Annotated in this window: 49 protein-coding genes (2 of these 49 running past the window's edge); 28 read left to right on the forward strand and 21 right to left on the reverse strand. The window is 69.2% G+C overall.

Annotated elements, in window-relative coordinates; all coding sequences use genetic code 11:
* On the forward strand, positions 1–1051 hold the 3' portion of the coding sequence (locus EJJ38_RS17305; protein ID WP_245454304.1) for a translocation/assembly module TamB domain-containing protein. 3227 nt of this gene lie to the left of the window's left edge; 1051 of the gene's 4278 nt are visible here — the last part of the coding sequence; the start codon falls outside the window, past its left edge; the stop codon is at positions 1049–1051.
* A 33-nt stretch (positions 1052–1084) separates the two neighbouring features.
* A complete protein-coding gene (locus EJJ38_RS17310) occupies positions 1085–2263 on the forward strand; it encodes an NAD(P)/FAD-dependent oxidoreductase (RefSeq protein WP_127091503.1) in 1179 nt (392 codons plus the stop codon).
* Positions 2264–2361: 98 nt separating this feature from the next.
* On the opposite strand, the gene EJJ38_RS17315 is transcribed toward EJJ38_RS17310, so the two are convergent.
* The 3 genes from EJJ38_RS17315 to EJJ38_RS17325 all read right to left on the reverse strand — a co-directional run bounded on the left by EJJ38_RS17315 (position 2362) and on the right by EJJ38_RS17325 (position 5053).
* Complete coding sequence (locus EJJ38_RS17315; protein WP_127091505.1) at positions 2362–3447, reverse strand: Ldh family oxidoreductase; 1086 nt, start codon at positions 3445–3447, stop codon at positions 2362–2364.
* A 25-nt stretch (positions 3448–3472) separates the two neighbouring features.
* Positions 3473–4600, reverse strand: a complete 1128-nt coding sequence (locus EJJ38_RS17320) for a zinc-dependent alcohol dehydrogenase family protein (RefSeq protein WP_127091507.1) — start codon at positions 4598–4600, stop codon at positions 3473–3475.
* A 177-nt stretch (positions 4601–4777) separates the two neighbouring features.
* Entirely contained in the window at positions 4778–5053 is a 276-nt protein-coding gene (locus EJJ38_RS17325) for a metal-sensitive transcriptional regulator (RefSeq protein WP_127091509.1), read from the reverse strand.
* A 302-nt stretch (positions 5054–5355) separates the two neighbouring features.
* Between EJJ38_RS17325 and EJJ38_RS17330 the strand changes: the two genes are divergently transcribed.
* The 8 genes from EJJ38_RS17330 to EJJ38_RS17365 all read left to right on the forward strand — a co-directional run bounded on the left by EJJ38_RS17330 (position 5356) and on the right by EJJ38_RS17365 (position 12214).
* Positions 5356–7827 (forward strand): heavy metal translocating P-type ATPase, encoded by a 2472-nt coding sequence (locus EJJ38_RS17330; protein WP_245454315.1) that lies wholly within the window; start codon positions 5356–5358, stop codon positions 7825–7827.
* Positions 7828–7945: 118 nt separating this feature from the next.
* Positions 7946–8698: a ComF family protein gene (locus EJJ38_RS17335; protein ID WP_127091823.1), complete on the forward strand. Its 753-nt coding sequence runs from the start codon at positions 7946–7948 to the stop codon at positions 8696–8698.
* Between the two features lie 59 nt (positions 8699–8757).
* Complete coding sequence (grxC, locus tag EJJ38_RS17340) at positions 8758–9015, forward strand: glutaredoxin 3 (RefSeq protein WP_127091513.1); 258 nt, start codon at positions 8758–8760, stop codon at positions 9013–9015.
* A 91-nt stretch (positions 9016–9106) separates the two neighbouring features.
* Complete coding sequence (locus EJJ38_RS17345) at positions 9107–9985, forward strand: carbon-nitrogen hydrolase family protein (RefSeq protein WP_127091515.1); 879 nt, start codon at positions 9107–9109, stop codon at positions 9983–9985.
* A complete protein-coding gene (locus EJJ38_RS17350; RefSeq protein ID WP_127091517.1) occupies positions 9982–10464 on the forward strand; it encodes a DUF1178 family protein in 483 nt (160 codons plus the stop codon). The genes EJJ38_RS17345 and EJJ38_RS17350 overlap by 4 nt, the downstream gene beginning before the upstream one ends.
* Before the next feature lie 146 nt (positions 10465–10610).
* On the forward strand, positions 10611–10880 hold the full coding sequence (locus EJJ38_RS20505; protein ID WP_205666204.1) for a hypothetical protein: 270 nt from the start codon (positions 10611–10613) through the stop codon (positions 10878–10880).
* Positions 10873–11718: a hypothetical protein gene (locus EJJ38_RS17360; RefSeq protein ID WP_127091519.1), complete on the forward strand. Its 846-nt coding sequence runs from the start codon at positions 10873–10875 to the stop codon at positions 11716–11718. The genes EJJ38_RS20505 and EJJ38_RS17360 overlap by 8 nt, the downstream gene beginning before the upstream one ends.
* Positions 11696–12214: a hypothetical protein gene (locus tag EJJ38_RS17365; RefSeq protein ID WP_127091521.1), complete on the forward strand. Its 519-nt coding sequence runs from the start codon at positions 11696–11698 to the stop codon at positions 12212–12214. Before EJJ38_RS17360 ends, EJJ38_RS17365 begins: the two co-directional genes overlap by 23 nt.
* Here the strand turns inward: EJJ38_RS17365 and ubiG are convergent.
* On the reverse strand, positions 12187–12927 hold the full coding sequence (ubiG, locus tag EJJ38_RS17370) for a bifunctional 2-polyprenyl-6-hydroxyphenol methylase/3-demethylubiquinol 3-O-methyltransferase UbiG (protein ID WP_127091523.1): 741 nt from the start codon (positions 12925–12927) through the stop codon (positions 12187–12189). The two genes, EJJ38_RS17365 and ubiG, sit on opposite strands and share 28 nt — an antisense overlap.
* Before the next feature lie 204 nt (positions 12928–13131).
* Here ubiG and EJJ38_RS17375 point away from each other — a divergent pair, with 204 nt between their 5' ends.
* From EJJ38_RS17375 to EJJ38_RS17425, 11 genes are all read left to right on the forward strand, one after another.
* Positions 13132–14058 carry an NAD(P)H-dependent flavin oxidoreductase gene (locus EJJ38_RS17375; RefSeq protein WP_127091525.1) on the forward strand — a complete coding sequence of 309 codons (927 nt, stop codon included), beginning with the start codon at positions 13132–13134 and terminating at the stop codon, positions 14056–14058.
* Positions 14059–14159: 101 nt separating this feature from the next.
* A complete protein-coding gene (locus tag EJJ38_RS17380; protein ID WP_127091527.1) occupies positions 14160–14942 on the forward strand; it encodes a FadR/GntR family transcriptional regulator in 783 nt (260 codons plus the stop codon).
* A gap of 437 nt (positions 14943–15379) precedes the next feature.
* Positions 15380–16201, forward strand: a complete 822-nt coding sequence (locus tag EJJ38_RS17385) for an ABC transporter ATP-binding protein (RefSeq protein WP_127091529.1) — start codon at positions 15380–15382, stop codon at positions 16199–16201.
* Complete coding sequence (locus tag EJJ38_RS17390; RefSeq protein ID WP_127091531.1) at positions 16201–17085, forward strand: branched-chain amino acid ABC transporter permease; 885 nt, start codon at positions 16201–16203, stop codon at positions 17083–17085. The genes EJJ38_RS17385 and EJJ38_RS17390 overlap by 1 nt, the downstream gene beginning before the upstream one ends.
* A gap of 1 nt (position 17086) precedes the next feature.
* The gene (locus EJJ38_RS17395) at positions 17087–18130 is read left to right on the forward strand and encodes a branched-chain amino acid ABC transporter permease (RefSeq protein ID WP_127091533.1); all 1044 of its coding nucleotides are present in this window, start codon (positions 17087–17089) and stop codon (positions 18128–18130) included.
* 46 nt (positions 18131–18176) lie between these two features.
* On the forward strand, positions 18177–19352 hold the full coding sequence (locus EJJ38_RS17400; protein WP_127091535.1) for an ABC transporter substrate-binding protein: 1176 nt from the start codon (positions 18177–18179) through the stop codon (positions 19350–19352).
* Between the two features lie 192 nt (positions 19353–19544).
* Positions 19545–20351 (forward strand): ABC transporter ATP-binding protein, encoded by an 807-nt coding sequence (locus EJJ38_RS17405; protein WP_127091537.1) that lies wholly within the window; start codon positions 19545–19547, stop codon positions 20349–20351.
* Between the two features lie 10 nt (positions 20352–20361).
* Positions 20362–22164 carry an AMP-dependent synthetase/ligase gene (locus tag EJJ38_RS17410; protein ID WP_127091539.1) on the forward strand — a complete coding sequence of 601 codons (1803 nt, stop codon included), beginning with the start codon at positions 20362–20364 and terminating at the stop codon, positions 22162–22164.
* 258 nt (positions 22165–22422) lie between these two features.
* Positions 22423–23184, forward strand: a complete 762-nt coding sequence (locus tag EJJ38_RS17415; RefSeq protein WP_127091541.1) for an SDR family NAD(P)-dependent oxidoreductase — start codon at positions 22423–22425, stop codon at positions 23182–23184.
* A 60-nt stretch (positions 23185–23244) separates the two neighbouring features.
* Positions 23245–24453 (forward strand): acetyl-CoA C-acetyltransferase, encoded by a 1209-nt coding sequence (locus tag EJJ38_RS17420; RefSeq protein ID WP_127091543.1) that lies wholly within the window; start codon positions 23245–23247, stop codon positions 24451–24453.
* A 1-nt stretch (position 24454) separates the two neighbouring features.
* Entirely contained in the window at positions 24455–26593 is a 2139-nt protein-coding gene (locus EJJ38_RS17425) for a 3-hydroxyacyl-CoA dehydrogenase NAD-binding domain-containing protein (protein WP_127091545.1), read from the forward strand.
* A gap of 15 nt (positions 26594–26608) precedes the next feature.
* Here the strand turns inward: EJJ38_RS17425 and EJJ38_RS17430 are convergent, their stop codons facing one another.
* A complete protein-coding gene (locus EJJ38_RS17430; protein WP_245454305.1) occupies positions 26609–27151 on the reverse strand; it encodes a flavin reductase family protein in 543 nt (180 codons plus the stop codon).
* Positions 27152–27339: 188 nt separating this feature from the next.
* On the opposite strand from EJJ38_RS17430, the gene EJJ38_RS17435 reads away from it, so the two are divergent.
* The 5 genes from EJJ38_RS17435 (at position 27340) to EJJ38_RS17455 (ending at position 34989) form a co-directional block, all read left to right on the forward strand.
* Positions 27340–27687, forward strand: a complete 348-nt coding sequence (locus EJJ38_RS17435) for a c-type cytochrome (RefSeq protein ID WP_127091547.1) — start codon at positions 27340–27342, stop codon at positions 27685–27687.
* Between the two features lie 30 nt (positions 27688–27717).
* Positions 27718–29256, forward strand: coding sequence for a bifunctional aminoglycoside phosphotransferase/ATP-binding protein (locus EJJ38_RS17440; protein WP_127091549.1), 1539 nt, complete (start codon positions 27718–27720; stop codon positions 29254–29256).
* Positions 29257–29400: 144 nt separating this feature from the next.
* Positions 29401–30735, forward strand: a complete 1335-nt coding sequence (locus EJJ38_RS17445; protein ID WP_245454306.1) for a porin — start codon at positions 29401–29403, stop codon at positions 30733–30735.
* A gap of 142 nt (positions 30736–30877) precedes the next feature.
* Positions 30878–33844, forward strand: coding sequence for a cation-translocating P-type ATPase (locus EJJ38_RS17450; RefSeq protein ID WP_127091551.1), 2967 nt, complete (start codon positions 30878–30880; stop codon positions 33842–33844).
* Positions 33838–34989: a methionine adenosyltransferase domain-containing protein gene (locus EJJ38_RS17455; protein WP_245454307.1), complete on the forward strand. Its 1152-nt coding sequence runs from the start codon at positions 33838–33840 to the stop codon at positions 34987–34989. The genes EJJ38_RS17450 and EJJ38_RS17455 overlap by 7 nt, the downstream gene beginning before the upstream one ends.
* A 14-nt stretch (positions 34990–35003) precedes the next feature.
* On the opposite strand, the gene EJJ38_RS17460 is transcribed toward EJJ38_RS17455, so the two are convergent.
* The 7 genes from EJJ38_RS17460 to EJJ38_RS17490 form a co-directional block, all read right to left on the reverse strand.
* Positions 35004–35423 carry a hypothetical protein gene (locus tag EJJ38_RS17460; protein ID WP_127091552.1) on the reverse strand — a complete coding sequence of 140 codons (420 nt, stop codon included), beginning with the start codon at positions 35421–35423 and terminating at the stop codon, positions 35004–35006.
* An 8-nt stretch (positions 35424–35431) separates the two neighbouring features.
* A complete protein-coding gene (locus EJJ38_RS17465; protein WP_164738554.1) occupies positions 35432–35716 on the reverse strand; it encodes a DUF5132 domain-containing protein in 285 nt (94 codons plus the stop codon).
* 94 nt (positions 35717–35810) lie between these two features.
* Positions 35811–37595, reverse strand: coding sequence for a PHA/PHB synthase family protein (locus EJJ38_RS17470; RefSeq protein WP_127091556.1), 1785 nt, complete (start codon positions 37593–37595; stop codon positions 35811–35813).
* Positions 37596–37608: 13 nt separating this feature from the next.
* Positions 37609–40242, reverse strand: a complete 2634-nt coding sequence (locus EJJ38_RS17475) for a cation-translocating P-type ATPase (RefSeq protein ID WP_127091831.1) — start codon at positions 40240–40242, stop codon at positions 37609–37611.
* 50 nt (positions 40243–40292) lie between these two features.
* Positions 40293–41156, reverse strand: a complete 864-nt coding sequence (locus EJJ38_RS17480) for a universal stress protein (protein WP_127091558.1) — start codon at positions 41154–41156, stop codon at positions 40293–40295.
* Entirely contained in the window at positions 41150–42214 is a 1065-nt protein-coding gene (locus tag EJJ38_RS17485; protein ID WP_245454317.1) for an NAD(P)-dependent alcohol dehydrogenase, read from the reverse strand. Before EJJ38_RS17485 ends, EJJ38_RS17480 begins: the two co-directional genes overlap by 7 nt.
* Before the next feature lie 236 nt (positions 42215–42450).
* Positions 42451–43677: an alpha/beta hydrolase family protein gene (locus EJJ38_RS17490; RefSeq protein WP_164738555.1), complete on the reverse strand. Its 1227-nt coding sequence runs from the start codon at positions 43675–43677 to the stop codon at positions 42451–42453.
* 200 nt (positions 43678–43877) lie between these two features.
* On the opposite strand from EJJ38_RS17490, the gene EJJ38_RS17495 reads away from it, so the two are divergent.
* Positions 43878–44777, forward strand: coding sequence for a LysR family transcriptional regulator (locus EJJ38_RS17495; protein ID WP_127091562.1), 900 nt, complete (start codon positions 43878–43880; stop codon positions 44775–44777).
* Between the two features lie 204 nt (positions 44778–44981).
* Entirely contained in the window at positions 44982–46187 is a 1206-nt protein-coding gene (locus EJJ38_RS17500) for an NAD-dependent formate dehydrogenase (RefSeq protein WP_127091564.1), read from the forward strand.
* Between the two features lie 64 nt (positions 46188–46251).
* Here the strand turns inward: EJJ38_RS17500 and EJJ38_RS17505 are convergent, their stop codons facing one another.
* The 9 genes from EJJ38_RS17505 to EJJ38_RS17545 form a co-directional block, all read right to left on the reverse strand.
* Positions 46252–46851, reverse strand: coding sequence for a cupin domain-containing protein (locus EJJ38_RS17505; protein WP_127091566.1), 600 nt, complete (start codon positions 46849–46851; stop codon positions 46252–46254).
* Positions 46852–47046: 195 nt separating this feature from the next.
* Positions 47047–49116 (reverse strand): methyl-accepting chemotaxis protein, encoded by a 2070-nt coding sequence (locus EJJ38_RS17510; RefSeq protein WP_164738556.1) that lies wholly within the window; start codon positions 49114–49116, stop codon positions 47047–47049.
* Between the two features lie 315 nt (positions 49117–49431).
* A complete protein-coding gene (cydX, locus tag EJJ38_RS17515; RefSeq protein ID WP_127091570.1) occupies positions 49432–49545 on the reverse strand; it encodes a cytochrome bd-I oxidase subunit CydX in 114 nt (37 codons plus the stop codon).
* A gap of 77 nt (positions 49546–49622) precedes the next feature.
* Entirely contained in the window at positions 49623–50777 is a 1155-nt protein-coding gene (gene cydB / locus EJJ38_RS17520; RefSeq protein ID WP_127091572.1) for a cytochrome d ubiquinol oxidase subunit II, read from the reverse strand.
* A gap of 4 nt (positions 50778–50781) precedes the next feature.
* The gene (locus EJJ38_RS17525; protein WP_127091574.1) at positions 50782–52356 is read right to left on the reverse strand and encodes a cytochrome ubiquinol oxidase subunit I; all 1575 of its coding nucleotides are present in this window, start codon (positions 52354–52356) and stop codon (positions 50782–50784) included.
* A gap of 108 nt (positions 52357–52464) precedes the next feature.
* Positions 52465–54153, reverse strand: coding sequence for a thiol reductant ABC exporter subunit CydC (gene cydC / locus EJJ38_RS17530; RefSeq protein ID WP_127091576.1), 1689 nt, complete (start codon positions 54151–54153; stop codon positions 52465–52467).
* Complete coding sequence (gene cydD, locus EJJ38_RS17535; RefSeq protein WP_127091578.1) at positions 54150–55775, reverse strand: thiol reductant ABC exporter subunit CydD; 1626 nt, start codon at positions 55773–55775, stop codon at positions 54150–54152. The genes cydC and cydD overlap by 4 nt, the downstream gene beginning before the upstream one ends.
* Positions 55776–55919: 144 nt before the next feature.
* Positions 55920–56492, reverse strand: a complete 573-nt coding sequence (locus EJJ38_RS17540) for a GbsR/MarR family transcriptional regulator (RefSeq protein WP_127091580.1) — start codon at positions 56490–56492, stop codon at positions 55920–55922.
* Between the two features lie 294 nt (positions 56493–56786).
* Positions 56787–57092, reverse strand: the 3' portion of a protein-coding gene (locus EJJ38_RS17545; RefSeq protein WP_127091582.1) for a YqaA family protein. Its footprint extends 132 nt past the window's final position; 306 of the gene's 438 nt are visible here — the last part of the coding sequence; its start codon lies off the right edge, out of view — the gene reads right to left on this strand; the stop codon is at positions 56787–56789.

The following is a 57092-nucleotide window of genomic DNA, read 5'->3' on the forward strand; positions in this document are numbered from 1 at the left end:
CGCGGGCACGCCCAATGGCGGCACCATCCAGGCCCAGGGCAATGTGGCGCTGGACCCCGGCGCGGGCTTCCCCGGCCGCGTGGACGTGACGCTCAACAATGCGGGCCTCGTGAACAGCGAGATGATCCGCTTCGTGACCGACGGGCGCGTGGCGCTCGGCGGCGCCTTCGCGAGCCGCCCCACCGTGGGCGGGCGCATCGACGTGCGGGCGCTGGACGTGAACCTGCCGGACCGGATCCCCGGCGGCAGCGCGGCCAATGTGAAGGTGCGCCACGTCAACCTGCCCAAGGGCCTCACCCCGGCGAGCCCCCGGCCCCGCGCCGGGCGGGGCGCGCAATCGTCCGGCGCCTTCGTGACCACGCTCGACCTCACGGTGTCGGCGCCGAACCGGGTGTTCGTGCGCGGCATGGGCATGGAGGCGGAGATGGGCGGCACGCTGCAATTGCGCGGCACCAGCGCGGAGCCCGTCACGGTGGGCTCCTTCGAGATGTATCGCGGCCGCCTGGACATTCTCGGGCGCCGCCTCGACTTCACCCGTGGGCGCCTCACGTTCAACGGCTCCACCGACCCGGACCTGGACTTCATCGCGGAAAGCACCGCGGGCGATGTGACCGCCCGCATCATCATCGCCGGGCGCGCCTCGGAGCCGGAAGTGAGCTTCTCCTCCACCCCCGCTTTGCCGCAGGACGAAGTGGTGGCGCGCCTGCTGTTCGGGCGGCCCACCGGGCAATTGTCCGCCGGGCAGGCGCTTCAGGTGGCGCAGGCGGTGGCCACCCTTTCCGGCGCGGGCCAGGGCAGCCTCGGCGCGCTGCGCCGCTCGCTGGGGCTCGATTCCCTGGATGTGGGGATGAATGCGGCGGGCACGGGCGGCCAGATCGGCCTCGGCCGCCGCCTCAACGACAATATCTCCCTGGGCGTGCGCCAGGGCACCAATTCCAATTCCACCCAGGCCACCATCGATATCGATCTCGGCCGCAACATCCGCCTCCAGGGCGCCACCGGCGCGGACGGCGGTACATCGGTGGGCATCGGCGCGCAGTGGGATTACTGAGCCGCCGGACGGGCGGTGACGGGGAGTTCCGGCGTGGCGCAGGCATATGACGTGGTGGTGGTGGGCGGCGCCGTCATGGGCTCGTCCATTGCCTGCCATCTGGCGGCGGACCCCGCCTTTTCCGGCCGGATACTGGTGCTGGAGCAGGACCCGTCCTACCAGGGCTGCGCCTCCGCCCTGTCCGCCGCGTCCATCCGCCAGCAATATTCAAGCCCGGTGAACGTGGCCATCTCGCTCTATGGCATCGCCTTCCTGCGGGAGATCGGCGACCGGCTGATGGTGGACGGGGAGCGGCCGGACATCGGGCTCACCGAGGGCGGCTATCTGTTCCTCGCCGGGGCGGCGGGCGCCGGTGCCATGACGGCCGGGCAGGCCATGCAGGCGCGCCTCGGCGCGGACATCGCGCTGCTCGATCCCGAGGCCCTCACGGCTCGCTTTCCCTGGCTTTCCACCGAGGATGTGGTGCTCGGCAGTCTCGGCCTGTCGGGCGAAGGCTGGTTCGACGGCTACGGCCTCATGCAGGCGTTCCGCCGCAAGGCGCGGTCGCTGGGCGTCACCTATGAGGCGGCGCGCGCGGTGGGGGCGCAGGTTTCTGGCGGGCGCGTCACCGCCGTCACCCTGGCGGACGGGCGCGTCATTTCCTGCGGCGTGCTGGTGAATGCGGCGGGGACCGGCGGGCCGGACCTGGCCCGCGCGCTGGGCATCGACCTGCCGGTGCGCCCGCGCAAGCGCATGATCTTCACCTTCACCTGCGCCGACCCGGTGGAGCGCTGCCCGCTCCTCATCGACCCGACCGGCGTCTATGTGCGACCGGAGGGGACGGGCTTCCTGTGCGGCACCTCGCCCGCGCCGGAGAACGACCCGGACTGCACGGACTATGAGGTGGAGCACGGCCTGTTCGACGAGGTGATCTGGCCGACGCTTGCGGCGCGCGTGCCCGCCTTCGAGCGCATCCGGCCGGGCCGCGCCTGGGCCGGGCATTACGACCTCAACCTGTTCGACCAGAATGCCATTCTCGGCCCCGCGCCGGGCCTGCCCAATTTCCACCTGTGCAACGGCTTCTCGGGCCACGGCCTCCAGCAATCCCCGGCCGTGGGGCGCGGCATCGCCGAGCTCATCGTCCACGGCCGGTATGTGACGCTGGATCTCTCGGAGCTGGGCTATGGGCGCATCGCGGACGGCCGTCCGCTCACGGAAGCCAAGGTGGTCTGAGCCTCAGAGCGGTTCACACTTCGCTCGGAAACGCTCTGTCTCCTTGTTTTTCCGCGTTTCCTTCACGCGAACCGCGTCACACTTCGCTCGGAAACGCTTTAGCCCACCGGCCGGGGACGCGCGAGGCCGTAGGTGGCCGCCATGGTGTCGAAGGCACGGGCGGTGGCGGGGTCGATGGGAATGCCCGCCGCCTCCCGGCGCGCCGCCTCGGCCCATTCCCGGTCACCGGGCGCCAGCACCGTCCCGCCCGGAACCGGACGGGACGCGCGCAGGGTTTCGAGGTAGCGCGCCATGCCCGCCTCATAGGCGTCCTGCGCCAGGAAGGCGGATGGGCGCAGCGCCAGCACGAAGGCTCCCACATTGCGCGGCGTCGCCATGTCCGGCCCCGCCATGGGCGGAATGTCGAAGGACAGGCGCGCCCCGCTCAGGATCGCGCTGAACAGTTCCACCAGCCCCGCCAAGGCCGCGCCCTTGAAGCCGAACGCGCCGCCCACGGGCGCCAGCATCTCCACCAGGGAGGGATCGGCGGTGTCCGTGCCCTGCCCGTCCGAAGCGGTCTGGGCGGGCAGCGTCAGGCCGAGGCTGCCATAGAGCAGCACCCGGTTATAGGGAATGGCGCTGGTGGCCATGTCCATGAGCCAGGGCTGTGCGCCCGCCACGGGCGCGGCGGCGGCGATGGGATTGGTGCCGTGGAATCGCTCCGCCCCGTCATGCAGGCGCATGAGGCTGTCGGAATTGCAGAAAGCGAGGCCCACGCAGCCCTGCTCGGCGGCCGCCAGGGCAAACGCCCCCGCCGGGCCGAAATGGGAGGAATTGCGGATCGCCACCGCACCCACGCCGCAGGTCCCGGCAAAGGCCACCGCCTTGTCCATGGCGCGATAGGCGGCGAGCGCGCCATGGCCGTCGCCCGCATCCAGCGTGGCCGAAGCGGGCGTCTCGTTCAGGAAGCGCATGCGCGGGGCGCCCGCCACGCAGCCGCCGACGATGGACTTCACATAATGGTCCAGCAGGCGCACGCCGTGGCTGTCCACGCCGAGCCGCGAGCCGTGCATCATGGCGCGGGTCGCGGCCTCGGCGGTCTCCGCGTCGGCGCCGCAGGCAAGCAGGACATCGCGGCAGAAGCGCTCCAGCGCCGCCGCCGCATGCCGCTCGGCGAAGGCCGGGGCCGGAGAACCGTCCGTCATGGTGCGTCCTCCGGAGGGTGTGCCTTCAGAAGGTGATGACGTGGCGCACCACTTCGGCGCGATCCAGCTTGTCGAACGCCTCGTTGATCTCTTCCAGCGGGCCGGTGGAGGAGAGCAGCCGGTCCACCGGCAGCTTGCCGCTCTGGTAGAGGCCGATGAAGCGGGGAATGTCGCGCGGGGGCACGCAGCCGCCCTGGTAGCTGCCCTTGATGATCCGCTCCTCGGCGACGATGTTGGTCGGCGAGAGCGAGATGCGGGCATTGGGATTGGCAAGGCCCGCCGAGGCGGTGGTGCCGCCGCGCTTGGTGATCTTGTAGGCCAGCTCGAAGGCCGGCGCGGAGCCCGCCATTTCCAAAGCATGGTCCACGCCCCCGCCGGTGGCCGCGCGAACCGCTTCCGCCGCTTCCGGGTCGGTGGCGAGGAAGGTGTCGGTGGCGCCCAGGCTCCGGGCGAGGTCCAGCTTGGCCTGCGACAGGTCCACCGCCACCACCCGCTCGGCGCCCGAGGCCACCGCGCCCAGGATGGAGGAGAGGCCGACACCGCCGAGGCCCACCACGGCGACGCTCTCGCCCGGCTTCACCGCGCAGGTGTTCACCACCGCGCCCACGCCGGTCATGACCGCGCAGCCGAACAGCGCCGCGTCCACCAGCGAGATGTCCTTGGTGATCTTCACGATGGAGCGGCGCGAGATGACCGCATATTCGGCGAAACCCGACACGCCGCAATGATGGAAGGTGTCCGTGCCGTCATCGCAGCGCAGGCGCAGGCTGCCGGAGAGCAGCGTGCCCGCCCCGTTGGCGGCGGCGCCGGGGCCGCAGAGCTGGGCGCGCCCGTCGAGGCAGGGCAGGCAATGGCCGCAAGTGGGGATGAAGCTCATCACCACATGGTCGCCCACCTGAAGGTCCGTGACGCCGGGGCCCGGCTCCACCACCACGCCGGAAGCCTCATGGCCGAGCACCATGGGCGTCTGGCGCAGGCGGTCGCCATTGATGACGGACAGATCGGAATGGCACACGCCCGCTGCGGCGATCTTGATGAGCACTTCGTCCCGGCCGGGCGGGTCCAGATGGACCTGCTCGATGCTCATGGGCCGCGTCTGCGCATAGGGGCGCGCGACAGGTGACGAGCGCAGCACGGCTGCCTTCATACGCATGACCATCCTCCCGGAACCTAAAGTTCTCGAATGTCGCGCCTTTTTCCTTGGCGGCCGCATCTGCAACGCGGCCGTGGCACGACCCTGGCGCGCAAGATGGCGCCTCGCGAGGGAAAAGAGAAGTGAGGCATTATGGATAGCCGCGAGAACCTGCGGCGATAGCCGGGGCGCGCGGGATCAGCGCTCCGCGCGCACCACCACGTCCATGAGTTCCTGGACCTTGCGCTTCTGCTCCTCCGCATCGCCCGAGGCGATGGCATGGGCGACGCAGTGGGCCACATGGTCGCGCAGCACCTCTTCCTCCGCGCGCCGCAAGGCGGCCCGCACGGCGGAAATCTGCGTGACGATGTCGATGCAGTAGCGGTCCTCCTCCACCATGCGCGCAATGCCGCGCACCTGGCCTTCGATGCGGCTGAGGCGGCGGGAGAGGGAGGCTTTGGCGGAAGGGCCCATGGGCTTGTCATTTACCCCCATGGGGTATAAAACACAAGCCATATACCCCCCAGGGGTGTAAAAGACCCTTGCTGTCATGATCGAGTCTGAGACAGCGCAAAGCAGGACCGGCCGTGCCGGGCAGGAATGCGGACATGAGCGATCACCACGACCCGTCCTCCGCCCCCAAGGAAGCCGCAGGCTGCTGCGCGGGCGCGCCCGCGCCGGCTCCGAAGGCGGCCAGCCCCTGCTGCGGTGGCCATAACCCTGGGCATGACCACGATCACGACCACGCGCGCACCGTGAAGGATCCGGTCTGCGGCATGGATGTGGACCCGCGCACCGCCAAGCATCGCGCCGACCATGACGGCCAGCCCGTCTTCTTCTGCTCCGCCGGCTGCAAGACCAAGTTCGAGGCGGACCCGGCGCGCTATATCCCGTCCGCGAAGGCCGGCGGCTCCTGCTGCGGCGGGCACGACCATGGACACGGCCACGACGCATCCGCCGACACCGCCCATCTGGCGAAGGACCCGGTCTGCGGCATGGACGTGGACCCGCACACCGCCAGGCACCGCTCCGCCCATGACGGCCAGCCCGTCTTCTTCTGCTCGGCCGGCTGCAAGACCAAGTTCGAGGCGGACCCCGAGCGCTATCTGTCCGGCAAGGGCGCGCCCGCCGCGCCGGTGCCGGAAGGCACCATCTTCACCTGCCCCATGCACCCCGAGGTGCGGCAGGTGGGCCCCGGCACCTGCCCCATCTGCGGCATGGCACTGGAGCCGGAGACGGTGAGCCTCGATGACGGCCCCAATGCCGAACTGGTGGACATGACGCGCCGCTTCTGGATCGGCCTCGTCCTCACCCTGCCGGTCTTTGTGCTGGAGATGGGCCAGCATCTGCTCGGCCTGCACATGCTGGACGCGCAGACCTCCAATTACGTGCAATTCGCCCTCGCGACCCCCGTCGTGCTCTGGGCGGGATGGCCCTTCTTCCAGCGCGGCGCGGCCTCGGTGCGCAGCGGCCATCTGAACATGTTCACGCTGATCGCCATCGGCACCGGCGTCGCCTATCTCTACAGCCTCGCCGGCACCTTCGCGCCCGGCCTGTTCCCGCCCGCCTTCCAGGCCCATGGCGGGGCGGTGCCTGTTTATTTCGAGGCGGCGGCGGTCATCACGGTGCTCGTGCTGCTGGGGCAGGTGCTGGAACTGCACGCCCGCGAGCGCACCTCCGGCGCCATCAAGGCCCTGCTGGGCCTCGCCCCCTCCACCGCCCGGCGCATCTCCGGCGGCAGCGAGGCGGACGTGCCGCTGGAAGCGGTGGCGGCGGGCGACCTGCTGCGCGTGCGCCCCGGCGAGAAAGTGCCCGTGGACGGCGTGGTGGTGGAGGGCACCTGCGCGGTGGACGAGAGCCTCGTCACCGGCGAGCCGCTGCCGGTGCTAAAAACCGTGGGCGACGCGGTGGTGGCGGGCACGCTCGCTTCCGGCGGCGGCTTCGTCATGCGCGCCGAGAAGGTGGGCCGCGACACGCTGCTGGCGCGCATCGTCCAGATGGTGGCGCAGGCCCAGCGCTCGCGCGCGCCCATCCAGCGCCTCGCCGATGCCGTTTCCGGCTGGTTCGTGCCGGTGGTGCTGCTGGCGGCCATGGCCGCCTTCGGCGCCTGGTATTGGGTGGGGCCGGAGCCGCGCTTCACCTTCGCGCTGCTGGCCGCCGTCTCCGTGCTCATCATCGCCTGCCCGTGCGCGCTGGGCCTTGCCACCCCCATGTCCATCATGGTGGGCGTGGGGCGCGGGGCGCAGGCGGGCATCCTGGTCCGCGATGCCGCCGCGCTGGAGACCATGGAGCGGGTCAACGTGCTGCTGGTGGACAAGACCGGCACGCTCACCGAGGGCAAGCCCAAGGTGATCAAGGTGCGCCCCCTGGACCTGCCGCGCGACGAGCTTCTGCGCCTCGCAGCCGGCCTGGAAGCGGCGAGCGAGCATCCGCTGGCCGCCGCCATCCTGGCCGAGGCGCGCGCCCGGGGCGTCACCCCCGCCCCCGTCTCCAATTTCCAGAGCCCCACCGGCAAGGGCGTGACCGGCACCATCGAGGGCCGCGCCATCGCCATCGGGCAGGCGGCGCTCATGGGCGACCTCTCCGTCTCCACCGCCGCCCTGGACGAAGAGGCCGAGCGGCTGCGCCGGTTCGGCGCCACCGTGGTGTTCATCTCCGTGGACGGCGCGCTGGCGGGCCTCATGGCCATCGCCGATCCCGTGAAGGCCACCACCCCCGCCGCGCTCGCCGCGCTGCGGGCGGACGGCGTGCGCGTGGTCATGGTCACGGGCGATGCAAGGGGCACGGCGGAAGCGGTGGCGAAGGAGCTGGGCATCACGGACGTGGAAGCGGGCGTCGCGCCGGAGCGCAAGGCCGCCCTTGTGGCGCGCTTCAAGGCCGAGGGGAACGTGGTCGCCATGGCCGGCGACGGGGTGAATGACGCGCCTGCCCTTGCCGCTGCGGACGTGGGCATCGCCATGGGCACCGGCACGGACATCGCCATGGAGAGCGCGGGCGTCACCCTGCTGAAGGGGGATCTGGCGGGCATCGCCCATGCCCGCTCCCTGTCGCGCGCCACCATGCGCAATATCCGCCGCAACCTCTGGTTCGCCTTCGGCTATAACGCGCTGGGCGTCCCGGTGGCGGCGGGCGTGCTTTATCCCGCGCTCGGCCTCCTGCTTTCGCCCATGGTGGCGGCGGCGGCCATGTCGCTCTCCTCGGTGAGCGTCATCGCCAACGCGCTGCTGCTGCGCCGCTGGAAGCCCTAGCCCCTCGACGCGCTCCCCCATTGCGCCCGGCCCTCGCGCCTCTCATTCTGGTTGCGCAAGGTGGGAGCATTCCATGGGGATTACGTGGGGGCGCGGCTGGTCCGGCGCGCGGGGCTTCATGGCCCCCGCCGCGCGCCGCCTGCGCGCCGCCGGGCACGGACTGCTGGACCTCGTCCTGCCGCCCACCTGCATCTCCTGCGGCGCCATCGTGCGCGATGCGGGCGGGCTGTGCGGGGGATGCTGGGGGCGGCTCGCCCTCATCAGCCCTCCGGTATGCGAGCGGCTGGGCACACCCTTTCCCTATGCCCCGCCGAACGGCGCCCCTTTGCTCTCCCCGGACGCGCTGGCGGACCCGCCCGCCTTCGACCGGGCGCGGGCCGCGGTGCTGTTCGGCCCGGTGAGCCGCGACCTCGTCCACCACCTGAAATATGGCGACCGGCTCGACCTCGCCCGGCCCATGGCCCGGCTGATGCGGCAGGCGGGCGCCCCGCTGCTGGGCGAGGCGGACCTGATCGTGCCGGTGCCCCTGCATGCACTGCGCCTTTGGCGCCGCCGTTTTAATCAGGCGGCATTGCTGGCGCGGCATCTGTCAGCCCTCACCGAGCTGCCCGTGGCGCTGGAGGGCCTCGCCCGCACCCGCGCCACCCTCTCCCAGGTGAATCTCAGCCGCGCGGAGCGGCGTGCCAATGTGGCTGGCGCCTTCAGGGTTTCCAAGACGGCGGAAGGGCGCGTGGCGGGACGGCGCGTGCTGCTGGTGGACGATGTCTTCACCACAGGGGCGACACTGGACGCCTGCGCGCGTGCACTGCGGCGCGCGGGTGCCTCCCATGTGGACGCTGTCACATTCGCAAGGGTTGTCGAACAGGCATGAGCCGATTTATTATGCAACAGTTCGGTGACGGCGCATCGCCCTGTCCCGCCGAGGGTTGCATGAAATCGATCACGATCTACACCAAGAGTTGGTGCTCCTATTGCCATGCGGCGAAGGAGCTGCTGCGCCGCAAGGGATGGACTTTCACCGAAATCGACGTGACGACCGACCCGGCTGGACAGCAGGCCATGAGCACGCGCTCGGGCGGGCGCACCAGCGTGCCCCAGATTTTCTTCGACGATGAGCATATCGGGGGTTGTGACGACCTCTACGCCCTGGAGCGGGCGGGCCGGCTGGACGCGCTCGTGGCCGCCTGACCGCCGTCCTGCGGAACCGTAACCGGCTTGCCTCGCTTGGGCTTTCCGTGAGATGGGCTGAACTCCATCTCCGTCTTGCGAGCGAGATCAGATGAGCACATCCCCCGAAACGCTCCGCGTGGCGCTGGTCCAGATGCGCAGCGGGCGCGGCGTCGCCGCCAATATCGACAGCGCTGCCGCCCTCATCCGCGAGGCGGCCCAGGCCGGGGCGCGCTACGTCCAGACCCCCGAGACGACGAACATCATGGAACTGGACCGCGCGGTCCTCTTCGAGACGCTGCGCGAGGAAGGCGAGGACACCGCCCTCGCCGCGTTCCGCGATCTCGCCCGCGCCCACAAGATCCATCTTCATCTCGGCTCGCTGGCGCTGAAGGTGTCCGAGGCGCGCGCGGTCAATCGCGGCTTCCTCATCGCCCCGGACGGAGAGATCGCGGCGCGCTACGACAAGATCCACATGTTCGACGTGGACCTGGGCAATGGCGAGAGCTACCGGGAATCCACCGCCTACAAGCCGGGCGACCGGGCCGTCATGGCCAATGTGGACGGCATCCCCGTGGGCCTGTCCATCTGCTACGACCTGCGCTTCCCGGCCCTCTACCGGGCGCTGGCGGAAGGCGGGGCGGGCGTGCTCACGGTGCCCTCCGCCTTCACCCGCCCCACGGGCGAGGCGCATTGGCATGTGCTGACCCGTGCGCGCGCCATCGAGAACGGCGCCTATGTGCTGGCCGCCGCGCAGGGCGGAAAGCATGAGAACGGGCGCGAGACCTACGGCCATTCCCTCGTCGTCGATCCCTGGGGCCGGGTGATCGCGGAAGGCGGCGCCGAGCCCGGCGTGATCCTGGCGGAACTGGACATGAAGGAAGTGGCCGCCGCCCGCCAGCGCATCCCGTCCTTGCGCCATGGGCGGCGGTTCGAGGTGTCGGAAAACGGCCATGGGGGGCATTTGCATCTGGTGGAGGCCCCCAATTGATCCGCTACGCTTTGCACTGCATCCAGGGTCACGATTTCGAGAGCTGGTTCGCCTCCTCAGAAAGCTATGAGCGCCAGCGCGGCCTCTCTCTGGTCGCCTGCCCCCATTGCGGCTCCACCAGCGTGGACAAGGCCATCATGGCCCCCGCCGTGGCCCGCACCGACCGGGGCCGCGCCCAGGCCGCCGAACCGGACGCACCCGCCGCCCCGCCTGCGAACGCCGCGCCCGCGGCGCCCATGGCCATGATGGGTGAGGGCGAGCAGGATTTCCGTCGCATGCTCAAGGAGCTGCGCGACCACGTCACGCGGACCGCCGATTATGTGGGCGACGACTTCGCTGCGCTTGCCCGCAAGATGCATGAGGGCGAGGTGGAGCATCGCTCCATCTATGGCGAGGCGACACCCGACGAGGTCAAGGCGCTACGGGAAGACGAGGTGGAGGTGTTCCCGCTTCCGATCCTGCCCGACGATCGCAACTGAAAGCTGCATGATACCGCCAAAGCCGTTCCCGGCGACCCAGACTCGCGCCTCATTATCTGGAATGAATCCAGACTACCCTCAACTCGGCATTGTGCCCCGCGCGCGCTGCGCGCATATAGAAGGAGCATCGGGCATCAATCCGGCGCATGTTGGAGTTTGTCATCATGGGTGCTTTACGCAGTCTCTTGCTGGCGACCGTCTTGGTCGTGGCGGGTGCGTCCCATGCGGCCATAGCTGATCCCGGTAACGGAAACAGCTATGGGAATGGGAATGGCAACGGAAACGGAAACGGAAACGGGAAGGGCAATGCCAATGGCCACAACAAGGGGGCGCCGCTCCCGATCATGGGGGCCGGCCTGCCATTCCTTGTCGCTGCCGGCCTCTATTACGTGATCCGCAACCGTCGCCGTGACTGACGCGGTCCGCACCGGCCATCCTGGTGCCGCCGCGCACCTGACGCGGCGCGAAATGATGGCCGGGCTCATCCTGGTGGGCCTCGCCAACGGCATCGCGGCGCGCGCCGTTACCGCCGTAACGGAAAGCGGCTGGCAGGCGGCCCTCTTCGCCACCTTCGACATCAGCACAATCGTATGGATCGGCTGTGTCCTGGTCCTGCGCCTCGCATGGCAGGCGCCGGACACGCCTCTGCGCCGGTGGGACGGCCCGGTGGCCGTCCTGTGTCTCCTGGCCTTCCTCCTGCCCGTCGGGCAGGCGAGCTGGGTGGCGCTGACGCTGCTGGCCCTCCATCTCGGCCTTACCACACCCGCCGACTCCGCGCTGCGCCGGGCGGGTTTTCTTCTGTTCATGCTCTGCCTGCCCCTGTTCTGGGCGCGCCTGCTTCTCTCCACCTTCAGCGGCGTATTCCTGGATACGGACGCGGCCATCGTGGCCGCGCTCGCCGGCACCACGGCGATGCAGAACACGGTGCCCTTCGCGGACGGCTCCGGAATCCTCTGGATCGCCCCGGCCTGCTCGTCGGTGCTCAATCTCGCGCTGACGCTACTGTGCGCGGCACTCTTCGCGGTGGGCAACGCGCTGCCCTGGTCCTGGCGGCTGACGGGATGGACGCTGCTCGCCTGCATCGCCGTGTCCGCGGTGAATATCGCGCGCCTCACGGCGCTGGTGCTGTTCCCCGCCCAATATGACCGGCTGCACGGGCCGGAGGGCGGCGCCGCCTTCAGCCTGCTGATTCTCGCGGTGATGGTGGGCATCCTCGCCTTCGGAACCCGGCATGAACGCGCGCTGGCCGCTTAATTTGGCGCTGGGTATCGTGCTGGTATGCGGGGTGGCCCTGAAGCTCGGCATCGGGCACCAGGCGGCTCCCGACGCCCAGCCCGGCACCCCGGCCGCGGTCACCAGCTTCCTGGAACGGCAGGGCCTCGCCGTCACCGGCATGGAGGCCGACCTCGACCTCACCCTCATCCAGGCCCTTGCCCCCCCGCGCTGCCACATGACGGTGGCGCTCATGGCGCCGCAGGGATGGCACGGAGGGGTGCTGGCCAGCCTTGCCGTCCCGGGCACCCCGCCCTTCTTCGTGTTCGACGGGAAGGTCCATGACGCGCAGCCCGCGGCCCGCGCGCGGGCGCGGCTTTATTGGACGCTGCTGCTGCGCCAGCTCGGCATCCACGCCGCCTTCCACCCGCTCCTGGGCGTCATCGCGGAACCCGCCTGCCGGGCGCGGGACCTGCCCTGGCAGGACGTGGCGGTCATCGCGCCGCCGGATCAGCCGGGAATGGCGGCGAGGAAATAGTTCACGTCCATGTCCGCCGAGAGCGACCAGCGCCCGCCCAGCGGATCGAAGGTCATGCCGGCCTTCTCCGTCACCTGAAGCCCGGCAGCGGCGAGCACCGCCTCGAACTCGTCGGGCGTGACGAACTTGTCCCAGCGATGGGTGCCGCGCGGCAGCCAGCGCAGCACATATTCCGCGCCCACGATGGCGAGGGCGAAGCTCTTGGCCGTGCGGTTCAGCGTGGAGCCCACGAACACCCCGCCCGGCGCCACCAGCGCGCCCGCCTGACGGATGAAGAGGCTCACATCGGCCACATGCTCCACCACCTCCAGCGCCAGCACCACGTCGAACTGCGCGCCCGCCTCGACCAGTTCCTCGGCCGGGATGGCGCGGTAATCGATGGCAAGGCCGGAGCCTTCCGCGTGGAGACGCGCCACGTCCACATTGCCCGGGGCGGGATCGATGCCCGTCACCTCGGCGCCCATGCGCGCCAGGGGCTCGCTGAGCAGCCCGCCGCCGCAGCCGATGTCCAGCACCTTGAGCCCCGAGAGCGGCCGCAGGCCGCGGGCATCGCGCTCGAAATGCCGCACGAGCACATCGCGCAGGAAGGCGAGTCGCACGGGATTGATGGCGTGCAAGGGCGCCATGGGGCCCTTGGGATCCCACCATTGCTCGCCCAGCGCCTCGAACCGTGCCACCTCGGCGGCATCGATGGTGCTTGTTCCCTCGGTCATGGACGGCTCCTTCGCCGGGAATGGTTACGCCCCCCGCCGGGCGCCCGCAAGCGGACCCCGCCGCACACCCTCTGCAGTGCCGCATGGGATTGCTGCGCCGCAGGATTGACCCGCCATCGGATTGTCGGACAAACTCTGCCCAAGCTTCGCCGCAGCGCCGGTTCGCCGCCATATGCAGGACGAAGCATCGGGAGGAGTGATCACATGCCGGTTCCGCCAGTGCTCGCGCGCGGACTCAAAGCCCCCATCATCGTCTCGCCCATGTTCCTGGCCTCCGGGCCGGACCTTGTGGTGGAGACCTGCCGCTCCGGCCTCATCGGCACGTTCCCCGCCCTCAACCAGCGCACCACCGAGGGTTATGAGGCGTGGCTGGACGAGATCGCCGCGCGCCTTGCGGGGCAGGACGCGGCCGCGTTCGGCGTGAACCTCATCGTCCACCGCACCAATGCACGTCTGGAAGCGGACCTGAAGGCCACGGTGAAGCACAAGGTGCCCCTGGTCATCACCTCGCTCGGCGCCGTGCAAGAGGTGGTGGACGCGGTCCATTCCTATGGCGGCCTCGTCTTCCACGACGTGATCAGCCGGCGCCATGCGGAAAAGGCGGCGGAAGCGGGCGTGGACGGCATCATCGCGGTGTGCGCGGGCGCGGGCGGCCATGCGGGCGCGCTCAGCCCGTTCGCCCTGGTGCCGGAAATCCGGGAGGTTTTTTCCGGTCCCATCATCCTGTCGGGCGCCATGTCCACCGGCGCCCATGTGGCGGCGGCGCGGCTGATCGGGGCCGACTTCGCCTATCTCGGCACCCGCTTCCTCGCCACGAAGGAAGCCCTCTGCCAGGCCGAGCACAAGGGCATGATCGTGGGGGCGAACGCCAAGGACATCCTCTACACGCCCGCCATCAGCGGCGTGAACGCCAACTTCCTCATCCCCAGCATCGTCCGCAACGGCCTCGACCCGGAGAATTTGCCCACCCATGCGCGCCTCGACATGGCCAGCGAAGCCAAGGTGTGGCGCGACGTCTGGTCGGCGGGCCAGGGGGTCGGCTCCATCCATGACGTGCCGCCCGCCGCCGAATTGTGTGCCCGGCTGATCGGTGAATACAACGCCGCGCGGGCCGCTCTCGCGGCCGAATGAGAAGTTTGTCCGACAAAGATTTATGTTTGATACGAATACCTAACTCCAGTGGATTGACTTTGTCCGACAAAGTCACCTAGCGTAGCGGAAACGAGGACGCGATGGTGGAAGCAGGCTCCGGCCGGTTCGAGCGCATCCAGGTGGCCCCCGCCTACCAATTGGTGGCGGAAGCCATCGAGCGCGAGGTGGTGTCCGGTCGCCTGCTGCCCGGCGAGCCGGTGGGGACCGAGGCCGAGCTGGTGCGCCAGTTCGGCGTCAACCGCTCCACCGTGCGCGAAGGCATCCGCGCGCTGGAGGAAGGCGGCTTCATCCAGCGCGGGCCCGACAGGCGGCTCTATGCCTGCCTGCCGCGCTACAACCGCCTGTCCTCCCGCATGAGCCGGGCGCTCATCCTGCACGAGGTCACGTTCCGGGAATTGTTCTCGGTCGCCCTCGCGCTGGAAGTGGCGAGCGCGGAACAGGCGGTCGAGCACATTACGGACGAGATGCTGGACCGGCTGGAAGAGAACCAGCGGGAAAGCGAAGACGCCGCCGCGGCGGGGGATGCCGCCCGGCTGTCCGAGGCGGACGGCGCTTTCCACCATCTGGTGGCGAAGGCATCGGGGAACCGGGTTCTGCTGCTCTCGCGGGAGCCGGCGAGCCTGCTCTTCTTCCCCACCACGGAAATGATCTGCCGCCGCGTGCCCGAAGGGCCGGGGCGCATGATCACGGCGCACCGCCACGTCATCGACGCGCTGCGCGCGCGTGACCTGGAACAGGCCCGGCTCTGGATGAGCCGGCACCTTTACGACTGGCGGCGCGGCTTCGAGCGCGCCGGCCGTGACCTCGACGAGCCGGTGGAGCGCATCTATGCGCGCAGCCTGCCGCCGGGACTATCCGATTAGAGCATGTCCGGCGAACTCCGGTTCGCCGGACATGCTCTCAGATTTTGCTTTTGCGCATTTTCTTCACGCGAGCCGGAATCCACCCCGCTCGAAAATGCTTTAACGCCCGCCGGCCCGCAGGGATCGGAGGGAGGAACGCCAAGGACCTGAAAGAGCGCGAAATGCGCCGTCAGGAGGGAGGAAAGAATGAAGGCATCGCCTCAGAGGGGGCGTGCGCGCCTGCGCATGCGTGATGTTGGAGACCCGGCGCGCGGGATGGCGCCGGCGACGCGCGCCATATGGACCGTGCCATTGCCCCCTCCCCAGCCCTCCCCCGCAAGCGGGAGAGGGAGCTATGCGTCGTGTGGGCCGGAAAAAGCCCTCTCCCGCGTGCGGGGGAGGGTTGGGAGGGGGCCGAGCGCCCTGAGCCGTCTCGCCGCTCTGCAGGAGCGCGCCGCATGAGCATCCATGCCCCCCTTCTCTGCGTGGATGCGGTGAGCCTGTCCTTCGGCGGCCTGAAGGCGCTGTCCGGCGTCACCTTCGACGTGGCCCCCAATTCCATCACCGCCGTGATCGGCCCCAACGGCGCGGGCAAGACCTCGCTGTTCAACTGCATTTCGGGCTTCTACACGCCCCAGCAGGGCGCCATCCGCTTTGCGGGCGAGGACATCACCAAGACCCATCCGCCCCACCGGGCGAAGATCGGGCTGGCGCGCACCTTCCAGAACATCGCCCTGTTCCGGGGCATGACCGTGCTCGACAACATCAAGCTCGGCCGCCACGCCCACATGCGCACCAACCTCCTGGACGCGCTGCTCTATTGGGGCCGGGCGCAGAAGGAAGAAGTGGAGCTGCGCGCCGAGATCGAGGAGCGCGTCATCGACTTCCTCGAGATCAACCACATCCGCAACCAGCCGGTGGCCTCCCTCGCCTATGGCCTGCGCAAGCGCGTGGAACTGGCGCGGGCGCTCGCCATGCGGCCCAAGATCCTCATGCTGGATGAGCCGGTGGCGGGCATGAACCGCGAAGAAACCGAGGACATGGCCCGCTTCATCCTCGACGTGAAGGAGGAATGGGGCGTCACCATCCTCATGGTGGAGCACGACATGGGCATGGTCATGGACATTTCCGACCATGTGGTGGTGCTCAATTTCGGCACCGTCATCGCGCGCGGCCTGCCCGGCGAGGTCACGCAGAATCCGGACGTGATCCGCGCCTATCTGGGCGGCACAGACGTTGAGGCGCTCCAGCGCCGCATCCAGGGACGGGAGGCGGCGTGATGGATTTCGACTGGCTGTTCTTCACCGAAGTGACGCTGGCCGCGCTCGGCAACAGCGCGCTGCTCGCCCTCACGGGCCTCGCCTTCGTGCTCATCTACAAGGCGACGCGGGTCGTGAACCTCGCCATCGGCGAGATGCTCATGATCGGCGCCTATTTGTTCTTCTCCTTCACGGCGGGCATGGGCCTGCCGCCCTGGGGCGCCGTCATCCTCTCCATCATCGGCGGCGCGCTCCTGGGCGCGGCCATCGAGCGCTCGGTCATCCGCCCCATGCTGGGCGAGGCCGCCATCTCGGTCTTCATGGTGACCATCGGGGTGGGCTCCGTGCTCATCGGCCTCACCGAACTCATCTGGGGCGCCGAGCCCACCGCCCTGCCGGACTTCATGGGCAAGACGCCCATCTTCATCGGCGACGCCTATGTGTCGCGCAAGGTGGTGATCGGCTTCTCGGTGGCGGCGGCGGTGATCGCGCTCTTCCTCCTCGCTTTCCGCTTCTGGCGCGGCGGCGTGGCGCTGCGCGCCACCGCCAGCGACCAGGCGGCGGCCTATTCCTGCGGCATCAACGTGCCCGCCGTTTTCTCGCTGGCCTGGATGTTCGCGGGCGCCGCGGCGGCGGGGGGCGGCATCCTTGTGGGCGCGGTGGGCGGCATCGCCCCCACCATGGGCGTGTTCGGCCTCTCCGCCTTGGTGGTGGTGATCGTGGGCGGGCTCGATTCCATCGTCGGCGTGCTCATCGGCGGCATCCTCGTGGGTCTGCTGGAAGCGTGGTGCGGCACCTATCTGGGGGGCGAGTACAAGATGCTCGCCACATTCAGCCTGCTGATGCTGGTGCTGCTTGTGCGCCCCTACGGCCTGTTCGGCACCGTCGAAATCGAGAGGCTCTGACATGCGCATCGGAACGCTGAAAGAGACCTATGCCGCGGACGAGGCGCTGTTCGACACGCGCACGCAGCGGATCTGGCTCGCCTTGTTCTTCCTCGGTTTGGTGCTGTTTCCCTTCACGGTGGGGGAATACTGGCTCTACATCGCGTGCCTTGTGGCGATCCATGTGATCTCCACCACCGGCCTCAACATCCTCACCGGCTTCACCGGGCTCGTCTCCCTCGGCCAGGCGGCCTTCATGGGAGTGGGTGCCTATACGGTGGCGGTGCTGGAGGCGCGGCTCGGCACGCCGACGCTGCTCAACATCCTCGTGGCGGGCTTCGTCACGGCGGGGGTGGGCGCGCTGGTGGGCCTGCCCAGCCTCAGGGTGAAGGGGCTCTATCTGGCCATGGCGACCATCGCCGCCTCCTTCATCCTCCACTTCATCTTCGCCAACTGGAACAGCGTCACCCACGGCGTGTCGGGCATCAATGTGCCGCCCGCCGAAGTGCTGGGCTTCGAGATGGCGCGGCCGGTACAGCTCTATTGGCTGATCGTGCCGTTCGCGATCGTCATGGTGCTGGCCGCGTCGAACCTGTTTCGCACCCGCATCGGGCGCGCCTTCATCGCCATCCGCGACCGGGACATCTCGGCCGAGGTGCTGGGCATCCCGCTCTTGCGCTACAAGCTGATGAGCTTCGCCCTCTCCTCCTTCTATGCGGGGGTGGCGGGCGGCCTGTGGGCCTATTTCTTCCGCGTGGTGACGCCGGAAAGCTTCCCCTTCGTCTATTCCATCTTCTTCCTCGCCGCCGTCATCGTGGGCGGCATGGGGACCATATTGGGCGGCATCCTGGGCGCGGTGTTCATGACGCTGGTGCCCGAAGTGCTGAAGCTCGCCGTGGGCGTGCTCTCCCCGGTCCTGCCGGATGCAGTGGCGATCCTCTCGCCGGTGCGCACCATCGTGTTCGGCGCGCTCATCGTCGGCTTTCTCGTGTTCGAGCCCCACGGGCTCGCGGAAATCTGGCGGCGCACGCGGCGCTTCTTCCACCTGTGGCCTTTCAAGACGTGACGCTCAAGTAAACCTCAAAACAAAACAATGAGTTGGGAGGAATACCATGACCATGAACAGACGTGAGGCCCTCACCCTTGCCCTCGGCGCGGGCGCGGCCATCGGGCTCGGCATCCGCCCCTCTCTGGCGGCGGACGACATCGTCATCGGCGGCTCCATCCCGCTGTCCGGCGTGTTCGCCTTCGCGGGCATCGGCATCCATGCCGGCATCCAGGACTATGTGAAGATCGTCAACGACGCGGGCGGCATCGCCGGGCGCAAGGTGACGTATCTGGCCGAGGACACCGCCTATAAGGCCGACCAGTCGGTGGCGGTGTTCAACAAGCTCACCAGCCAGGCGAACATCAATCTCTATTATTCGGATAGCACCGCCTTCGCGAAGACCATCAATGCGGAGCTGGACCGCAAGAAGACCATCCTGATGGCCGGCGCCTCCTTCGCCAGCGAGCTGAACGATTCGAAGAAGTATCCCTTCCAGTTCATCTCCGGCCCCGACTACACGCAGATGTTCGACATCCTGCTGCAGTATGTGGCCAAGACGAAGCCGGGCGCGAAGATCGCCTTCGTGCATTCGGACACCGAATTCGGCCGCGACCCCATCGCCGCCGGCCAGGAGAAGGTGAAGGCGCTCGGCCTCAAGATGACCGAGGTCATCGTGACCCCGCCCACCGCCGTGGACGTCTCCACCGAAATCCTGAAGCTGCGCCGGGCCAATCCCGACTACACCATCTTCCACGGCTACGTGCTGGCGCCGCTCCCTGAATTCATGAGCCAGGCCAAGCAGATGGGCCTCGCCACCAAGTTCATGGGCACGTTCTGGTCCATGGACAACTCGCTCTGGACCAAGGTGGGCGAGCCCGCCGACGGCTTCATGGGCGTGATGCCCTACCGCTATTATTACGACACCGAGGGCAAGAGCCCCATGCTGGAGAAGATCCGGCAGATGCGGCCGGAATATCAGTCCACGGCCTATATGCAGGGCTTCCTCACCGCCATGCTCTTCCTGGAGAGCGCCAAGCGGACCCTGGAGGCCAAGCAGGAGCTGAACGGCACCAACCTGAAGGCCGCGCTCAACTCGCTCAAGGACTTCGACACCGGCGGCATCATCGGCGTCCCGATCTCCATCCCCGGCAATTCCATCCCGGTGGGGCGCGTCTATCGCTACGACGCGGCGAAGAAGCTGATGGTGGCGGATTCCGACTGGATCAAGGTCGGCGGCTGACGGCCGCCGCGGAGGCGAAATCCCCTCTCCCGTTTGCGGGGGAGGGGGCCGGCCGCAGGCCGGAGGACACCGCAAGCGAGGGGGAACGTCGGCTTTCTCCTCGCTTCGCTCGCCCCCTCCCCTCCCTCCCCCGCAAGCGGGAGAGGGAGTCCGTCGCGCTTGAGACATGTGTTGCACCCGGAGCGAACCCGAATGACCGACACCATCCTCGATGTCCGCAATATCGAAGTGGTCTACAACAACACCGTCCAGGTGCTGCGCGGCCTCTCGCTCAGCGTGCCGCGCGGGCAGGTGGTGGCGCTGCTCGGCTCCAACGGGGCGGGCAAGTCCACCACGCTCAAAGCGGTCTCCAACCTCCTGGAGCTGGAGGACGGCGCGGTCACGTCCGGCGCCATCACCTTCGACGGCACGCCCATTGCGGGCCTCAAGCCCCATGCTTTGGTGCGGCGCGGCCTGTTCCACGTCATGGAAGGGCGGCGCATCTTCGAGGACCTGACCGTGGAGGAGAATTTGACGGCCGCCACCTTCGCCCTCTCCGGGCGCGGCGTCGCGCCCACGAAGTTCGACACGGTCTACGAGTATTTCCCGCGCCTGTTCGAGCGCCGCACCGGCCGGGCGGGCTATCTCTCCGGCGGCGAGCAGCAGATGCTCGCCATCGGCCGCGCCCTCATCGCCCAGCCCAAGCTCATCCTCCTGGACGAGCCCTCTCTCGGCCTCTCGCCGAAGCTGGTGGAGGAGATCTTCACCATCATCGCCCGCATCAATCGCGAGCGCGGGGTCTCCATGCTGCTGGTGGAGCAGAATGCCGCCGTGGCCATGGCGGTCGCCCATACCGGCTACATCCTGGAGACCGGCAAGGTGGTGATCGACGGGCCGGTGGAGAAGCTGATGCGCGACGAGGACGTGCGCGAATTCTATCTCGGCGTCGCCGGAGAAGGCTCCGAGAAGAGCTACCGGGACGTGAAGCACTACAAGCGCCGCAAGCGCTGGCTTTCCTGAGGATCCGCCTATGGATTTCCCCGCTCTCACCCTGCCCCAGATGCTGCGCGAGCAGGCCCGGCGCATCCCGGACCGCACCGCCATCCGCCAAAAGGATTTCGGCATCTGGCGTCCGCTGTCCTTCGCGCAGTATTTCACCCGCGCCGGCCATGTGGGCCTCGGCCTGCGCTCGCTCGGCCTCAACGAAGGCGGGCATGTGGCCGTCCTGTCCGAGAACCGGGTGGAATGGGTCCTCGTCCAGCTTGGCGCGGGCCTCGTGAACGCCATCACGGTGGGCGTCTATTGCACCAGCCCCGCCAACGAAGTGGCCTATGTGCTCGGCCATTCCGACAGTGAGGTGGTCATCTGCGAGGACCAGGAGCAGGTGGACAAGGTGCTGGAGCGCCGCCACGAACTGCCCGCCCTGAAGCGCATCGTGGTGATCGAGCAGAAGGGCCTGCGCTCCTATCCCGCCGAACTGGTCCTGTCCTTCGCCGACCTGGAGACGCGCGGCCGCGACATGGCCGCCGAGCATGCGCGCGTCATCGAGGATTGCCTCGCCCGCCAGACCCTCGATGATATCGGGCTGATGATCTACACGTCCGGTTCGACGGGTAAGCCCAAGGGCGCCATGCTCAGCTACCGGAACCTGCGGGCCGAGGCCATCGCGCTTTCCGACTGCCTCAACGCGGACGAAAACACCACCCACCTCTCCTATTTGCCCTTGTGCCACGTGGCCGAGCAGATGCTCACCACCATGCAGCCCATCTATCTGGGCTCGCAGGTGAATTTCGGCGAGAGCATCCGCACCGTGCAGGAAGACCTGCGCGAGGTGGCGCCGTCCGTCTTCCTCGGCGTGCCGCGCATCTGGGAGAAGCTGAACTCGGCCATCTATCTGAAGCTCATGGAAGCGGGCGGCCTGCGCCGCGCCTTGTTCGAGCGGGCCTATGCCGCCTGCGAGCCCTTCGCGGAAGTGGCGCATGACAAGCGCACGCTCGGTCAGCGCCTCGTCTTCGGCCTGTGCTGGCTGCTCATTTTCCGCGCGCTGCAGAATTATATCGGGCTCGGCCGGGTGAAGGTGGCCATGACCGGCGCGGCGCCCATCTCGCCGCGCATCGTGCGCTTCTTCCGCACGCTCGGCGTGCCGCTGGTGGAGGTCTATGGCGCCACCGAGACCACGGGCCTCGCCTGCGGACAGAAGCTCTCCCATGTGGTGCCGCTCTGCGTCGGCCCCGCCGCCAAGGGCGTGGAGATGAAGCTCGGCGACATGGGCGAGCTTCTGGTGCGCGGCGATACGGTCTTCGCCGGCTATTACAAGAATGACGAGGCCACCCGGACCACCATCCGCGACGGCTGGCTCCATACGGGCGACGTGGCCGAACTGGTGGAGGGCCAGTTCAAGATCGTCGATCGCCTCAAGGACATCATGATCACCGCCGGCGGCAAGAATCTCTCGCCGTCCGAGATCGAGAACACGGTGAAGTCCAGCCCCTATGTGAAGGAGTGCATCGTCATCGGCGAGCGGCGCAAATATGTGTCCGCGCTCATCCAGATCGATGCCGAGACGGTGGGCCAATGGGCCGAGGCGCGGGGCATCGCCTTCACGCATTACCGGTCGCTGGCGGAAAACGAGAAGGTGCGCGAGCTGATCGGCACCGAGATCGACACCGCCAATGCCCAGCTCGCCCAGGTCTCCCATGTGCGCAAGTTCCATCTCCTGGTGAAGGAGCTGGACCATGACGACGACGAAGTGACCGCCACCATGAAGGTGCGGCGCTCCAACATCCAGACCAAGTACGCCGCCGAGATCGAAGGGCTTTACGCCCGGGCGTGAGGGTTGCCACAGGCGCGACCCGGCGATTTCCCCCTCCCTAGCCCTCCCCCGGCACCGAAGTCGGATGTTTCCGACTTCGGCACGCGCAGGAACCGAACTCGGCAGCAGCCGAGTTCGTGCGGGAGAGGGAACAACGCCCGAATTGGGGAACGGAACGCCCTGTCCGCCAGCGCCCGCCAAAGCCCTCTCCCGCTTGCGGGGGAGGGTTGGGAGGGGGAAGCGGCCACGCATGCACGCATTCAAAAGAGGAACAGGACCATGCAGGTAGAAGGACACGCCGCCCTCGTCACGGGCGCGGCCTCCGGGCTCGGCGCGGCAACGGCCCGCGCGCTGGCCAAGGCGGGCGCGAAGGTGGCGCTGCTGGACTTCAACGTGGACGGCGCCAGCGCCCTCGCCCAGGAGATCGGCGGGATCGCCGTGAAGGTGGACGTGGCCAAGGCCGAGAGCGCCGAGGCCGCGGTGGCCGAGGCCGCCTCCGCCCAGGGCCCGGCGCGCATCCTCGTGAATTGCGCGGGCGTCGTCGATGCGGGTCGGGTGGCCGGGCGCAACGGTCCCCACAGCCTCGACGTCTTCCGCCGGGTGATCGAGATCAACCTCATCGGCACCTTCAACATGATGCGCCTCATGGCGTCCGGCGCCGCCGCGCTGCCCCCGCTGGAGACGGGCGAGCGGGGCGTCATCATCTCCACCGCCTCCATCGCCGCCTTTGACGGGCAGGTGGGCCAGTCCGCCTATGCCGCCTCCAAGGCGGGCGTCGCGGGCCTGACCCTGCCTGTGGCGCGCGATCTGGCGGCGCTCGGCATCCGCGTCATGACCATCGCGCCGGGCATCTTCGAGACCGCCATGCTGGCCAGCCTCCCGCAGGATGTGCAGGACAGCCTCGGCGCCTCCGTGCCCTTCCCCTCGCGCCTCGGGCGGCCCGACGAATATGCGGCGCTGGCGCTGCACATCCTCGCCAATCCCATGCTGAACGGCGAGGTCATCCGCCTCGACGGCGCGCTGCGCATGGCCCCGAAATAATCACCGGAACGACGCCCCGCTCCCGCGCGGGGCCTCCCGCCATCCCACAGGACCGCACCCATGCCCGACGCCTATATCTATGACCATGTGCGCACACCGCGCGGACGGGGAAAGCCGGACGGCGGACTGCATGAGGCAACGCCCGTCCATCTCGCCACCACGGTGCTGGACGCCATCCGCACCCGCTCGAACCTCGACACGGCGCTGGTGAGCGACGTGGTGATGGGCGTAGTCATGCCGGTGGGCGAGCAGGGGCAATGCTTGCCGCGCATTGCGGTGCTGAATGCGGGCTATGCGCAGGAAACGGCAGGCGTGCAGATCAACCGCTTCTGCGCCTCGGGCCTGGAAGCCTGCAACCTCGCCGCCGCAAAGGTGATGGCGGGGCAGGCGGACATGACGCTCGGCGGGGGCGTGGAGAGCATGTCGCGCATCCCCATCCTCTCGGACGGGGGCGCCTGGAGTTCCGACCCGGCCGTGTCCTTCGCCACCAATTTCGTGCCCCAGGGCATCAGCGCGGACCTCATCGCCACCAAATGGGGCTATTCCCGCGAGGCCCTGGACGCGCTCGCCGCCGAGAGCCACCGCCGCGCGGCCCATGCCTGGAGCGAGGGGCGGTTCGACCGCTCCGTGGTGAGCGTGCGCGACGCGGTGGGCGACGTGCTGCTGGAGCGCGACGAGACCATCAGGGGCAATTGCACGGCGGACGATCTGTCGAAGCTCAGGCCCTCCTTCGCGGACATGGGCGCCAAGGTCGGCTTCGACCAGATCGCGCTGCTGCGCTACCCCGAGGTGGAGCGCGTGGAGCATGTGCACCATGCGGGCAATTCCTCTGGCATGGTGGACGGCGCCGCCGCCGTGCTGATCGGCACGCGCGATGCGGGCTATGCCGCCAACATCCGCCCCCGCGCGCGCATCCGCGCCTTCGCGGAAATCGGCTCGGAACCCACCATCATGCTCACCGCCCCCTCCTTCGCGGCGCAGAAGGCGCTGAAGCGGGCGGGGATGGACGTGCGCGACATCGACCTGTTCGAGGTGAACGAGGCCTTCGCCGCCATCTCCATGCGCTTCTGCGAGGCCATGGACGTGGACCCGGCGCGGGTGAACGTGAATGGCGGCGCCATCGCCATGGGCCACCCCTTGGGCGCCACCGGCGCCATGCTGCTGGGCACCGCGCTCGACGAACTGGAGCGCACCGACCGGACCACCGCCCTCGTGACCCTGTGCGTGGGCGCGGGCATGGGCGTCGCCACCATCATCGAGCGGATCTGACATGCTGACCACGACGCTGGACGACGGCATCGCCGTCATCACCATCGACCTGCCGGGCCGCTCCATGAACGTCATGGACGCCCCGCTCATCGCCGCGCTGGATGCCGAAGTGGCGCGCCTTGCGAGCCTCGACGCGGTGACGGGCATCGTCATCACCTCCGGCAAGAGCGCCTTCATCGCCGGGGCGGACCTCGCCATGCTGGGCGTGCTCACCGGCACGCCGCGCGAGATCGCCGCCAAGATCGGCGAGATGGGCGATGCCTTCCGCCGCATCGAGCGGTGCGGCAAGCCCGTGGTGGCGGCCGCCACCGGCACGGCGCTGGGCGCCGGGCTCGAACTCATGCTGTCCTGCCATTACCGCATCGCCGCCGACACGAAGGGCGCCATCTTCGGCCTGCCGGAGGTGAAGCTCGGCCTGTTTCCGGGCCTCGGCGGCACCCAGCGCCTGCCCCGCATCGTCGGCATCGAGGCGGCCCTGCCCCTCATGCTGGAGGGCCGCCCCCTCTCGCCCGCCGAGGCGCTGAAGGCGGGTCTCATTCATGAACTGGTCCCGGCGGACGACCTCCTTCTCGCCGCCATCCGCGCCCTGAAGGAGGGCCGGGTGGCCGCCGAGGCGCCGTGGGACCGCAAGGGCTTCGCCCTGCCCGGTGGGGCCCCCTCCACCTCTCGCCTCATGGACGCCTTCAGCCTCGCCAACGGGCGCGCGCTCTCAGCCTCCAAGCACAATTATCCCGCCCCGGAAGCCATCCTCACCTGCGTGTTCGAGGGCACGCGGCTGCCCATAGACAAGGCCCTGCGGCTGGAGGCGAAGCATTTCGGCGTGGTGTTCGCCGGCCCCGTGCCGCGCGCCATGATCCGCACCCTGTTCTTCGCCAAGCAGGCCGCCGACAAGCTCGCCCGCCGCCCCGCCGGCATCGCGCCGCGCAAGGTGGGCACGGTGGGCATCATCGGCGCCGGCTTCATGGGGCGCGGCATCGCGGAAGTCTCCGCGCTGGCGGGCATGGACGTGGTGCTGCTGGACGTGGATTCCAGCGCCGCCGAGGCCGCCCGCGCGACCATCCTCGCCACGCTCGACGGAGCGGTGGAGAAGAAGCGCCTGTCGGCCGAGAAGCGCGATGCCGCCGCCGCCCGCCTCACGGCGGGAACCGACTATGCGCTGCTGGGGGCCTGCGACCTCGTCATCGAGGCGGTGTTCGAGGATCGCGACCTGAAGGCCCGCATCATCCAGGCGGCGGAAGCCGCCATGCGGCCCGGCGCGGTGTTCGCCACCAACACCTCGTCGCTGCCCATTTCGGGCCTCGCCGCCGCCAGCGGGCGGCCGGACAACTTGGTGGGCCTGCATTTCTTCTCGCCCGTCCCGCGCATGGCCCTGGTGGAAGTGATCCGGGGCGCGGCCACCAGCGACGAAACTCTGGCGCTGGCGCTCGATTATGTGGGCCAGATCCGCAAGACACCCATCGTGGTGAATGACGGCTTCGGCTTCTACACTACGCGCTGCGTGGACGCCTTCATCCGCGAGGGGCTGCGCCTGCTGGCGGAGGGCACGCCCCCGGCCGTCATCGACAATGCGGCGGTGGCCGTGGGCATGCCCGTGGGGCCCATCACCCTGGCCGACGAGATCGGCCTCGACGTGATGCACCACATCAAGCAGGAAGCGCGCATCGCCTATGGCGAAGCCTATGTGGCGGACGCATCCGACGCCCTCTACGACACCATGAAGGCGCAGGGCCGCTTCGGCCGCAAGACCAAGGCGGGCTTCTTCGATTACGGGCCGGAGGGCAAGCGCCTCTGGGCGGGCACTGCCGCCTTGGCCCAGGAGGCGCGCCCCTCAAGCGCGCAGGACGCGGGCGAGCGGCTCCTCGCCATCCAGGCGGTGACGGCGGCGGGGGCCTTCGCGGAAGGCATCGTCACGGACCCCGCCGAGGCGGACCTGGGCGCGGTGCTGGGCTGGGCCTTCCCGTCTTATCTCGGCGGCCCGTTCGGCCTCATGGACAAGGACGGCCTGCCCGCTTTCGTGGTGGTGGCGGATCGCCTCGTCGCCGCCCATGGCAACCGCTTCCGCCTGCCCCCGGTGGTGCGGGAGATGGCGGAGCGGGGCGAGGGCTTCTTCGCTCCCGCGACGGCAGCGGCGGCGGCCTGAAGGCCACCGTCCCGCTCAGGGCATGGCGGAATCGAGGTGGATGGTGCGCCCGTCCACCACGAAGGCGCCATGGCCGCGATGATGGATGGTCTTGGGCCATCCCTGCGCCGGATCGTGCCACGCCTTCACCACTTCCAGGATGAAGAGGTTGTACTGGCTCACGAGGCGGGTGTCGGTGACCTTGCATTCCAGGTTGGCGAAGCATTCCTGGATCAGCGGCGCCGTCACCTTCTGCCCCGGCAGCGGCGTGAGGCCGATCTGCGTGAACTTGTCGGTCTCGCGCCCGGAGCAATTGCCCACCGCCACCACCTTCTCGGCCAGATCGACGGAGGGGATGGAGAGCACGCAATCGCGCGTGGAGCGCATGGCAGCGAAGGAAAAATCGTTGGCGGACACGACGCACGCAATATAGGGCGGCACGAAGTCCACCATCATGTGCCAGGACAGGGTCATCACGTTCGCCCGCCCGTCGCGACGGGTGGTGAGCAGCACCACCGGCCCGGGTTCAAGCAGGGGATAGACCTCTTCCAGAGGCAATTCGTCCACGGCCACGCTCATCCCTCGCGCCGGCCACGCCAGCGATTTCCTCATGCCCCAACCTTGGGCACGCACGGGCCGCCGCACCTTGACGTGCATCAAAGGCCCCGCACGGCGCGCCTGGGTTGATCCAGCGCAACGCTTCAGCCGGCGCGGGATGCGAGCGAAGGATGTCCCGCATCATGGACGCGCAGGGGAGTGACGGACCCATGAGACTGCCCCCGACCCTTCTGTCGGCGCTGGCGCTGATCGGCGCCCTCACGGCCTCGACCCTGGCCGCGCAGGCGGCCACCCAGGCCATGAGCCCGCGCGCCCAGCGCGGCCAGACCTTCGCGCAGACCAATTGCGCCCGCTGCCACGCCATCGCGACGGTGGGCGAGAGCCCCTTGCCCATCGCCCCGCCCTTCCGCACCCTGCACACGCGCTATCCGGTGGAGAATCTCGCGGAGGCGCTGGCGGAAGGCATCGTCACCGGGCATCCCAGCATGCCGGAATTCCAGCTGGACGGAGCGCAGATCGACGATCTGCTCGCCTATCTGAAATGGCTGGAGCGATAGGCCGGACGCCGGACAGCGGAGGGTGAGGAGATGGGGGAGGCGGGAACCGACGACCAGGCCGCCGTCTTCGCCCTTCTCGCGGATCCCCGCACCCATGGCGGCGCGCCGGTCACGCGCATCGATACCCATGCCGCCAGCGTCTTCCTGGCCGGTCCCGACGCCTACAAGGTAAAGCGGGCGGTGCGCTTTCCCTTCCTCGATTTCTCCACCCTGGAGAAGCGCCACGCGGCCTGCACGGGGGAGATGGAGGTGAACCGGGCCAATGCCCCCATGCTCTATCTCGGGCTGGTGCCCGTCACGCGCACGCCGCAGGGCCTTGCGCTGGGCGGCGGGGGCGAGGTGGTGGAATGGGCCGTTCACCTGCGCCGCTTCGATGAAACGAAGACCCTCGACCGCCTGGACCCGGAAAGCCTGACGGACCCGCTGCTCGCCAGCCTCGCGGCGCGCATCCTGGACAGCCATGGACGGGCGAAAGTGCGCACCGATCCGCGCTGGATCGACGCCTTCGTCCAAGAAGCCCGCGCCACCCTGGCCGATCTCATGACGGCCGGCGACGGGCTCGGCCCGGTCAACGCCTATGGCGCGGACGTGGAACAGGCGCTGGCCGTCCTTGCCCCCCTGCTGCGGGCACGCGGCACAGCGGGCGCGGTGCGCCGCTGCCACGGGGACCTGCATCTGCGCAATATCGCGCTGGTGGACGGCGCGCCGGTCCTGTTCGACGCCATCGAGTTCAACGAGGCCATCGCCACCTGCGACGTGCTCTATGACCTCGCCTTCCTGCTCATGGATTTGTGGCACCGGGGCCTTCCCGTTCCCGCCAATCGTCTGCTCAATCGCTATGTGTGGGGCACGCCGGAGCCCGCCGCCCTGCTGGACGGGCTCGCCGCGCTGCCGCTCTTCCTGAGCCTGCGGGCGGCGATCCGGGCGAAAGTGGCTGTGGATCTCGCCCGCCGCGCCACTGATGGCGCCGACACCGCCTGTGCCGAGGCCCGCTCTTATTTCGAGACCGCCCGCGCTTTGCTCGCACCGGGGGGATCGCCGCTCCTGCTGGCCATAGGCGGGCTGTCCGGCACCGGCAAGAGCACACTCGCCGCGCGGCTCGCCCCCGGCATTGGCGGCGCGCCGGGCGCGATCCATCTGCGCAGCGACATCGAGCGCAAGCGCCTGTTCGGATGTGGTGAACTGGAGCGCCTGCCCCCGGACGCCTATGGCGCGGAGGCCACCGCGCGGACCTACACGCAGATGCGCACCCTCGCGGCCCATGCCCTGAAAGCGGGCCGCAGCGTGATCCTGGACGCGGTCCATGCCCGGCCGGAGGAGCGCTCGGCCCTGGCGGATCTCGCGGCGGCGCACGGCGCGCCCTTCCACCGCGTCTGGCTGGAGGCGCCGCGCGATCTCCTGCACAGCCGGGTGGAGGCGCGGCGCGATGATGCCTCGGATGCCACGGCCGCAGTGGTGGATCTGCAGGCGGGCTTTGACGTGGGGCCGCTGGACTGGCCGCGCCTGGATGCGGGTTTGCCGCTATCCGACCTCGCGCAGGAGGTCGAGCGGGCCACAACCACAACTTAGAAGCAATATTTGCGCCATAAACGACCTGGGATAACGCGACATTTGATCGCGGATGAACGGCATTCGTGAAAGATTGTTCATCACTTACGCTCACGGCACGGGCTGGCGATGGCCAACCGGGGGCTTGAGCGGGTGGCGGGGATTGTGACGGGGCTTTCTTTCAAGCGGGCGCGCGAGCGCACGGACATGGCTGGGCGCGGCTCCTTGGCGGGCAGGCTCCGGCTCCCGCAGAACCGGCATGGGGCGCTTCTGCTCGGCGCCGCGCTGACGCTCTGCGCGGGCGCCGCAGCGGCGGCCGAGCCGCCGCCCGTGGCCGATGCCCGCGTGCGCCAGTGCGCGGCACAGGGCAAGGGCTTCGCCTATATTCCCGGCACGGACACCTGCCTGCGCGTCGGCGGCTTCATGGAATACGAAGCCTATTACAACAGCTACAACCAGGAGCCAGCGCAGAACGACCGGACCTATACCATCGCCACCGCCTCCCTGGTGATGGACGCCCGCACGGCGACAGAATACGGCACGCTGCGATCCTATACGGACCTTCGCTTTCGCTGGAGGACGGCCAACGAATTCTCGGATGGCCCCAGCACATCCCAGATCAGTCCTTACTACATGTATATCCAGCTCGCCGGCTTCACCATCGGCCACCAGCAGTCCTTCTTCGACTTCTACGCCAATGCCAATGTCTACGGCACGGATACCGGCACCGTGGGCGACCAGACGCGCCTGAACATGCTGGCCTATACGTTCGAGATGGACCACGGTTTCTCGGCGACAGTCTCGTTGGAGGATTCGGTCGCCCGCATGTCGGGAATCTATGCTTCCAACCCCGCTCTGGCTGGTTCGGTGCTGGACTATCAGACGCCCGACCCCCTGCCCGAGATCGTGGCCGTCTTCGGCCAGACGGGCGATTGGGGCCAGTTCCAGTTGTCCGGCGCGCTCCACCAGGTGGCAGGTTCCTGGAGCGGGCTGGAGGACACGCAGACCTGGGGCTACGCCCTCCAGGCGGGCGTGATGTTCAACCTGCCCTTCATCGCCGCCAACGACACGCTCTACCTGCAGGCGGCCTATGCCAACGGCGCCACCTCCTATCTGGGCATCCAGGACTGGACCGGCGACTTCGCTCCGCCCGACGCCTTCCTCACGCCCACGGGCGGGCTCTCCTTGGTTTCGGGCTGGAGCGCGGTGGCGCAGTTGCTGCACAATTGGACACCCGCCTGGAGCACCGTCCTGTTCGGCGGCTATGCGGAATTCGCCTTCAACGATGCCCTCGCCCAGACCGTGTACGGCTCCACCGGCGGCACGAACTACAATATCGGCGGCAATATCAACTGGATCCCCGGCAGCTATCTCCAGTTGACCCTGCAATATGACTACAACGTCTATCAGGCGTCGGACTATGTGCAGACCGCCTATGGCCTGCCCACCCAGTCGCAGCGGGCGCACCAGCTGGTCCTCATTGCCCAGCGCTTCTTCTGAGAAGAAAGCGGGCCGCGCGCCCGCTTGATCCAGGCTCGCTTGATCCAGGCCAAGGCCGGGGCCGCCGCAGCAGCTTAGTCTTCCCTCGCCCGTCCGGCTAAGGTCGGTTTCCGGGCGCGGCGATGAACCTGCGGAACGCCCGATGGAAACCGGCCCGGCCCCCTCGACCGTGTGCGTCCAGACCGTGTTCGTTCATGTGGCCGTGGCCGGTCGCCTGCGCCTGCGCGACCGGCGGCTCATGCGCCGCGCGGATCTGTGCCGTGCCCTGCGCGTGGCCCTCGCCGCCACCCGACCGGACCTCGCCGTGGAGGTCTCCAGCCTCACCGGCTCCATCCTCCTTCATGCGGCGCCGGGAACGGGCGCACAGGCAGACGCGGAAGCCCTGCGCGCCTTCATCGAGGACTGCATCGGGGCACCGGGTGATCTCCCTCCAGTGGCCCACGCCTTGTCGGCGGCGGACACAGCGCATGCGGCGCTGCCCTGGCATGCCCGCAGCCGCGATGCCGCGCGCGACGCGCTTCAGGCGTGCGACGATGGCGGGCTCACGGACACGGAAACGGCGGAGCGGCGCGCCCGGTTCGGGCCCAACCTGCTGCCGAAACCCCGCGCCCGCTCCACCCTCGCGGTCATCGTCGCCCAGCTTGCGAGCCTGCCCGTGGCCCTGCTCTCGGTTTCGGCGGCCCTTGCCCTGTTCACCGGGGGCCTCGCGGACGCGGTGGTGATCATCTGCGTGGTGGCGCTCAATGCGGGCATCGCCTCGGTGACCGAGCATCAGGCGGAGCGCACCATTGCCAGCCTCGCCGATTTCGCGCCCCAGCCCATCAAGGCGATCCGCCAGGGCGCGATGCTCGCCTTGCCGCCGGCCGATCTGGTGCCGGGCGATATCCTGCTGCTGGAGCCGGGCACGCTGGTGCCCGCCGATGCCCGGCTGCTGGCCTGCGAGAACCTTACCCTCAACGAAGCCGCCCTCACGGGCGAGGCCATGCCCGTGCAGAAAGACGCGGCCATACTGCTGGCCGACGCGGCGCCGCTCGCCGACCGGGCCAACATGGTGTTCCGGGGCACCGCCGTGACCGGCGGCCAGGGCCGCGCGCTGGTGGTGGCCATCGCGGGCGCCACCGAGATCGGCAAGGTGCAGGCCATGCTCGGCGCGCTTGAGGCGCCCCAGACGCCCATCGAACGCCAGCTCGGGGAGATCGAGCGCGAACTGGTGGTGGTGAACGGGGTCATCTGCCTCGCCGTCGCGGCCCTCGGCCTCATGCGCGGCGAGCCCGTGCTGAGCATCCTGCGCAGCGCCATCTCGCTGGCGGTGGCCGCCATTCCCGAGGGGCTTCCGGCGGTCGCCACCACCACGCTGGCGGTGGGCGTGCAGGACATGCGGGCGCGCCAGATTTATGTGCGGCGCCTGGATGCGGTGGAGACGCTGGGCGCCGTGGAAATGGTCTGCCTGGACAAGACCGGCACCCTCACCCTTCCCTCCATGTCCCTGGCGGAAATCCATGCGGACGGGCGCCTGATGCGCCCCGGCACGGACGCGGCCGACCCGGTGGTGCTGCGCCTTCTGGAAACCGCCGCCCTCGCCAGCGAAGCCCATATGGAAGACGGGCCGCACGGCCAGCGCATCGTCGGCTCCGGCACCGAAAGCGCCCTCATCGCCGCCGCCCGCGACCAGGGCCTCGACCTCGCCGCGCTGCGGGCCGCGCATCCGGTGCTGGAACTGGTGCCCCGTGCCGAGGGGCGCAAGCGCATGTCGGTTCTGGTGGACCGGCCGGACGGCGGGCGCCTGCTGGCGGTGAAGGGCGACCCGGCGGAGCTTCTCGCCCGCTGCACGCGCCTTGCCGTGACGGAGGGCACGCGACCGCTGACCGAGGCCGACCGGCGCGCCATCGGCGCCGCGAACGAGGGCATGGCGGGGCGGGCGCTGCGGGTGCTGGGCGTCGCGGTCCACGACGTGGGGGGAGACCCGCACGCGGAGGCGGACCTTGTCTGGCTCGGCCTCACGGGCATCGCCAATCCGGTCCGGCCGGAGGTGCGCCCGGTGGTGGTGGCCCTGCATCGCGCGGGTATCCGCACGGTGATGATCACCGGCGACCAGAGCGCCACCGCCTATGCGGTCGCCAAGGATCTCGGCCTCGCCGAGGGGTCCGATGTGCGGGTGTTGGAAGCGGGGCGGCTCGCCGGGCTCTCGCCGGACGTGCTGTCCGCCATCGCGGAGAATACGGACGTGTTCGCGCGGGTGAGCCCGGGCGAGAAGCTCAGCGTGGTCCAGGCCCTCCAGGCGCGCGGGCGCATCGTCGCCATGACCGGGGACGGCATCAATGACGGCCCGGCACTGAAGGCCGCCAATGTGGGCGTCGCCATGGGCGCGGACGGCACCGATGTCGCCCGCGAGGTGGCCGACATCGTGCTCGCCACCGACGATCTGAACGGCATGGTGGAGGCGGTGGCACTGGGCCGTGCCACCTATGCCAATATCCGCAAGGTGCTGCGCTATCTGGTCTCCACCAATGCCTCGGAGACGGCCCTGGTACTGGGGGCGGGGCTGGTGGGCATCCGCGAGCCCCTCACGCCCCTCCAATTGCTCATGCTGAACCTTGTGAGCGATGTCTTCCCCGCCTTGGCCCTGGGCCTCGACGCGCCCGAGGCGGGCGTGATGGACGTGCCCCCGCACGATCCCGCCGCCCCCATTCTGGGGCGATCGGACTTCCGCCGCATCATCCGGGAGGGGCTGGTGATGGGCGCCGTCTCCCTCGCCGGCTATCTCGCGCCCGCCGGTGTCCCGGCCACGGGACGGACGGTGGCGTTCCACGGCCTCACCTTGGCGCAATTGCTTCACGCTCTGCTTTGCCGCAGCGATGCGGGGCCGCTTTCCGGAGCCGGGCGGCCCGCCAATCCCTATCTGGCGCTCGCCATCGGCGGGGGCATCGCCCTCCAGGCGACGGCGCAGGCGCTGCCCGTCACGCGCCGCCTGCTGGGGCTGAGCCCCTTGGGCCTGGGCGGCATGGCGGGCGCACTCGCCATCGCCGCTGCCGCCACCATGGCCAACGGCGTCGTGGCCGCTTTGCCCCCGCCTCTCGCCCCTCCCCCGCCGGAGCCCGCATCATGCTGACCGACGACATGATCTTCACGTCCGAGAGCGTCACGCGCGGCCATCCGGACAAGCTCTGCGACGAGATCAGCGACGCCATCGTGGATGCCTTCCGGGAGCAGGATCCCGGCGCGCGCATCGTCGCCGAATGCGCCATCGCCACGGGCGTGGTGTTCGTGGCGGCGCGCTTTTCCGGCACGGCGGCGGTGGACATTCCCGCGCTCGCCCGGCGGGTGATCGCGGAAGCGGGATATGAGGGCGCGGGCTTCGATGCCCGCCGGGCCTCCATCCTCACCAGCTTCTCCGAAGGCGACGGCCGCGCCGGACCGCTTGATGCGGACGAGCCCGCCCATGAGCAGGTGAACGCCTTCGGCTTCGCCTGCCGCGACACGGCAGTGCTCATGCCTGCCCCCATCGCTGCCGCCCATCGGCTGGCCCGCGCCCTGGAAGCGGCGCGCGGGACATTCGACGCCCTCGCACCGGACGGCAAGGTGCAGGTGAGCGTGCGCTACCGGGGACACCACCCGGTGGCCATCACCGATGTGAGCCTGACCACCGCGCTCCTGCGCCCCGTTCCCCCGGCGCAATTGGAGGAGGCGCTGCGCACCCTGGTGCTCGCGCCCGCCTTCGCGGAGCACGATCTCGGGCCGTCGCCGCAGACGCGGGTCCATATCAATCCCGGCGGCGCGCAATTGTTCGGCGGCCCCGCCCACCATGCGGGCCAGACCGGCCGCAAGGCGGGGATCGACACCTATGGCGATTTCGCCCGCCAGAGCGGCTCCGCCTTGTGCGGAAAGGGGCCGCATCGCATCGACCGGATCGGCCCCTATATGGCCCGCCTCGCCGCCAAGGCCGTGGTGGCGGCGGGTCTTGCGGAGCGGGCGGAAGTGCATGCGGCCTATGCCATCGGCCGCGCCGAGCCGCTGAGCCTCACCGTGGACACGTTCGGGACCGGCCGGCGGCCCGAGGCGGACCTCGCCCGCGCGCTGGCGGAGGCGCTGGACTGGCGGCCCGGCGCGGTGGCCGCGCGCCTCGGCTTCGACGGGCGCGCCCATGCGCCCGGCTTCTTCCGCGCCTTGGCCTGCTACGGGCAAGTGGGGCGGGAGGATCGAGGGCTTCCCTGGGAAGATGTGGGGGATCTCGCGCAGATACTGCGCGCCGCCTGAGGCGCTACGCGAACTCAGCCGCCGGACTTGCGGGGCAGGCCCTTCAGCAGCGAGACCGCATACCAGACCAAGGTGAGGGCGGGCGGCAGCACCCGCCCGCGCGCCATCTGGAGCAGAGCGAGGCCGGAGAAGGCCGCCGCGCCCGCGACGCCCCCGCCGAGGCCCTTGCCCCGCCCCGGCGTGCGGGATGGGGCGGCGCCTCCCGGGCGCGCGGGCACAAGGCGCAAGGCCGGGTCCGCCTCGGGGCGGAAGCGCCCGTCATGGAGCACCAGAAGGCTCCCCGTTTCCGCGCGATAGGCCACCTTCAGCACGCCCGGACGGCCGGACAGCTCCGCCGCCACCGCCTCGATGCCGGAGAGCGGTGCACGGGCGAGGCGCAGCCGCAGGCGCCCCGGCATGGAATGGACAAGGACGACATCCAGGGGGCCGGACATGGCGGGCCTCAGCCCGGCTGGCCGGCGGGAGCGGCCTCTGGCGAGGAAGCACTCGCGGCCTCCGCCGCTGCGGCGGCGAGCCCTTCGGCGATCAACTCCGCCTTTGCCTCGGCCATGAGATCGTCCAGCCCTTCGGCGGCCTGGGCCACCTTCACCTGGGCCTCATAGGCGGCCACCATGGCGAGCTTCAGCGTCTTCTTGGCGGCGGGGCGGCCCTTCTGGGCGAGCTTCGGCGCGATCATCACGGCGGCGGCCCCGGCGACGGCGGCGACCAGATAGCGGGCGATCGACATGGTGGGCCTCGATTGGCGATGGAGACACGCCCTTACGGGGTGCCCCATATGTCCCATGCCGGACGGCGTCTCGCTTTGATTCAGGTCAGGCGCCTCAGCGCCGCCGCACATAGTCGCCCGGCGCGTCCGCGAGCGGGGGATAAGCGGGGCTGCCCATCAACGCAGGCGCCACGAAGCCGCTGGAGCGGGCGGCGAGCCATGCGCTCCATTCCTCCCACCAGGACCCCTGCTTGAGGGGCGCGGTGGCCCACCAGGCATCCGCATCCAGATGCTTGTCCTGCGCCAGCTTGGTGAGCACGCGGAAATGCCGCTTCGCCCGGCCGGGCTCGCTGACGATGCCGCCATTATGCCCGCCGCTGGCCAGCGCAAAGGTGAGGTCCGTGTCGGTGAGCAGATGGAGCTTGAACACGGAGTGCCAGGGAGCCACATGGTCCTTCTCCGTACCCACGGCGAAGATGGGCGCACGGATGTCGGCCAGCGTGACCGGTCGCCCGTCCACCGCGAAGCGGCCTTCCGCCAGATCATTGTCCAGATAGAGCCGCCGCAGATATTCCGAATGCATGCGATAGGGCATGCGGGTGGCGTCGGCATTCCAGGCCATGAGGTCCACCATGGGCTCGCGCTCGCCCATGAGATAGTCGTGGATCACCTTGGACCAGATGAGGTCGTTGGAGCGCAGAAGCTGGAAGGCTCCCGCCATCTGGCGCGTGTCCAGCGCGCCCTGGCTCCACATGAGGCTTTCCAGGAAGCTCACCTGGCTTTCATTGATGAAGAGCCGCAATTCCCCGGCCTCGGTGAAATCCGCCTGCGCCGCCAGCAGCGTCACGGTGGCGAAGCGGTCGTCGCCGTCGCGCGCCATGGCGGCGGCGGCGATGGAGAGCGTCGTGCCGCCCAGGCAATAGCCCGCCGCATGCACCTTCGCGCCCGGCACAACCGCATTCACCACCTCCAGCGCGGCCATGATGCCGAGCCGGCGGTAATCGTCGAAGCTGATGTCGCGATCGTCCGCGCCGGGATTGAGCCAGGACACCATGAAGACGGTGAAACCCTGGGCCACCAGATACTTGACCAGCGAATTCTGCGGCGAGAGATCGAGGATGTAGTATTTCATGATCCAGGCGGGCACGATCAGGATCGGCTCGGCCTGCACCGCCCCGGTGGTGGGCGCGTACTGGATCAGCTCCATCAGGCGGTTGCGGAAGATCACCTTGCCGGGGGTGAGCGCCACGTCGCGGCCCACCTCGAACGCCTCGGCGCCCACGGGCCGCTGGCCGCGCATCTCGCGCTCCGCATCCTCCAGCATGTTGGAGAGGCCCTGGGTCAGGTTTCGCCCGCCGGTAGCCGCCGTGCGGGCCTGCACCACGGGATTGGTCCAGGGGAAGTTGGAGGGGGAGACCACGTCCAGCATCTGGCGGGCGGTGAACTCCACGATGTCCTCGTTCGTCCCCGTCACGCCGCGCACGCCGGTGGTGGCGTTGTGCCACCATTGCTGGTTCAGGAGGAACGACTGATACATGACGTTGAACGGCCAACGCTGCCATTCCGGCGCGGCGAAGCGCTTGTCCTGGGGCAGCGGCTCGATGCAGGGCGCGGCGGCGCCGGGCTGGGCGGCGCAGGCGCCCATATAGCGCGCCAGCCGCGCCCATTTGCGCGCGAGCTTGATGCCCAATTCCATCTGCTTGCCCGGCGAGAAGGCCAGATGCATGGCCCAGTCCGCATAGGCATTGGCGAGCGCGGCGGGGGAGAGCCCACCCGTGAACCGGGCCATGGCGGCATGAACCGCATTGTCCAGCGTCTCGCCAACCAGCGCGAAATCCTCGCGCGGCTCGGGCGCTGGCGGCAGGTTCGAGCCGGACGGGGCGTTCTGGGGAGCATTCATGGGAAAATCCCTCTCAGGCCGGCACCGGACGGGCGCCCGCGCGGCGCCGCAGCACCTTGTCGATTTCCACCACCGCGACCAAAGATGCCGCGAGCGGCAGCAGGAGCAGCCAGACCTCCGGCCGGATGGGCGACACCTCCAGCACGTCCCTCAGTCCCGGAATATAGGGCGCCGCCAAATGGAGGAGTTGCGCCCCGCAGACCGCCGCCACCACCCACCAATTGTCGCGCAGCGGCACGCGGAAGAGGGAGCGCGTCTCCGATCGGCAGGCGAAGACATAGACATTCTCGAACAGGACCATGAGGAACAAGGTCACGTTGCGCGCCTCCGCCTCGCTCCAGCCCAGCGAGAGGGCATAGGCGAACACGCCATATCCCACCACGCCCATATAGAGGCCCACAATGGCCACCTGCCGCAGCATCAGGCGGTCGAAGAGAGGCTCGTCCACGGGGCGGGGGCGGCGGTCCAGCAGATCGGGCTCGCCCTTCTCGAACGCGAGCGCCACGTCCTGCCCGCCATTGGTGACGAGATTGAGCCACAGGAGCTGAACGGCGGTGAGCGGCGCGGGCAGGCCCGTGAGCACCGCCAGCAGCACGATCACCACTTCCGCCGCGCCGGTGGCGATGAGCAGCAGGATGACCTTGCGGATGTTGGCATAGGCCGCCCGTCCCTCCTCTATGCCCGCGACGATGGAGGCGAAATTGTCGTCCGCCAGCACAAGGTCCGACACGTCCCGGGCCACATCCGTGCCGCCGCGGCCCATGGCGACGCCGAGGTCCGCGCGCTTCAGGGCCGGGGCGTCATTCACCCCGTCGCCGGTCATGGCCACCAGATGCCCGCGCGCCTGGAGCGCCTCCACGATCTCCACCTTCTGGGAGGGCTCCACCCGGGCGAAGACGCGCGCGCGGGCGAGCCGTTCCGCCGCCCGCGCGCCGAGCCGCGTGCCCGCCTCCAGGTCGCGGCCGGTGACCACCTCGTCCGCCCGCTCCGCAATACCGAGGTCGCGGGCGATGGCGAGCGCGGTGGCCGCATGGTCGCCGGTGATCATCTTCACCTCGACGCCCGCCCGGTGGCAGGCCGCCACCGCCTCGCGCGCCTCCGGGCGCAGGGGATCGATGAAGCCTACGAGGCCCAGCAGGTCGAGGCCCCGCACCTCGGCCTCCAGCGCCGCCTCGGAACGGCCGCCGGGCACCTCGGCGAAAGCGCGCGCCGCCACGGCGAGCACACGATAGCCGTCCCCCGCCATGGCCTCCGCCTCGGCCAGCGCGCGGGCGGCGAGCGAGGGGTCGGCGCAGAGCGGCAGGATCACCTCCGCCGCCCCCTTCACGCTGAGCCGGGCGCCGGCACCGGCGGCACCGAGCACGGCGGCATAGCGGCGCGCCGCATCGAACGGCAATTCGCCCAGCCGATGCCCGGTCCGCGCCAGGGCCGCCACGTCGAGCCCCGCCTGGCCGGCAAGTTCGAGGAAGGCGATGTCCACGGCGTCTCCCGAGCCACCGTCATCGAGGCTCGCATCGTTGCAGAGTGCGCCCGCCTGGGCGAGGTCATGCGCCGTCTCCGGCAAGGCGGCGCCCGCCTCCACCGCCAGCATGCCGGACTGCGGCAGCCACAGGCGGCGGGCCGCCACCTTGTTCACGGTCAGCGTGCCGGTCTTGTCGGTGGCGATGACCGTGCAGGCGCCGAGCCCCTCCACCGCCGCAAGCTGGCGCACGATGACATGACGGCGCGCCATGCGCCGGGTGGCCACGGCCAGGGCGATGGTGACCGCCACGGGCAGCCCTTCCGGAATCACCGAGACAGCCAGCGCGATGGCGAAGAAGAAGGTTTCCCGCAGCCCCACGCCGTTGGCGAGCTGGATGGCCACCACCAGCCCCACCAGGGCCAGCGCCACCACGCCCAGCACGGTGGAGAAACGGTCCAGGCGGCGGATCAGCGGCAGTCCGGCAGAGGGGGCCTCCAGGGCGCGGGCGATATGGCCGATGGCGGTGGCGGAGCCGGTGGCCACCACCACGGCCTCGCTGCGCCCCCGCTGGAGCAGCGTCCCGGCATGCAGCATGTTGCCCCGCTCCGCGAGACGTGTATCGGCGGGCAAGGCGTGAAGCTCCGCCTTGTCCACGGGCAGGGATTCGCCCGTGAGCATGGCCTCGTCCGCCTGGGCGAGGCTGGCATGGATAAGGCGCAGGTCCGCCGGAACGCGGTCTCCCGCCTCCAGCACCACCACGTCGCCGGCGACGAGGTCGCGGCTGTCGATACGCTGGACGGCGCCCGCGCGCCGCACCCGCGCCTCGGTGCGGATGCGGGCGCGCAAGGCCGCGGTGTTGGCTTCCGCGCGATATTCCTGGGTCGCCCCAATGAGGGTGTTGATGGCCACCACCACCAGGATGAAGACGGCATCCTCATGGTCGCCGAGCGCGACGGAGACGCCGGCCGCCGCCAGCAGCAGCGCGATGAGCGGGCTGCGCACCTGGGCGAAGACGATCCCCGCAAGGCCGCGACGCGGCGGCTCCGGCAAGGCGTTCGGCCCGTCCTGGGCAAGGCGCCGCTGCGCCTCCCCGTCCGAGAGGCCGCCGGGCCCGCTCGCCAAAACCTCAAAAGCATCGGACAGACCGAGGGCGTGCCAGACCGGCGCCTGCGTGTCCGGGATCATAACGCTCACGAGCCGATCCTCCCTGACGGTGGCACGGCCCGGCAGGCCGCTCAGTGGGACATGAGGACCGGCACGGTCATGGAGGCGAGTATGCCACGGCTGGCCCCGCCCACCAGCGCTTCCCGCAGCCGGGAATGGCCGTACGCGCCCATGACCAGCAGGTCCGAGCCGGTATCCGCCATGTGGGACAGGATGGTGTCGGAGAAGGGAGTGCTGCTCACCAGGGTGCGGAAGCGCGCCTCGATGCCGTGCGCCGCCAGATAGGCGGTGACGCGGGCGGCGAGCCGGGCGCCATCGGGGGCGAAATCCTTCGCCACCCGCACCACGTCCACCACCTCCGCCCGCCGCAGCAGCGGCAGGGAATCCGCCAAAGCGCGGGCGGCGGGCGCGCTGCCGTCCCAGGCGACGGTCACGGTGCGGAACGGGATGCGGGGTCGCCCGGCATAGGGGATGATGAGGCAGGGTCGCCCGGATTCCGTCAGAAGGTCCTCGAACGCCTCGTCCGTGGCGCGCGGCACGCCCGGCTGGGGCTGGGGCACCACAACGAGGTCGCTCAGCCGCAGGAGATCGGTGAGCGTCTCATCGCAGACCGGCTCCTCCTTGCTGATGGCCAGAGCCTCGGCGGCGATGCCCACCGCCTGGGCCTCGCGGACCAGGGCCTTCGCCGCCACGTCCGCATGCTCCAGCGCGTCGCGCTGCTCCGCCTCCACCAGATCGTAGCGCACCTCCACCTGGGCGAGGCTCGCCACCCGCACGGACGGCACGAGACAGGCGGCGCGCAGGGAGGCACCGAGGGTGCGGGCGAGTTCAACGGCGGCATAAGCGGCGACCGCATCTTCCGCGCATGTCACCAGGGTCAGGGTCGGCAGGTCCGAGCGGGTCGCGGCCGGAGCCTGCGCAGGGTCGTTCAGCATGAAATGGCCACCTTCAGCACGCCGTCGCGCTGATGCGAGAAGAGATCATAGGCCGTCTCGATGTCATCGAGACGGAAGCGGTGGGTGACGAGACCGCGCAGGTCCACCCGGCCCGTGGCCACCACCTCCATGAGGCGGCGCATGCGCTCCTTGCCGCCGGGGCACAGCGTGGTGACGATGCGGTTGTCGCCCAGCCCGGCCGCGAAGGCGCCGAGCGGGATGGTGAGGTCCGACGAATAGACGCCCAGCGAGGAGAGCGTGCCGCCCGGCCGCAGCACGCGCAGGGCCGCCTCGAAGGTGGACTGGCGCCCCAGCGCCTCGATGGACACGTCCACGCCGCGCCCGTCGGTGAGCGCCAGGATCTGTTCCGCGGGATCTCCTGCGGAGAAATCCACCACGTCGTCCGCGCCGAGGCGGCGCGCCATGGCCTGGCGGGCGGGAATGCTTTCCACCGCGATGATGCGCGTCGCGCCCATGAGCCGCGCGCCAGCGGTGGCGCACAGGCCGATGGGGCCCTGCGCGAACACGGCCACCGCGTCGCCGATGCGCACGCCGCCGCTCTCGGCGCCGGAGAAGCCGGTGGACATGATGTCCGGGCACATGAGGACCTGCTCGTCGCTCAGCGCGTCGGGCACGGGAGAGAGATTCACCATGGCGTCGGGCACGAGGAGATATTCCGCCTGCGCCCCATCGATGGTGTTGCCGAAGCGCCAGCCGCCCATGGCCTTGAAGCCGTGCTTGGTGCCCGCCCCATCCTGGGAGGCACAGCCGCACAGGCACGCGGCGCTATAGCCGGACGGCGTGATGGCGCCGGCGATGACGCGCTGGCCTTCCTGGAAGCCGCTCACGGCGGAGCCGAGCTTCTCGATGATGCCCACCGGCTCGTGGCCGATGGTGAGCCCCTTCGCCACGGGATATTCGCCCTTCAGGATATGGACGTCCGTGCCGCAGATGGTGGTGGTGGTGACGCGGATGAGGGCATCGAGCGGCCCCACATCCGGAACCGGCTTGTCCTCCAGGACGATGCGGCCGGGTTCCACGAACACCGCCGCCTTCATCTTCCGCACCTGGGGCCGCGCGGGCCGGGACCGGGAGGCCTCCGGTTGCTCCGCGCCGAAAAGGTCCGCCGTCGATTGGGTCGCCATGGCGCCCTCCTTAAGTGAGGCGACGCCTTTATGGCCCCGGCGGCAGAACCGGGCTTTGACTTGTCTCAACCCGCCGCATCCGGGAGCACCATGTGGCTCTCGGCGCGGCGGGTCGGACACGCCGGGGCGGGGACGGCCCCGGCGTGCGTTCAGATGAAGCTGTTGATCATCTTCTTGCGCAGCGCGCGCTCGTCGATGCCGAACACGTCCGCCAGCCAGTCCGCCATCAGCTCCTGGCCCATGGTGGGATTGTCGTGCTGGCAATGGTCGGCGCCGGTCTCCTCCTCGGTGACGAGGCGGAGCGTCACGTCCACGCCCTTGGATTTGGCATAGTCGTAGACCTTCGTGGCGGAGGTCACGCCCAGCACGTCATAGCCGCCATGGACGATGAGATAGGGGCACTGCATGTTTTCGAGGTGCCCGTCCAGGGTGAAGGGCGCCGCCTTCTCCATGGCCGCGCGCACGCCCTCGGCGCCGAACACGGTCTTGATATGGTCGGCGAGGCCATGCTCCTCGGTGGCGGTCGCCCACAATTCGGGGATCGACCAGATGGCGCCGTGGGAAATGGCCGCCGCGAGGCGGTGCTCGTAGCAGGCGGAGCGGGCCGCGTAATAGCCGCCCAGCGAGGAGCCGCACACCGCGATGCGCGCGGGATCGATGTCGTCGCGGGTGAGGAGATAATCCACGCACTTGCCGATGGGCACTTCATAATCGGGCCGGGTGGTCAGCTTGTGGCGGCGCAGCGTGCCGCCCTGGCCGGGACCGTCGATCATCAGCACCGAGATGCCCCGCTGGAGCGCGGCATGGGCCTGCATGAACCACATCTCGTCCTTGATGGAATCCAGGCCGCCCATGCAGATCAGAACCGGCTGCTTGCCGGTGTCGAAGGGCGCGCGGACGAAATAGGCGAACAGCGTCTTGCCGTCCTCATAGGGGATCTGGAGCACCTCGCCCGCGGGATTGAGGTTCTCGATATATTTGCGCGAGCAATTCTCCATCTCGGTGAAGGCGGGCAGGCGGCGCGGGTCGGAATAGTCCAGCCAGAATTCGGTGTGGCGGTAATAGTTCACGGCCCGCAGCCAGCAATTCATGGCGGTGCGCACATGGCCCTTGGCGAACGCCGCGTCGCCACGCTCCTGATTGAAGTCGGCGATGCGCTTCCATTCCCGATGCCAGCTTTCCTGGTCGCCGGGGATCATGCGGCTGGCCGCGAGGAAGCATTCGGAGACGGCGCCGCCGCCTTCCTGCGTCTCGCCCAGCGCGCGGCGGAACTGGTAACTCATCCAGGGGAATTGCGGCCAATGGTGCCAGCCATAGGGCTGGTAGACGCCGTGGGTCACATCCATCTGCTGGTCGATCAGTAGCTCTTCCGCCATGCTCCGCTCCGGTTCTTTCTGTGTGGGCCTTGCTCTGTCGGCCTTGGCCATGACGTGAGACTAGAGGCGTCGCGCGATTATTCAAGTCACTTGATTTTTAGGAAAGCGCTGCGAAAGAACTCCTCTCCCGGAGTGACGCGGGCGGCGCGCTCCGGCATGGTGGGCACGGCCGCAGGAACAGGGCCCGAGGGAGAGGGCCCATGTTCATCCGTCAGCTTCGCTATCTGGTTGCAGTCGCCCGCGAGGCGCATTTCGGCCGGGCGGCAGAGTCGTGCAGCGTCTCCCAGCCCGCTTTGTCCGCCGGCATCCGCAAGCTGGAGGAGGAGTTGGGGGTGCCGCTGGTCATTCGCGGGCATCGCTTTCTCGGCCTCACCGAGGAGGGCCAGCGCATCCTCGGCTGGGCCCAGCGCATCGTGGCGGATCATGACGGGCTGCGGCAGGAATTGTCCGGGGTGGGATCCTCCCTCACCGGCGCGCTCAGGATCGGCGCCATCCCCACCGCTTTGCCCGCCTTGCCGCCTTTGGTGAACGCCTTCTGCGCCCGCCATCCCCTGGTGCAGGTGCAGATCCAGTCTTTGCCCTCCGCCGCCATCCAGAAGGGGCTGGACGATCTGGAGATCGATGCCGGCGTCACCTATCTGGAAAATGAGCCGCTGGCGCGCGTGCGCAGCGTGCAGCTTTATGCGGAAACCTATGTGCTGGTGACCTGCGACCCGCAGCTGCGGGAGCGCAGCGTGAAGGGAGAGCGCGTGACCTGGGAGGAGGCCGCGCGCCTGCCGCTGTGCCTGCTCACCCGCGACATGCAGAACCGGCGCATCCTGGACCGGCTGTTCGGGGAAGCGGGCGTCACCGTCCAGCCCCGCATCGAGGCCAACAGCTTCGCGGGCGTCTGGGCCATGGTGCGCTCGGGGCAATGGAGCAGCATCCTGCCCGCCTCCGAGGCCCAGAGCCGGAGCTGGATCGAGGGGCTGGTAGCCGTGCCGTTCGTGGAGCCCTCGGGCGTCCAGCCGGTGGGCCTCGCCATCTGCGACCGTGACCCGCCCCCGCCCGTCGCCGCCGCCTTGTTCCGGCTCGCCCGCGACCATGCCTCGGCCGCCTGACGCGGGCGATGCGTGACTGGGACTTCATCCGTCCCGTCTATGAATTCTTCCGAGCAAACGATTGGACGGGTCATCCCGCCTTCGGTTCACTGGGACCTGTAGGACGGAAGCCGCGCCGGCGCACGCCTCCTCCCTTCCAAGGCCGACACGGCACGCAGGCTCAGCCCGCGCCGCAAGCGGCCTGTCCCAGAACAGGAGGAAATCATGGCCAAGGTTGTCTGTGTTCTTTACGACGATCCCATCGACGGCATGCCCAAGAGCTATGCCCGCGACGATCTTCCCCGGATCGACCATTATCCCGGCGGCCAGACGCTGCCGACGCCCAAGGGCATCGACTTCGCCCCCGGCGCCCTGCTGGGCTCCGTCTCCGGCGAGCTGGGCCTGCGGAAATACCTGGAATCCAACGGCCACACGCTGGTGGTGACCTCCTCCAAGGACGGCCCCGACAGCGTGCTGGAGCGCGAGCTGCACGATGCCGACGTGGTCATCTCCCAGCCCTTCTGGCCCGCTTATCTCACCGCCGAGCGCATCGCCAAGGCGCCGAAGCTGAAGCTGGCCCTCACGGCCGGCATCGGCTCGGACCATGTGGACCTGCAGGCCGCCATGGAGAAGGGCGTGACGGTGGCCGAGGTCACCTACTGCAATTCCATCAGCGTGGCCGAGCATGTGGTCATGATGATCCTCGGCCTCGTGCGCAACTATCTCCCCTCCCATGACTGGGTGCGCAAGGGCGGCTGGAACATCGCCGACTGCGTCGCCCGCTCCTATGACGTGGAGGGCATGCATGTGGGCACGGTAGCGGCGGGGCGCATCGGCCTTGCGGTGCTCCGCCGCCTCAAGCCCTTCGACATGCACCTGCACTATACCGACCGCCACCGCCTGCCGGCGGAGGTGGAAGCCGAGCTGAACCTCACTTGGCACCCCACCCGCGAGGAGCTGTACGGCGCCTGCGACGTGGTCACGCTCAACTGCCCGCTCCACCCCGAGACCGAGCACATGGTGAACGCGGAGACGCTCAAGCTGTTCAAGCGCGGCGCCTATCTGGTGAACACCGCGCGCGGCAAGCTGTGCGACCGGGACGCCATCGTGCAGGCCCTGGAAAACGGACAGCTCGCCGGCTATGCGGGCGATGTGTGGTTCCCCCAGCCCGCGCCCCAGGACCATCCCTGGCGCTCCATGCCCCACCAGGGCATGACCCCGCACATTTCCGGCACCTCCCTCTCGGCCCAGACGCGCTATGCGGCGGGCACGCGGGAGATCCTGGAATGCTTCCTCGAAGGGCGGCCGATCCGCGACGAATATCTGATCGTGGATGGCGGCAAGCTGGCGGGCGTGGGCGCCCATTCCTACAGCGCCGGCAATGCCACCGGCGGCTCGGAGGAAGCGGCGCGGTTCCGCAAGGCGGGTTGATCGTCAATCCTACCCGGTGACGACGCACTGGGCCGGCCTTCGGGCCGGCCCTTCTTTTTGCGCGTCAGAAGGTGGGCGGCGTGTTCACGAACAGGATGCGCGCTTCGCCCTCGCCCACATTGCGATAGCCGTGGGGCAGTTCGGAGCGGTAGATGAAGGAATCCCCCGCCCCCACGCGATAGGTGCGATCCGCTAGGATCAGCTCGATGGTTCCCGCCAGCACATAGCCCACCTCTTCCCCGTCATGGCTGACGAGGCCATCGCTGCTGCCGCCCGGCGCGATGACGTGGACGGAACTCTGGAGCAGGTGGCCCTTGCTATAGGGAATGAGGCGCTCCATGCGCACCCCCGTGTCCGCGCCCGTGCCCAGCTCCACCACCACGCGCGCATCCTCGCGCACCACCACGGTCTCTTCCGCGTCCGGCGTCTCGAACAGCTGGCCGATGGTGAGGTTCAGCGCGTCGCAGATGCGCGAGAGCATGTTCAGCGAGGGGCGGATCTTGTTGTTTTCGAGCTTGGACAGCAGGCTCTCGGAGCAGTTCGCCGCCTCCGCCACGTCCTTCAATCGTGCGCCCAGGGTGAGGCGGGCATGGCGCAACCGCGTACCCACCTGAATCCGACTGTCCGGCGACATGCCGGCCGCGCCCACCCCTTCGCTGTCCATCGCTCCGCCCGACTGCCTGCCCGACCCGCTTCCGCAGGCCGAGCCGGCGGAACATAGGGGTTAGCTAGCACACTTTTGCCGGCGCTTGTCATGCCCAGGCTCCCGACTGGCGGGACCGCAAACGCAAGGCGCCCCTCCCGGTGGAGAGGGGCGCCCGGCGGTTCTGCCCGGTGGTCACATTACCCGGGCAGGGGATCAGGCAGCACGCACGGTGTCGAGGAAGCGCGACACCTCCACGCGCAGCGTCTCGGACTGCTTGGCAAGCTCGGAGGCGGAGGCCAGGACCTGGGTGGCCGCCGAGGAGGAGGTCTGCGCGACCTGGGTCACGCCGGCGATGTTCTCCGTCACCTCGCGGGTGCCCAGCGCCGCCTGGTGGACGTTGCGGGCCACTTCCGAGGTGGTCGCGCCCTGTTCCTCCACCGCCGCGACGATGGCGGACGAGATGTGGCTCATGTCGCCGATGGTCCGGCTGATGCCGGCAATGGCGGTCACGGCATCGCCCGTGGACCCCTGCATGCCCGTGATCTGGCCGGAAATCTCGGCGGTGGCCTTGGCGGTCTGCTCGGCGAGGCCCTTCACCTCCTGCGCCACCACGGCGAAGCCCCGGCCCGCTTCTCCGGCGCGGGCGGATTCGATGGTGGCGTTGAGGGCGAGAAGGTTGGTCTGGGCGGCGATCTCGCCGATCAGCCCCACCACGGCGCCCACCTGGTCGGCGGCGGACTTGAGGCCGGTGATGCGGGAATTGGCCCCGTCCGCCTCGGACACCGCGCGACCGGCGACGCTGGTGGACTGGGTCACCTGCTTGCCGATCTCCGCGGCCGAGGCCGCCAGTTCCTCCACGGCGGAGGCCACCGCCTGCACGTTCACCGAGGCTTCCTCCGCCGCCGCCACCACGGCGGTGGCACGGCTGGTGGTCTCCTCGGCGGAATGGGCGAGGGTGCTGGCCGCCGCCTGCAACTCGGTGGCCGCGGAAGAGACCATGTCCACGATCTGGCCCACCGCCGCGTCGAAGCGGTCGGCAAGGGCAGCCATCTCGGTCTTGCGCTCGTCGCGGGCCCGCGCTTCGGCGGCAAGCCGCTCTCCGCGCAGCCGCTCGGCTTCCGCAAGGCCGTCGCGGAACACCTGGAGCGCATCGGCCATCTCGCCGATCTCGTCCTGGCGCCCGCCATAGGGGATCTCGGCGGCGAGATTGCCGCCGGAAATCTCCTCCATGGAGGTGGTGATGCGGTTGATGGGCGTGGTGACGCGGCTGCGCACCATGATGAAGCCGCCAACCGAGACCACCACCGCCAGGATCAGGATGCCGGCGAAGATGAACAAAGCGCGCAGCGCCGCGTCGGTCTGCGCCTGGGCGAACGCCACCGCCTGGTCGGCGAAGGCCGAGGCGACCGCGCTGATGGTGTCGAGCGCGGGCGTCAGGTTGCTCCGGAAGTCGGTATAGGGAATGGACGCGGCTTTTCCGGCCGTCAGGTCACGCAAGGCGGCGGCCTGCATGTCGGAGAAGGTGCCCGTGAAATAACCCGTCTGGACAGCCTTCATGGCCTCCTGGAGGGCCGGGCCGGTCTCCACCACGCGATAGAGATCGCGCGTCGTCTCCCAGAAGGCGGTGGCGCGGGCATTGATGCCGGCGGTGTCGAAATTCTCGGCCGGAGTGAAGGGCCGCTTCTCCACCAAGGCGGTGAGGATGTTCAGCGCCAGCTGGCCATAGGCGGAGCGCACTTCCCAGGCCATCTTCTTGGCGAACAGGAAACTTCCCACCTCGGAATCATGCCGCTGCACGGCTTCCGCCAGCACCTCGGAAGTTTCCTCCAGCGTCTTCATGAACACGCCCATGGCGGACAGGAAGGCATTGGCGAAGGCCGCGTCGCGGCTGGCGAGCGGCTTGGCCAACTCGGCATCCGCCTGAAGGCGCAGCGCCTTCAGCGCCTCGAAGCTCGCCCTCAGCTTGGCCGCCGCCTGTGCCCAATGGTCAGCGGGGATGCTGCCGGCGTTCAGGACCGCCTGGACCTCGCCGTCCACCACGACACGGCGGGTCTTCACGCTGGCAACGATGGCGGTGGCCGCCGAAGGCTCCATCCGGAGGGCGGAGCTGACATCGCCGCGCTCATAGCGAAACGCCTGCAATGCCGTGAAGATCCGCTTGTCATAGGTGCTCAGCTCGACCGCGTCCTGCGCGGTGCGCAGCGCCGAATAGCGCTCCGAAACAGACCATATGCAGATCGCCACGAGGGCCAATGCCAGAACACCCACGAGGGCGCTGAGCAAGGTACTTAGCCTCATTTGTACCAATCGGACCATGTTCCCCTCGCGAATTGCCGGGCGCGATCAGGCGCGCCAAAAGAGTTCCGTTCTTGATTTTGCGGATACTCAAAATGCTCAAGCTTGCGCGAACATGTCGCACGGGTACCGCCCGGTCCGGTATTGGATCCAAATTGGAGGAACATGGTGCGGCGGCGAAAGGCCCGGCGGGCCGGCAGGCGCCACGCGCCCGCCCGAAACGGAAAGGGCGCCCGAACCGGCCCGCTAGGCAGACCGGCCCGAACGCCCTGACCTCTCAGGACAGGATCGCGGGAAAGGGCCTTATCTGGCCTGCCCGCGCGTCTTGTCCTCTTCCATCAACTCGTACCACATGGCGTTGAGCACCGCGAAGGCCGCCGCCAGCGGGAGGCCGAGAATCCAGGCGAAGTACCACATCGGTTCGGTCTCCTAGAGCAATTCCCGCAAAAGTGTGCGCGGTTTTGCGTGGGGAATTGCGATATTCAGGGAATAGTTCAGTAAGCGTGGCCGCTCTTGTCGGTGATGGAGGCTTCATCCACCTTGCCCCACAGCACTTTGTAGACCCAGGCCGTATAGGCCAGGATGATGGGCAGGAAGATCACCGTCACCACCAGCATGATGAACAGCGTCACATGGCTGGACGACGTATCCCACACCGTCAGGCTGGACCTGGGATCCAGCGAAGACGGCAGGATGAAGGGGAACATGGACAGTCCCACCGTCGAGATGATGCCGAAGATGCCCAGGGCCGAGGTGATGAAGGCGAGCCCCTCCCACCGCGCCCGCAGGCAGACGAAGGTGGCGAGCGGCCCCAGGAAGCCGAGCGCGGGCGCGGCCAGCATCCAGGAATGGGCGGCATAGTTGGCGAACCACGCGCCCGTCTCCACCACCACGGTCTTCAGCAGCGGATTGGACGGTCCCAGCACGTTGATGGGGCTGGTGATGACGTATCCGGGCACGAACAGCAGCAGGCCGACGCCGCCCAGCGCAAACAGCACGATGGTGAGGAGCGCGGTGACCGAGCCGATGGCGCGGGCGCGCTCGGCCACCGGGCCGGACGACTTGAAGATGAGCCAGCTCGCCCCGTGGGTGGTGAGCATGACCACGCAGAGCAGCCCGCACAGCAGCGCATAGGGGTTCAGCAGGCCGAAGAAGCTGCCCTCGTAGAACACCCGCAGGTCCATGTCGAAGTGGAACGGCACGCCCTGCAGCACGTTGCCCACCGCCACGCCGAAGATGAGCGCGGGCACGAAGCCGCCCACGAACAGCGCCCAGTCCCAGCGCGTGCGCCAGGCCGCATCCTCCCGCTTGCTGCGATACTTGAAGCCCACGGGCCGCAGGATCAACGCCGCCAGGATCGCGAACATGGCGAGGTAGAAGCCCGAGAAGGACGTGGCATAGAGCGCCGGCCAGGCGGCGAAGATGGCGCCGCCGCCGAGGATCAGCCATACCTGATTGCCTTCCCAGACCGGACCGATCGTGTTGATCACGACCCGCCGCTCCAGGTCCGTGCGGCCCACGAAGGGCAGCAGCGTCGCGACGCCCAGGTCGAAGCCGTCGGCGATGGCGAAGCCGATGAGCAGGACGCCCAGAAGGACCCACCAGATGAGCCGCAGGACGTCATAGGCGATGAGATCTGTCAGGATCATGGCTTCACTCCGCAGGCACGAGGCGGTTGTCCACGAGCACCGCTTCCGGCTTCGTGTCGGGCTCCGGGCCCTTCTTGATGGCGCGGACCATCAGGGTCATCTCGATGATGAACAGGATGGTGTAGATCGCCGCGAAGCCGCAGATGGTCATGAGGACCGTCCAGGCACCGAGGCTTGAGACCCCCGAGGCGGTGGGCAGGATGCCCTCGATGATCCAGGGCTGGCGGCCGAACTCGGCCACGAACCACCCGCATTCCGCCGCGAGCCAGGGCAATGGGATGGACAGGACCGCGACGCGCAGCAGAAGCGGGAAGCGCGTCAGCTGGCGGCGGGCCGAGAGCACGAAGAAGGTGAGGAAGAAGGCGATGAAATAGAAGCCGCACGCCACCATGATCCGGAAGGTCCAGAACAGGGGCGCCACTTCCGGCACCGTATCCCACGCCGCCTTCGCGATCTGGTCAGGCGTCGCCTGGCGCGGATCGTCCAGATAGGGCTTCAGCAGCAGGGCATAGCCCAGAAGATTGCCGTTCTCCTCGAAGGTCTTCGTCACCTCGGGCGGAACCCCGGCGGACCCCGCCGCGCGGATCTTCTGGAGCGCGTCATAGGCGAGGATGCCCCGCGCAATATGGCCCTTGGCGCGCTCCACCAGTTCCTCGATGCCCACCACGGGGGTGGTCAGCGAACGGGTGTCGATGAGGCCGCCCACCCAGGGGATCTCCACCGAATAATAGGTCTTGCGCGCGTCCTGGTCGGGGAAGCCCACCACGGTGAAGGGCGCGGGCACCTCCTCGGTGTGCCAGATGGCCTCCATGGCCGCGAGCTTCATGCGCTGGTGCTCGGTGGTGAGGTAGCCGCTTTCATCGCCCAGCACGACCACCGACAGAGAGGCGGCGAGGCCGAACGAGGCCGCCACTGTCATGGAGCGCTTGGCGATGTCGATGTGGCGGCCCTTCAGCAGGTACCAGGCGGACACGCCCAGCACGAACATGGAGGCGACCACATAGCCGGCCGACACGGTGTGCACGAACTTCGCCTGCGCCACCGGATTGAAGATCACGTCATAGAAATTGGCGATCTCCATGCGCATGGTCTGCGGGTTGAAGACCGCGCCAACCGGGTTCTGCATCCAGCCGTTCGCGATGAGGATCCACAGCGCCGACAGGTTCGAGCCCAGCGCCACGCAATAGGTGGCGATGAGATGACCCACCCTCGACATCTTGTCCCAGCCGAAGAAGAACAGGCCGACGAAAGTCGCCTCCAGGAAGAAGGCCATCATGCCCTCGATGGCCAGCGGCGCGCCGAAGATGTCGCCCACATAATGGCTGTAATAGCTCCAGTTCATGCCGAACTGGAATTCCATGACGATGCCCGTGGCCACGCCCAGCACGAAATTGATGCCGAACAGCGTGCCCCAGAACTTGGTCATCTGCCGCCAGATGCGGCGGCCGGTCATCACATAGACCGTCTCCATGATCGCCAGCAGGACCGAAAGCCCCAGCGTGAGCGGCACGAAGAGAAAATGGTACAGCGCCGTCATTGCGAACTGCAGGCGCGACAAGGCGACGATATCGAGTTCCATAGGCATCCCCGTCAGGTCTTCCCCGGCGTCCTCTCCCTTTGCTCACCCGCCGTGACGACGGGGGCCCTTCTCAACCGCTGCACAACCCGTGCGCGTATTTTTCCGTGCTCAGTCCGCCCGCAGGGCGGCGAGCGTGGCAGCAAAGCCCGCCTCGCCCCGCGCCCACACGCGGACGATCCGCCCGTCCTCCACCACCACCAGCCGGTCGGCGAGGTCCGCCTCGCGCCGGATGTGGGTGGCGATCACCAGCGTGCGCCCCTCGGCCGCGACGCCCACGCGGTCGAGCAGGTGGCGCGCCGTCCGCGCGTCGAGCCCGTCCGTGGGCTCGTCCAGCAGCCAGAGCGGCGTGTCGCGCAGCAGCAGCCGCGCCACCGCGAGGCGGCGCCCCTGCCCGCCCGAAAGTCCAAGCCCTGCCTCCCCCATGGGGGTCTCCAGCGCGGACGGCAAAGCGCGGATGGCGGCGGCGAGCCCCACCTCCTCCAGCACCTGCCAGAGGCGCTCCTCACCGGCCGTGGGGGCCGCCAGCCGCAGATTGTCGGCGATGGTGTCGTGGAACAGCTGCGTCCTCTGGGTGAGAAGGGTGGCGGCGAGCGCCTCCGCCGTGCCCGCGCTCGGCGCGATTTCGCCCGCCAGCAGCGCGAGGAGCGTAGACTTTCCGGCGCCCGAGGGCCCCACCAGAGCGACCCGGCTCCCGGCCGCGACATCAAGATCGATACCCTGCACGGCAGGCACGGCGCGGCCCGCATGGCGCACCTCAACGCCCGAAAGCCGGGCGGCGAGACCGGGCGACGGAAGAGCCGGGCGCGCGGCAGGCGCCGCCTCGCGCAAACGGGGGCCGATGCGGCGCACGGCGAGCAGGGTCCGCCCCAGTTCCAGTGCGCCCCGGCGGAAGGCGGCGAAGGGTTCGAGCGCCGCGAGCGGCACCAGCACGCCGAGCGCAGCCACGGGCGCACCGATCACGCCGTGCTCCATCAGCGCGGCGACCCCCACCAGCGTGCCGGCAAGGGCGAGCGCACCCGCCGCGCCGAAGCCGAAGGCGGTGCGCACCTCCATGCGGTTCAGGGCATCGTCCGCCATTGCCACCGCCGCATCGGAAGCGGCGAGCACGGCCTGCTGGGCCGGAAGGCGGCCCGCCATGGCAAGCTCCGCCTGCCCGGCCACGAGGTCGATGACATCCGCGCGCAGGGTCTCCACCCCATGGGCCCGACGCCGGGCCGGGCGGCGGGCGGGCAGCGCCGCGAGCAGCGGCAGCCCGAGCCACGCCACGGCCAGCACTCCGGCCACGGCCAATCCCAGGCGCGGCTCCATGAGGCCGAGCGCGATGCCCGTGGCCAGCAAGGCGGCCACGGCTGCGGCCAGCGGCACGGCGAGGCGCAGATAGAGCGAATCCAGCGCATCGATATCCGCCGTAAGGCGAAACAGCAGACGGGCGGGCCGGGCTTCCAGGGCACGGGCCGCCCCCGGCTGCGCCCAGCCCCGGAACAGGCGCTCCCGAAGGCCCGCCAGCAGGGTCAGCGCCGCATCATGGGTGGTGAGCCGCTCGCCATAGCGCGCGCCGGTGCGGCCGATGGCCAGCAGGCGGATGGCGGCCGCCGGGGCGAACACGTCGAACATCACGGCGGTGGCCGTGGACAGGCCGGCAAGGGCCGTGGCGGTGATGAACCAGCCGGAAATGCCCAGCAGCGCCATGCCCGCGAGAATGGTGAGCGCGGCACAGGCGAGCCCGCCCGCCAGCATGCCGCGACGCTCGGCCAGGAACAGCCGGACCACCGGCTTCAGATCGCCCATCAGGCTCATGCGCCGCCTCCCAGCCGGATCACCCGGTCCATGCGTGCCGCCAGCGCGGGATCATGGGTGGCGACGATGAGGGTGCGCTCCTCCGCGAAGGCGAGGAGCGCCGCGCTCACCTCCCGCGCGGTCTGCGCATCGAGATGGGCCGTGGGCTCGTCGGCCAGGATGAGGCCGACGCGCGGATCGAGCGCCGCGCGCGCCACTGCGAGCCGCCGCACCTCGCCGCCGGAAAAACCGATGCCGCCCTCGCCCACGCTGCTGTGGGCCTCAGCCCCGCGCGGGAGCGCCGCGCGCGTGATGGCCGCCGCGAGCGCCGCGTCGCCGAAACCGGGGCGGCCGAGGGTGATGTTGCCGCCCAGTGTGCCCGCAAACACATGGGGCGCCTGCCCGATGAAGCCGATCCGCGCGCGCAGCGCCCCGGCCGTGGCGGCGCCAAGCCGGGTACCGCCCAGATGGATATCGCCCGTGGCGGGGGCGAGGCCCGCCAGAAGGGCCAGCAAGGTGGACTTGCCCGCCCCGCTCGGCCCCATCACCGCCACCCGCTCGCCCGCGCGGACCACGAGATCGAGGTTCTGAAGCACCGGTGCATCGCGGCCCGCATGGGCGAAGCCGACCCCGGTGAGGCGCACGTCCAACGCGCCCTCCGGCCGGGCATCGGACGGGACGGGCGATGCGTCCGCCCTCAAGACATGATCCGCGCCGGGCAAGGCCATGCCGGCGCCCGACAAAGCCTCCAGCCCCTCGAAGGCGGCGCGGCCCGAGGCGCGGTCATGCCAGGCGGCGGCGTAGTCGCGCAGCGGCTCGAAGAAGGCGGGGGCGAGCATCAGGATGAACAATCCCTCGCCCAGCGTGAGGCGCGCGCCCCAGGCCCCGAACGTCAGCTCGCCCAGGAGGTGGAAGCCCACATAGACCGCCACCATGGCGACGCCGAGCGCGGAGAACAGCTCCAGCACGGCGGAGGAGAGAAAGGCGATGCGCAGCACCGCCATGGTGCGGGCCTTCACCGCCAGGGCGTTCGCCTTGAGGCGGCTGGCGGTGAGGTCCACCGCGTCCAGCGCGCGGATGGTTGCGAGCCCGCGCAGCCGGTCCAGCAGGAAGGCATTCATGCCGCCCACTTCCACCATCTGCTGTTCGCTCGCCGCCTTCGCGCGCCAGCCCACCAGGGCCATGAACAGGGGAATGAGCGGGGCTGCCACCACGAGCAGCAAAGCCGGAACCCAGGAAAAGGGCAGGATCGCCGCCAGGATGACCGGGGGAACGAGCGCCATGCGCATGCGCGCGGGCATGAAGCGGCTGCGATAGGGTACGACGGACTCGGCCTGCTCGGCCAGGGCGCTGGCCGCCGCCCCCGAAGCCACCCGCCCGGCATCGAGCGGCGAGCGGGCCGCAAGGGCGCGCCCCGCCTCGGCGCGCAATTGCGACAATTCCCGCCGTGCCGCGCGGAAGGCGAGGCGCGCGCCAACGCTTTCCAGGGCGGCCCGCACAAGGCCGAGGGCCAGCACGCCAGCAGCGGCCGGCAGGATGGCCTCAACGCCCGCGCCGTTCGCGAGGTGATCGATGGAAAAGGCGATGAGCGCGGCCTGGGGCAGCCAGATCAGGGTCGCCAGAGCCTGGAGCAACCCGCCCATCTTCACGCCCCGCGGCGTGCCCTGCCCCGCGCGGGACGGCGCACGACCTGTGGCCCGTGACCGGGCACGCTTGCTTGGCGGCGCATCGGCGCGCGGGGGCGCGGCAGTCTCGCGTTCGAGGCGGATGGACGGTGCGCCCATGGCTCAGTCCGTCTCCCGCCGGGGACGGGAGCGGCCCAGGGAGACCACCTTGTCGGCGCCCTCCACCAGCCGGGAAATCTTGCGGCCCATGGACAGGAGCATGGCGAGCCGCGCGGTCTCCAGCCCCTTCACGTCGTCATACCAGGTGGTGAGTTGCTTGATGAGCCCGTGCATCTCGGCCATGCGGGCCTGGGCATGGCGCTCCTGCGGGGTCTGCGGCTCCTCCATCAGGATTGCGCGCAGCACGGAAAGCGTGGGATCCACCTCGCGCTTCTTGCGCTCCTCCGCGAGCGTGCGCAGGATCTGCCAGACATCGCCCGGCGTGGTGAAGAAATCGCGCCGGTCGTCCGGTAGGTGCTTGAGCAGCACCAGATTCCAGGCCTGCAGCTCCCGCAGGCTGATGGAGACATTGGAGCGGGAGATATCCAGCGCCTCGACCATCTGGTCGGCGCACAGCGGCTCCGGCGAGAGGAACAGCAGCGCATAAATCTGCCCTACCGTCCGATTGATGCCCCACCGGCTGCCCATTTCACCGAAATGCAGCACGAAAGCCTGGATCGTGGACGGCAGGTTCATTGCTTTCCATTCGACAGAAATTTCAGAAAATTCTGAAATCTACGAACCGATGCGGGCCAGACGGCCCTGCCCTTTCCCTGTGCCCGCCCGGCCGGGGCGCCACATTGATTCTCGTCAAACTCGAAGGAATGTCCCTGAAGCGCCCCGTGCGGGACGGTGGCCTGGAGCGGTGGGGACGGCTCTTTTAGGACACGGCGTCATGCCCAGGACAAGCCCAGGCTTGGCGGTCCTAGAAGACCGAAATCCATCCCGAGACCTGAATACCGATCAGCCCACAGCCGCACCCCGGCGGGGTCATGTCAGGCCGAATGTGATGGCGGTGATCACCAGATAGCGGCCGAGCTTCGCGATGGTGACGAGCAGCAGGACCATGGCAAACGGCTCGCGCAGGATCCCGGCAATGACGGTGAGCGGATCACCGACGATGGGCGCCCAGCTCAAAAGGAGCGACCATTTTCCATATCGCTGGTACCAGCCCTGTGCGCGGTCGAGGGACCGCTTGCCCACCGGGAACCAGCGACGATCCCGGTAGCGCTCGATTCCGCGCCCAAGAAGCCAGTTGATCATGGAGCCAAGCACGTTTCCGGCGGTGGCCACGGC

This window comes from Aquabacter cavernae (genome assembly GCF_003993795.1).
Taxonomy (GTDB): Bacteria; Pseudomonadota; Alphaproteobacteria; order Rhizobiales; family Xanthobacteraceae; genus Aquabacter; species Aquabacter cavernae.

Bases quoted from the DNA above. Each gene is read 5' to 3' on its own strand.
- EJJ38_RS17315 (WP_127091505.1), bottom strand. From the start codon at position 3,447: ATGACGGACGGTTCTCCGGCCCCGGCCTTCGCCGAGCGGCATGCGGCG.
- EJJ38_RS17320 (WP_127091507.1), bottom strand. From the start codon at position 4,600: ATGCGTATGAAGGCAGCCGTGCTGCGCTCGTCACCTGTCGCGCGCCCC.
- EJJ38_RS17325 (WP_127091509.1), bottom strand. From the start codon at position 5,053: ATGGGCCCTTCCGCCAAAGCCTCCCTCTCCCGCCGCCTCAGCCGCATC.
- EJJ38_RS17330 (WP_245454315.1), top strand. From the start codon at position 5,356: ATGGATGTGGACCCGCGCACCGCCAAGCATCGCGCCGACCATGACGGC.
- EJJ38_RS17335 (WP_127091823.1), top strand. From the start codon at position 7,946: ATGGCCCCCGCCGCGCGCCGCCTGCGCGCCGCCGGGCACGGACTGCTG.
- grxC (WP_127091513.1), top strand. From the start codon at position 8,758: ATGAAATCGATCACGATCTACACCAAGAGTTGGTGCTCCTATTGCCAT.
- EJJ38_RS17345 (WP_127091515.1), top strand. From the start codon at position 9,107: ATGAGCACATCCCCCGAAACGCTCCGCGTGGCGCTGGTCCAGATGCGC.
- EJJ38_RS20505 (WP_205666204.1), top strand. From the start codon at position 10,611: ATGTTGGAGTTTGTCATCATGGGTGCTTTACGCAGTCTCTTGCTGGCG.
- EJJ38_RS17365 (WP_127091521.1), top strand. From the start codon at position 11,696: ATGAACGCGCGCTGGCCGCTTAATTTGGCGCTGGGTATCGTGCTGGTA.
- ubiG (WP_127091523.1), bottom strand. From the start codon at position 12,927: ATGACCGAGGGAACAAGCACCATCGATGCCGCCGAGGTGGCACGGTTC.
- EJJ38_RS17375 (WP_127091525.1), top strand. From the start codon at position 13,132: ATGCCGGTTCCGCCAGTGCTCGCGCGCGGACTCAAAGCCCCCATCATC.
- EJJ38_RS17380 (WP_127091527.1), top strand. From the start codon at position 14,160: ATGGTGGAAGCAGGCTCCGGCCGGTTCGAGCGCATCCAGGTGGCCCCC.
- EJJ38_RS17385 (WP_127091529.1), top strand. From the start codon at position 15,380: ATGAGCATCCATGCCCCCCTTCTCTGCGTGGATGCGGTGAGCCTGTCC.
- EJJ38_RS17390 (WP_127091531.1), top strand. From the start codon at position 16,201: ATGGATTTCGACTGGCTGTTCTTCACCGAAGTGACGCTGGCCGCGCTC.
- EJJ38_RS17395 (WP_127091533.1), top strand. From the start codon at position 17,087: ATGCGCATCGGAACGCTGAAAGAGACCTATGCCGCGGACGAGGCGCTG.
- EJJ38_RS17400 (WP_127091535.1), top strand. From the start codon at position 18,177: ATGACCATGAACAGACGTGAGGCCCTCACCCTTGCCCTCGGCGCGGGC.
- EJJ38_RS17405 (WP_127091537.1), top strand. From the start codon at position 19,545: ATGACCGACACCATCCTCGATGTCCGCAATATCGAAGTGGTCTACAAC.
- EJJ38_RS17410 (WP_127091539.1), top strand. From the start codon at position 20,362: ATGGATTTCCCCGCTCTCACCCTGCCCCAGATGCTGCGCGAGCAGGCC.
- EJJ38_RS17415 (WP_127091541.1), top strand. From the start codon at position 22,423: ATGCAGGTAGAAGGACACGCCGCCCTCGTCACGGGCGCGGCCTCCGGG.
- EJJ38_RS17420 (WP_127091543.1), top strand. From the start codon at position 23,245: ATGCCCGACGCCTATATCTATGACCATGTGCGCACACCGCGCGGACGG.
- EJJ38_RS17425 (WP_127091545.1), top strand. From the start codon at position 24,455: ATGCTGACCACGACGCTGGACGACGGCATCGCCGTCATCACCATCGAC.
- EJJ38_RS17430 (WP_245454305.1), bottom strand. From the start codon at position 27,151: ATGAGCGTGGCCGTGGACGAATTGCCTCTGGAAGAGGTCTATCCCCTG.
- EJJ38_RS17435 (WP_127091547.1), top strand. From the start codon at position 27,340: ATGAGACTGCCCCCGACCCTTCTGTCGGCGCTGGCGCTGATCGGCGCC.
- EJJ38_RS17440 (WP_127091549.1), top strand. From the start codon at position 27,718: ATGGGGGAGGCGGGAACCGACGACCAGGCCGCCGTCTTCGCCCTTCTC.
- EJJ38_RS17450 (WP_127091551.1), top strand. From the start codon at position 30,878: ATGGAAACCGGCCCGGCCCCCTCGACCGTGTGCGTCCAGACCGTGTTC.
- EJJ38_RS17455 (WP_245454307.1), top strand. From the start codon at position 33,838: ATGCTGACCGACGACATGATCTTCACGTCCGAGAGCGTCACGCGCGGC.
- EJJ38_RS17460 (WP_127091552.1), bottom strand. From the start codon at position 35,423: ATGTCCGGCCCCCTGGATGTCGTCCTTGTCCATTCCATGCCGGGGCGC.
- EJJ38_RS17465 (WP_164738554.1), bottom strand. From the start codon at position 35,716: ATGTCGATCGCCCGCTATCTGGTCGCCGCCGTCGCCGGGGCCGCCGCC.
- EJJ38_RS17470 (WP_127091556.1), bottom strand. From the start codon at position 37,595: ATGAATGCTCCCCAGAACGCCCCGTCCGGCTCGAACCTGCCGCCAGCG.
- EJJ38_RS17475 (WP_127091831.1), bottom strand. From the start codon at position 40,242: ATGATCCCGGACACGCAGGCGCCGGTCTGGCACGCCCTCGGTCTGTCC.
- EJJ38_RS17480 (WP_127091558.1), bottom strand. From the start codon at position 41,156: ATGCTGAACGACCCTGCGCAGGCTCCGGCCGCGACCCGCTCGGACCTG.
- EJJ38_RS17485 (WP_245454317.1), bottom strand. From the start codon at position 42,214: ATGAAGGCGGCGGTGTTCGTGGAACCCGGCCGCATCGTCCTGGAGGAC.
- EJJ38_RS17490 (WP_164738555.1), bottom strand. From the start codon at position 43,677: ATGGCGGAAGAGCTACTGATCGACCAGCAGATGGATGTGACCCACGGC.
- EJJ38_RS17495 (WP_127091562.1), top strand. From the start codon at position 43,878: ATGTTCATCCGTCAGCTTCGCTATCTGGTTGCAGTCGCCCGCGAGGCG.
- EJJ38_RS17500 (WP_127091564.1), top strand. From the start codon at position 44,982: ATGGCCAAGGTTGTCTGTGTTCTTTACGACGATCCCATCGACGGCATG.
- EJJ38_RS17505 (WP_127091566.1), bottom strand. From the start codon at position 46,851: ATGGACAGCGAAGGGGTGGGCGCGGCCGGCATGTCGCCGGACAGTCGG.
- cydX (WP_127091570.1), bottom strand. From the start codon at position 49,545: ATGTGGTACTTCGCCTGGATTCTCGGCCTCCCGCTGGCGGCGGCCTTC.
- cydB (WP_127091572.1), bottom strand. From the start codon at position 50,777: ATGATCCTGACAGATCTCATCGCCTATGACGTCCTGCGGCTCATCTGG.
- EJJ38_RS17525 (WP_127091574.1), bottom strand. From the start codon at position 52,356: ATGGAACTCGATATCGTCGCCTTGTCGCGCCTGCAGTTCGCAATGACG.
- cydC (WP_127091576.1), bottom strand. From the start codon at position 54,153: ATGAGCCTGATGGGCGATCTGAAGCCGGTGGTCCGGCTGTTCCTGGCC.
- cydD (WP_127091578.1), bottom strand. From the start codon at position 55,775: ATGGGCGGGTTGCTCCAGGCTCTGGCGACCCTGATCTGGCTGCCCCAG.
- EJJ38_RS17540 (WP_127091580.1), bottom strand. From the start codon at position 56,492: ATGAACCTGCCGTCCACGATCCAGGCTTTCGTGCTGCATTTCGGTGAA.